This window comes from Listeria immobilis, assembly GCF_014322765.1.
GTDB lineage: Bacteria > Bacillota > Bacilli > Lactobacillales > Listeriaceae > Listeria > Listeria immobilis.
On sequence record NZ_JAASTZ010000004.1, the window covers coordinates 1 to 57,671 of the forward strand.

A 57,671-nucleotide genomic window follows, 5' to 3' on the forward strand; every position below is an offset into this window, starting at 1 on the left:
CTTAAATTCCAAACTGTATTTTGCCATACAAAAAAACCTCCAAAAGTTAGATTTTCAGGTCCAACTTTTGGGGGTCACTACATTCGGATAGGCTCTTTTATCTGTCATCAAAGTGGAATTTAGTGTATCTATATATCTGATTATTCTGAATAAATCACCCAAACCAAACAAACGAAATCGTTTTATGTTAGATTATCTAACCAACTTAACTGAATCGATCAATAATTCTTGCCTTTATTTAAAAATAGTGTATTATAAACGCATAAATAAAATATTTTATGTTAGCTTATCTAACAAAAGGAGAGTTGAGTATGGAATCAGTATTTATGTTCTTTTGTACTTTATTGGTTTGGTTAATGACACCAGGAATTGCTTTATTTTATGGTGGGATGGTTAGACGCAAAAATGTGTTAAGTACAGCAATGTATAGTTTTAGCTCGATGGCACTTATTTCCATCCTTTGGGTTATAGTTGGTTACTCCTTGGCATTTGCACCAGGAAATGGTTTTATCGGTAGTTTTGATTGGACTTTCCTTCATAATGTCGGATTTGCCGCAAATGATACTTACTCAGATGCTATTCCACACATTTTATTTATGATGTTTCAAATGACTTTTGCTATTTTAACGGTAGCTATCATTTCTGGGGCATTTGCAGAGCGGATGAACTTCTCCGCTTATTTACTATTTATCATTTTATGGTCATTACTCGTTTACTCCCCTGTTGCTCATTGGGTTTGGGGCGATGGCGGTTGGTTAAGAGAACTTGGCGCACTAGATTTTGCTGGTGGTAATGTGGTTCATATAAGTTCTGGGGTTACTGGTTTAGTTCTTGCAATTATGATAGGACGTCGTAAAGAAGCGGATTCTGCTTCTCCTCATAATTTACCTCTTGCTTTAATCGGTGGAATTCTCGTATGGTTTGGTTGGTATGGATTTAATGTTGGTAGCGCCTTAACAATTGATAATATAGCGATGACGGCTTTTGTCAATACTAATACGGCAGCTGCAGCCGGTATCATTGGCTGGGGACTAGTCGAGTGGTTAACTAACAAAAAACCAACCATGCTTGGTACTATTTCAGGTGCAATCGCTGGTTTAGTTTCAATCACACCTGCTGCCGGATTTGTCACGGTTCCAAGTTCACTAATTATCGGTTTTCTTGGTGGCGCACTTTGCTTCTGGGCAGTATTTTGGCTAAAAGGAAAAGTGAAATATGATGATGCGCTTGATGCGTTTGGATTGCACGGAATTGGTGGTATTTGGGGAGGTATTGCAACTGGGCTATTTGCTACCACTAAAATAAATGAAGCTGGTGCAGACGGTCTATTTTACGGCAACGCTTCTTTACTAGTAAAGCAATTCATCGCGATTGGTTCCACAGTGGCTTATGTAGCTATTATAACCGCCTTAATTGTTGTAGTAATCAAATTATTCTTGCCAATCCGTGTAAATGAGGAGCAAGAATATAGAGGACTTGATTTAACATTACATGGTGAAAAAGCGTATCAAGAATAAGGGAGGTAACAATATGTTAGGATTAACTAAAATCGAAATTATTACACGTCCAAACCGTTTTAACCTTTTCCAAAAAGAACTTGCTAAAATCGGCGTCAGTGGTTTAACCGTGACAAAAGCACTTGGAACTGGTCTGGAAAAAGGATTTATCGAGCTCTACCGTGGTACAAAAAAAGAAAGTAACATTCATGAACGAATGAAAATTGAAATTGTTGTATCTACCGTACCTGTAGAGGATGTACTTCGAGTTGTAAAAGAAACACTTCGAACCGGCGAACCTGGCGATGGAAAAGTATTTATTTACCCACTTTCTGAAGTTGTAAAAATTAGCACTGGCGAAACAGGTGTGGATGCATTACAAGATAAACCACAAAAATAAAATAGTTAAAATGGTGAATTAATTAAAAATGGGGCCTCTTTTCTAAAAAATCAATGAGAAATGGCATTTACCACTTCCCCTTCTAGGTTTTTACACTTATAATGAAAAAGGAAGAACGTTAAGTACAGATAAGGAGGCGCAAATTTCCCTATGCGTAAAATCCCCATTTTCACCCTTCTAGCAGCCATACTTCTTTTTGGCGGTTATTATCTTTATCAACATGCATCGTCTAAAGTAGATATTACCTTCAATTTCGTTGTGGATGATAAAGGAACAGACAATACTGTCACAGGCACAATTGATGGCGCTGGAAACAAAGCAGTTACGCTACCACTTTCTAAGGAGAGCTGGAATGCTGTAAAAAAAGGGAATCGCTACAATGTGGAAGCCACTTTTTATAATAAAAATAAAATCAGCTCCGATGAAGCGAAAGAACTGGACGGTCCTTTTTGGTCCAATAATTCCAATCAAGGATTATTAGTAAATAAAGTTCAAGTGGAAAATATTCAAGCATTAAGTGATGATTTTTAATAAAAAAGAATCCGAGTGGTGAACTCGGATTCTTTTTTAGTTAGATTCTTTTTTTACTGTCTCCAGTTTTAACTCAGCAAGTTGAGCTGCACTAACCTCACCCGGCGCATTAGTAAGAGGATCTACTGCACTTCCTGTTTTAGGAAAGGCGATTGTATCTCTCAAGTTGTTTCTTCCGGCTAAAATCATCACAATACGATCTAAGCCAAGTGCGATGCCACCATGCGGAGGTGTACCATACTCCAACGCTTCCATTAAGAAGCCAAATTGTTCCCTTGCCGCTTCATCTGTGAAACCAAGCGCGCGAAACATTGATTCTTGCACATCTTTTTTATAAATACGAAGCGAACCGCCACCAATTTCATAACCATTTAACACAATATCATAGGCCTCTGCCATCACTTTGGAAGAATCGGTTTCAAGCAATGGAATATCTTCTTCTTTTGGCAATGTGAACGGATGGTGTGCCGAAACATAACGTCCCGCTTCTTCATCGTATTCAAATAATGGCCAATCAGTTACCCATAAAAAGGCTAATTCTTCTTCATTAATTAAATGTAACTCTTTTCCGAGTTTATTACGTAATGCGCCAAGAGAAGCAGCAACAATATCTGCTTTATCAGCAGCAAATAGCAATAAATCTCCGTCTTCTGCTTGTAAAACTTTCATTAATTCTTGCGCTTTTTCCGCTTGAAAGAACTTAGCGATCGGGCCTTTTAATTCTCCAGCTTCCACTTTAAGCCACGCAAGACCTTTAGCACCGTGGCTAGCAACGAATACACCTAGCGCATCTAAATCCTTACGAGAAAAATTAGTTGCAGCTCCTTTAGCATTAATGGCTTTTACCTCGCCACCACTCTCTACCGCTGATTGGAATACTTTAAAATCAACGTCTTTTACAACCTCTGAAACATTTTGTAATTCCATATCAAATCGTATATCAGGTTTATCGCTTCCGAAACGATCCATTGCTTCTTTATAAGTCATTCGTGGGAAAGGTTTTTGAATTTGAATACCTTTTGCTTCTTTCACTACTTCAATAAGCATATCTTCCGTGATAGCTTGGATTTCTTCTTTTGTTAAAAAGCTTGTCTCTAAATCTATTTGGGTAAATTCCGGCTGGCGGTCCCCACGTAAATCTTCATCTCGGAAGCAACGAACGATTTGGTAATATTTATCAAATCCAGCAGTCATTAACAATTGTTTTAAAATTTGTGGTGATTGTGGCAATGCATAGAAATTACCTGGATAAACTCGGCTTGGTACAAGATAGTCGCGCGCCCCTTCTGGAGTACTTTTGGTTAAATAAGGGGTTTCAATATCAAAGAAACCAAGCGCATCTAATTTATTTCTAAATGTTCTAGTAACGGTATGACGCATTTTGAAAATATTATTCATTTCAGGACGACGTAAATCTAAATAACGATATTTTAAGCGAAGTTCATCTGAAACATTCACGCCATCTTCTATATAAAATGGTGGCGTTTTCGATGTATTTAAAATAGTAATTTCTTCTGCAAAAATTTCAATTCTCCCAGTAGCTAATTTTTCGTTAATGGCATTTTCAGCACGGGCACTAACCTTCCCTTTAATTGTAACCACAAATTCATTTCTTACACTATCTGCAATCGCGAGCGCTTCTTTAGATGCTTCTGGATTGAAGACCACCTGTACAATGCCTTCTCGGTCACGCAAATCAATGAAAATCAATCCTCCTAGATCACGGCGTTTTTGTACCCAACCATGAAGGATGACGCTTTGCCCAATATGAGCTTCATTTAACTCTCCGCAGTAACTTGTACGTTTCTCCATTTACTTCTCCTCCTTGGTATCTATTAGCTTCTTTTGTATTACTATATCTAAATTATCTTCAAAAATAGATTCTTGTTCACCAGTTTCCATGTTCTTCAATTGGTATTTACCGGTTTGCAGTTCTTCCTCACCAAGAATAATCGTATAAACAGCATTTTTTCGGTTTGCATCTTTGAGTTGCGCCTTTAATTTTCGTTTTAAATAGTCTTTTTCTGCACTAATTCCATTTTTTCGAAGTTTATTTACAAGTGTGACTGCTTTTAATTCTGCTTCTGGTTGTGCAGTAATAACATAAACTTCTAATGGTTTTTTCGCTGGAGTTTGGATATTTGCTTTCTCAAGAGCTAATAAAATACGTTCTACACCCAGACCAAACCCAATTCCTGGTGTATCCGGACCACCAAATTCTTTCACTAAGCCGTGGTATCTCCCGCCGCCACAAAGGGTTGTCTTAGCACCAAATCCTTCTTCCTCACTCATAATTTCGAAAGTAGTATGGTTATAATAATCAAGTCCGCGAACCATTGTTGGATCAATTTCAAATGGAATCTCTAGCGCATGCAAATATGTTTGGACTTTATTAAAATAAGAAGTGGATGCTTCATTTAAATAATCTAAAATAGAGGGTGCTGTTTGGATAAGTGGATTGTCATGATCCTTTTTACAATCTAAAATACGCAGTGGATTTTTGTGTAATCGCACTTGGCATTCAGAACAAAATTCATCTATATGAGGCTCAAAATGACTTACTAATGCCTCACGATGTTTTAAGCGGCTTTCTTTATCGCCTAGACTATTAATGACCAATTTGATATTTTGCAAACCAATGCGAGTAATAAACTCCATCGCTAGGGAGATAACTTCTACATCAATTGAGGCATCATCACTACCAATTGCCTCTATTCCCATTTGAGTAAATTGGCGTTGTCTACCTCCTTGTGGGCGTTCATAGCGGAACATTGGTTCATTATAATACATTTTGATTGGCTGGCTCACATCACCGTATAATTTATGCTCAACGAAAGCACGAACAACCGAAGCAGTTCCTTCTGGTCGTAAAGTGAGGCTTCTACCGCCTTTATCTTGAAAAGTGTACATTTCTTTTGAGACAATATCAGTAGAATCGCCAACTCCTCGTTCAAACAGCTCAGTATGTTCAAAAATAGGTGTTCGAATTTCTTGATATTGGTAGTTTTCACAAACTGTTGCAAATTCACGCTCTAGAAAATGCCATTTTGCTATCTCTTCTGGTAAAATATCACGTGTCCCTCTTGGTAATTGCATAATTCTTTCCCTCCTTATTTACTTCAACATATAAAGAAAAACCCCCGCCCCTTGTTATAAAAACAAGGGACGAGAGTTTATTTACACCCGTGGTACCACCCTAATTAGAACTAAAAAAGTCCTCACTTAAGTCAGTTAACGCCTGAATACGTTCTTGTTTACTTTTATTCAACAAGAAACCTCGAGAGTGTCTTTTCAGAAAATATGACTATCTTTATCCTTTCAGCCAAATGGGATAAATTCTCTTTATAGCAGGGATTTCCTTACTTTTCTCTGTCGCTAGTTTTAAATATGAATTATTCTAAGATTACTAAAAACACATAGAAAAGTCAACATTTTGTCAAAATTTTTATAAAAACTTACTTTCTAGTTCCATGAAAGCGCATTTTATGGTAACATTTTACTGTCAGATAAAAGTTAATGAGTATATAGGTGGTGTCAGCTTTAAATGAAGAATAAATTCATTTTTATTACCGTTGTCTCCATTTTATTGATTGCAGCAGGTATTGTTACCACAATTGCTATGGCGAACGCAAATTCTGTCGTCGTAAAAGCAGAAGTCATAAATGTCCGCAGCGGTCCTGGATTGGCCTATGATGTAACAAGCCAAGCCAGAAAAAATGAAGTACTCCGGGTAGTCGGTGAAGAAAATCAGTGGTACAAGGTCCAATTAGATAATGGTAACAGTGGTTGGGTTGCAAGCTGGTTAGTTGAAAATACAGAAGTCAGTGCAGCAAGTAACAGTGTCGCTATTGTCAATTCGGATGGCGGTTTAAATGTACGTGAAAAACCAAGTACCTCAAGTAAATCACTCGGCTTACTTAATAACGGTGATCAAGTAACCGTTACAAGTCAACAAAATGGTTGGGCACAAATCCAATATCAAGGAAAAAGTGCTTGGGCTAGTTCCACCTACTTAGATATTCGTGAATCTGTAACAAAAGTAGATGATAGTAATCTGCAAACTGTTACAATTCGTGAAAACTCCACTAATATTCGAAGCGATGCAAGCCGAAATAGTGCTGTCCTTGAAAAAGCTAATTCCGGTCAAAGTTTTGCTATTCAAGGAGTTCAAGGTGACTGGTATCAAATCAGAACAACAAGTGGCACAACCGGTTATGTCGCTAACTGGGTTGTCGATGTCTCGAATAAAGGACAAACAGCTACGCCAAAAAGTAAAACGACCAAATTATCCGAAGCAACTATTGTGATTGATCCTGGTCACGGAGGTAATGATCCCGGTGCAAAAGGCGCAGCAGGAACCATTGAAAAAGAAATGACGTTAAAAACAGCCAACAAAGTGAAGTCCAAACTCGAAGCTAATGGTGCGAAAGTAATTTTAACTAGAGATAGCGATGAATACATTTCTTTAAAATCACGCACAAATAAAGCGGCTAAAAATAATGCCGACGTATTTATTAGCCTTCATTTTGATAGTTTAGAAGACAACAAATCTGGTGTAAGCGGTCAAACGACTTATTATTATGATAATAATGATAAAGCGCTCGCTAAAAGCATTAATACAAGCCTTGGTAAAGAACTCCCTACTTCTAACCGTGGGGCAAGGGTTGGCGATTATTATGTTTTAAGAGAAAACTCTCAACCTGCTGTACTTCTAGAACTTGGTTATCTAAGTTCTACAAAAGATGAACGAAATATTAATTCCGTCTCTTATAGAAGTAAAATTGCAGATGCAGTAGTAGACGGCTTATCCGATTATTTCTCTAACTAAAAAAAGCAATCATTTAGAAGATTTGTTTCTTCTAAATGATTGCTTTTTCATTTACCCATTTCTTCTGAATCGAGCAAAATCGTAACTGGCCCGTGATTGATAATTTTTACATCCATAAAAGCGCCGAATACGCCTGTCTCAACGACGAACCCCGCTTCTGCAAGTTTCGTATTAAATAAGTCATAAAGTGCTTCTGCTTTCTCTCCTGGAGCTGATTTTGTAAAGCTAGGACGTTTCCCCTTACTTACATCGGCATATAAGGTAAACTGAGAGACGCTTAAAATCGCCCCACCTTGTTCTGCTAAAGAGATATTCATCTTCTCTGAATCATCTTCAAAGATTCGTAATCCAGTCACTTTTTTCGCCATATAATCAACGGTTTCTGGAGTATCACTATGTGTAAATCCAACTAGCAAACAAAGCCCTCCAGCAATCTCACTAATTACTTCTTCTTCCACACTTACGGAAGCCTCATAACACCTTTGCAGTAGCACGCGCATCTCTTTCACTCCTTTAATTCATTAAACGTCTCACTGTATAGACATCTGGAATTTGTTTGATTTTATCTACCACTCGTTGCAGATGATTGATATTATGAATTTGAAGCGTAACGACTAGTGTCGCCATTTTATTATTATCTACCTTGGCATTAACGCCATTAATATTCGAAGTTAAGCTATTAATAACTTGCAGAATATCATTTAGTAGACCATTACGATTATATCCAAAAATTTCGATATCCACGTTATAATCATTTTTCGCTTGAGAATCTGTGTCTTCCCAATCTACTTCTATTAACCGTTCTGCTTCAATTGTTTGGACATTGGGACAATCTTGGCGATGAATAGAAATCCCACGACCTTTAGTAATATAACCAACTATCTCATCTCCTGGTACGGGATTACAACAACGCGAAAGTCGAATGAGTAAATTACCCACACCTTGGACGACAACACCTGCATTATGTTTGATTTTCAATTTTTCATTATTGGCGTCTGAATTAGAAGGTTTGTTTTCGGTTTGAGTGAGTAGTTTCTCTGTTTCCGCCTCAAGTTCACGTTCTTTTCGAAGCTTTTCAGTTAATCGGTTAGCAACTTGCAATGCAGTAATACCGTTATATCCAACAGCCGCAAAAAGATCATCTTCATGAGAAAAATTCAGCTTATCTGCAAGCTTACGAAGATTTTCTGGTAACATAATTTTTTTAGGCTCAAATCCAAGTTGTCTAATTTCTTTTTCTACTAAGTCACGTCCCTTTTCGACATTTTCTTCTTTAGCTTGTCGTTTAAAGAACTGTTTAATTTTATTTCTAGCTTGAGATGTCTGGACGAGTTTCAACCAATCACGGCTTGGTCCATACGAATGTTTGGAAGTTAAAATATCAATAATATCGCCTGTTTTTAGCTTATAATCTAAAGTGACAATTTTACCGTTAATTTTTGCGCCAATTGTCTTATTCCCAATTTCCGTATGCACGCGGTAAGCAAAATCAAGTGGTACAGAGCCATTTGGCAGCTCATACACATCTCCTTTGGGTGTAAACACATACACAACATCTGAAAATAAATCGAGTTTTAAACTTTCCATAAATTCTTCTGCATTATCTGATTCATTTTGATATTCTAATATTTCTCGGAACCAAGTTAATTTATTATCAAAAGAAGTTTTTGAATTAACTACTTTTCCTTCTTTATAAGCCCAATGTGCTGCAACCCCATATTCAGCGATTTGATGCATTTCATGTGTTCGAATTTGTACTTCGAGTGGTTCGCCTTGAGGGCCAATTACAGTCGTATGAATTGATTGATACATATTTGATTTAGGCATCGCAACATAATCTTTAAAGCGACCTGGCATTGGTTTCCAACGTGTATGAATGATTCCAAGCACCGCATAACAGTCCTTAATGCTGCTAACAACAATCCGAACGGCTAATAAATCATAAATTTCATTAAATTGTTTATTTTGTTCCGTCATTTTTCGGTAAATGGAATAAATATGTTTTGGTCGTCCAGAAATGTCTGCTTGAATATTAAGTTCATCGAGGTTTTCATTAACACCATCAATAACATCATTCAAATAACGCTCTCTTGCATCTCGCTTTTGTTTCATCAAGTGAACGATACGATAATATTGCTGTGGATTTAAATAACGCAGCGCTGTATCTTCCAGTTCCCATTTTACGCGAGAAATCCCTAAGCGATGTGCAAGTGGTGCAAAAATTTCTAAAGTTTCATTCGCAATTCTACGCTGCTTTTCGACTGGTAAATGCTTTAATGTGCGCATATTGTGTAGACGATCAGCTAGTTTAATGAGAATAACACGAATGTCTTGTGCCATTGCAATAAACATTTTTCGGTGATTCTCAGCCTGTTGCTCTTCATGCGATTTATATTTTATTTTACCAAGTTTAGTAACCCCATCTACAAGCATGGCCACTTCGCTACCGAATGCTTCTTCCAAATCAGCAAGTGTGACTGGAGTATCTTCAACCACATCATGTAAAAAACCAGATGCTACTGTGGAGGGGTCCATTCTTAATTCTACTAAAATGCCGGCAACTTGAATTGGATGAATAATATACGGCTCACCTGATTTACGAAATTGTTCTTTATGAGAATCGCGCGCAAATTCATACGCTTTTTTTACAAGCGCAAGATGTTCCTGATTCATATAATGAGAAGCCAAATCAATGACTTGCTCAGCTGTCAGATTTTGTTCTTTCGCCATTTACATTCACCCTCTTATCTACTTGTCATGTACACAACTTAAAAACACCCATAATTGAGTGTTCGAAAAAGATTCTTGTCTAATATTATAGCATGAGGCTACTTTATTTATAAAGCACTTTTCCTTGCTTTTTCACAATTTCTAATTGATTTGGTATTTTTCTTAAAAAAACTACCCCTAAAATATCAGGAGTAGTTTAAATTTTATAATTTCATTAAGATTAAGCGATCATAACCATTTAATTTTTTATGGCCTTCTAATTCTTTTAGCTCAATTAAAAATGCACAACCTGCAACAATTCCACCCAGTTCTTCTACTAATTTTATAGTTGCTTCAATGGTTCCACCTGTTGCAAGTAAATCATCTGTAATTAACACTCGTTGACCCGGTTTGATAGCATCACTATGCATTGATAATTTATTAGTACCATATTCTAAATCATATTCCATTTCAATTGTTTCACGTGGTAATTTGCCAGGTTTACGAACTGGTGCAAAACCGATTCCAAGCGCATAAGCAACTGGACAGCCAATAATAAATCCACGTGCTTCTGGTCCAACAATAATATCGATTTTTAATTCTTTGGCATATTCAACAATTTTATCTGTAGCAAATCGATAAGCCTCTCCATCATTCATTAAAGGAGTAATATCTTTAAAAACAATTCCTTTTTTCGGCCAATCATTGACAATCGCTACGTAATTCTCTAAATCTTTAATTTCCATTTTCAAGTTCCTCCGCATTCGGGTAAATTGATGTTTCCATCATTGATTTCATCCAACTATGAATTTCGTTGTAGTTAGAGTATAACAATTTTTTACGAGTAGTAATTTCTGCTACTTTTTGTTGATATACAAGTGACTCATCCAGATTACGTTTTCCAACTACTTGATTGACGATAATCTGACCACTTTCCATTTTAGCAAATTCTAAATCAAAAAACACGTTTGACATAAAATCGATTTGTTCTTTGTTCCAACCAAATTTTTGCATTAAACGAGGGGTGTATTTTTCAATAGAAAATGGTTGGAATTTTTTTATTAAGCTATATAACTCAGCAAATGCTGTACGATCCGGGATTGCCGGGATTTGATTCCCTTCAACCGCGTCAAAATGAACAAAGATGCGCGCCGGTTTTATCTCGCGTACAATTTCTTCAATTATTTCGATGTTTGCTGGAATATCTGCAAAAACAAGTTCATCCGCTTGAATCGCTAATTTGAAATCCGTATTTTCATCGACTAAAAGGTAGTTTTGATCCTTTAGTGTTACCGTTGTTCGCTCTTTAAAACAAATATATATACGTGAATCTGTTTTTTCTTGGAGAATTCGTGACCACTCAGCCTTGTTTCGCACATCAAAAAGTTGCCAGTGTGGAATACGAACATCCATCATTCTAAGTTGCGGTTTTTTAATATTATTCCATTCATTTATAGATAGCTCACCGACAACATCCACTTCTGCTGAAGGAGCAATTTTTTCTACTAAGTCACCTACACCAAAACCAATTGCATCAAGGGTAACATCGCTTTCCTTACTACCAAGCATTGTTTTTAAATGTGTTTTATCCGCACCAATTCGTTTTGTCCCTTTTAAATGCATGCCTTCTAGTAGAAATATTGGTTTTGGGTTGTCCATACCAAAGGGTGCTAGTTTTTCTAATTGAGTAATGAAAGAAACTGAAACATCAGCTAAATGGATACGCTCTTCTATTTGTAGTGCCTGACGAAAATCTTCCTCTTTAAGAAGATTTGCTTCCTCTTCTAACTTCATTTCTAGCTCACTTAAGTTTTCTACTGGCAAAGTAAGCCCAGCAGCCATCGGGTGACCACCAAAAGCAGTCATTAGCTCTCTATGATTATTAAGCGCTTGATATAAGTGAAAAGAGGCAATACTACGACCAGAACCTTTTGCAACTCCAGTAAGCGAATCTATCCCTAACACAATTGCCGGTCTTGAATAAATATTCACTAATTTAGAGGCAACAATCCCTAAAATTCCAGTATTCCAATCTTCACCACTAACTACTAAAATTTTCCCAAGATTGTCCTTTGCTTCAATGGCTTCAATCGCTAGTTTTGTAGTATCTACCACAATTTGTTTGCGTTCATTATTGGCATCATCAATTTCTTCTGCTAGAAAAAGGGCTTCTTCAGGATCTTCTGTTAACAGCAAGTCGGCTGCTGGATCAGCTGGGCCAAGCCGTCCAACTGCATTCAGTCTTGGAGCAAGTCCAAAGCCAATAGTTTCTTCTGTCGCTTCTTCTAATTTCAAACTAGCTTTTTTAGCTAAAACAGCTAAGCCGATGTTCGCGCCTTCACGCAATTGACGCAAACCTTGTTGCACAAACATTCGATTTTCATCTGTTAAGGAAACCAAGTCGGCAACCGTACCAACTGCAACTAAATCGAGCAATTCTTTAGGTTCTTCCCCAAGAAGCGCATGAGATAATTTATAAGACACCCCCACACCAGCTAGTTCGTCAAATGGATAAGCTGATTTAGGATGTTTTGGATGAATAACAGCGACTGCTTCTGGCATCACTTCTCTTGGCTCATGATGATCCGTTACAATAACATCTAATCCAATTTCCTTAGCATGCGACATTACCTCGAGTGCGGCGATACCATTATCTACTGTAATGATTAAATCCACACCTTGATTTTTCGCCATATCAAAAGCCGCGATATTAGGACCATAACCTTCTGTAAATCGATTGGGAATATAAAAATCTACATTCGCACCTAAATGCCGCAATGTTTTCATAAGTACTGCAATACTTGTAACACCATCCGCATCGTAATCACCGTAAATAAGCATTTGTTCATTTAATTCGATTGCTTTCTTAATTCGAGCAACTGCCAAATCCATTTCAGCAAATAAGAATGGATCGTAACTTTGATATTTTTCTGGGTGGAAAAATTTATCGAATTGTCCTTGCGTTGTAATCTTTCTTTTCCAAAGTAATTTTGCAAGTGGAAGTGAAATTTTTAGTTGTTCAGCTAATTGAATAGCTTTCTCTTCTTCAGCTTCCTCGATATTCCATAAGTATTTTGAATCAATCACATTACCCCACCTCTCAACCTTCCTATTATATCGAAAATCACTCGAAAAACCAAGAGGAATCTACAAAACAAAAAACGCCAACATTAAAAGTTGACGTTTTACTATTTATTTAGTCGTATTTGCATTTTTATCCGGTTCGCGTTTTTCTACTTGGGACGAATGAGTTTTCATTGCCTTTGCAGCTGCTAGTTGGCGCTCTAATTCTGTTTTTTCTGTCGTTAATTGTTTTAATTTTTTCTTCATACTGCGTGATTTAGTAATATTTAAGAAGAAAATAATCAAACAACCACAAAGCACTGAGCCTAAAATAATTAAAATAAGTGGCCAATCTGCTTGAAGAAATAAGAAATTAACTTCTACTGGATCTACATTAATAACAGCGAATATCGCAATAATAAGTGCTAAAATAATTCCGACAATCACTTGCCATTGAATTTTGTTTTCTTTCATCTTTTTCTCCTCCTCGCCATGATTATCTTAGTATTTACCCGTTTCCATCCTAATAAAAACAGCCGAATTCCCTTCTTTGAAATTCGGCCATCTTTTTTAAATTACAGGTTGTCCATTATTACGTTGTTTTTTCTTTTTAACTGTACTAATTGGACCTTTTTTGCGTAGTTGTCTTGCTTTAAATACGTACCAAAGTTGCATCGCCATAAATATCGAGGAGAATACACTAGATACAAGTCCAACAAGTAAAGCAATCGAGAAGTTTAGTATGGATTCACTACCGAATAATACTAGCGCAAGAACTGTGAAAACAACTGTTAGAATAGTATTAATCGAACGAGTGAAGGTTTGACGTAATGCCTTATTAACAGCATTAGCAATTTCTTCTTTCGTTTTGAAACGCTGCATTTTCATACTAATATCCCGTACTCGGTCAGCGGTGACTATTGTATCATTTATCGAATAACCGATAACTGTTAGAACCGCAGCGATAAAGGTTAAATCCACCTCCAGCCTTGTTATACTGAAGAAGATAAAGATAATAAATGCATCAAATAGTAAGGATAAAATCGCAGCAATTCCCATATAAAACTCAAAGCGGATTGCAATGTAAATAACGATTAATATCGAAGCAATTCCAAGCGCTAAGAAACCATTTTTTGCAAGTTCTTTTCCGACAGTTGGCGACACGGTGCTAATACTTGGTTCATGCTTATATTTGTCCTCAAAATAATTTTTAAATTTAGCTACTTCATCTTGTGATAACGTTCCTTTATAAGAAACAACGGCTGTTTTTGAACCAGAGCCTTGAAAAACAATATCATCAGATGGCATGCCAATATTATCTAGGTCTTTTTTAATTTGTGTTTCTGTTAAAGTATGGTCAGCAGTGACTTCTGCTCGAGTCCCACTGGCAAAATCAATACCCAAATTCAGTCGGAACACAGAGAGTATAACGATCCCAATAATGACTATTCCAGCGAAAATAGATAAGAATAATCGGTGATGTTTAACAAAATCAAAACGATCAAAATGTGTTTTTAAGTTAAAGCTGTTAATGCCTTCATGTAAATTATGAATATCTTTACGTCTAACTGCAAAGAAAGCAGGTTTATTATTAAGCCAGTTACTTTTCACTAGTAGTCCAAGAAGGAATCTTGATCCCCATACCGCAGTCAAGAAACTCACTAAAATACTAATAATCAGCACTGTTGCAAAACCTTTAATCGAGCTTGTACCAAAATAGAATAGTACTCCGGCTACAATTAATGTTGTTAAGTTCCCATCCAAAATTGCACGGAACGCTTCTTTTCCACCAACTTCAAAGGCAGCTTTTGTCGACCTTCCGACTTTGATTTCCTCTTTTATCCGCTCGTAAGTGATTACGTTCGCGTCAACAGCCATACCTATCCCCAGAATCAATCCTGCAATCCCCGGAAGAGTTAGTGTGGCATGAAGTAAACTTAGTATTAGTAGAACTAAATAAGTGTATGCAATAAGTGTCACTGAAGCAATCACACCTGGTAAACGATATACAGCCATCATGAAAATAAAGATTGCAATAACACCAATAATACCAGCTAAAATAGTTTCTTGTAATGCATCTTGTCCGAATTGTGCGCCAACAGAAGTAGAATACACTTCTTTCATTTGAACAGGAAGTGCCCCAGCATTAAGAAGATCTGCTAAATCTTTCGCTTCTTCTGTTGTAAAATTACCAGAAATCTCCACTTTATCTGTATCAAGAACACTACTTACATTTGGTGCCGATAAGTATGCTGGATTTTCCTTTTCACGTTCGACTTTATATTTTTGTCCTTCTTTCCAATCTAGCCAAATAACTAATTGATTATCAGGCGCTTCTGCTAAAATGGTTTTGGTTACATCAGCAAATTTATCTGCACTTTTTAGTTTTAAGGTAACGATTGCATTGTTATTTGAATCAAATGCTTGTTTTGCTCCTCCTGCAACAAGGTCACTACCATTCATCATCATTTTGTCATTTGCATCTCTAAATGATAACTGGGCGGTGGTGGATAACATTTTTCTTGCTTCTGCCTGGTCAGTTACCCCTGCAAGTTGAACTCGAATACGGTTATCTCCCTCGATTTGAATACTTGGTTCCGCCACTCCTAATGAGTTAACCCGTTTATCGAGTGCTGTTACAGTATCTGTTAGCGTTTGCTTAGATACAGTTCCTTCTCCATCAGCAGGTGAAACTTCATAAAGAACTTCAAAACCACCTTGAAGATCTAGACCAAGGTTTATGTTTTGCATAACCATTTTTGCGGTGCCAAATACAGCACCAAAGATAATTGCAACTACTAGAAAGAATATAATTATCTTACTCTTTTTTACCATTTTTGTTTCGTTCCTCCCTCATCTAAACCATAACAAATCCAGTCTATTAACAAATTGTTACGCTTTTATGAACTCATTTGTCAGCAGACTGTTCATCTTCCATATTCGGTTGAAGCTCGCTTTCTACAGTTGAAATATGGCTATTTGATTGTTGTTCAGCTGTCTTCGTAATAAATTGCATTAATTGTCCAATTTTCATTTGCATAACATCATTTATTCTTTCATGCAAAGCTGGGGCAGGTCTATTTTTCCATTTTTCTTCTGTTAAAAATGCCCAAATGTGGCTGGCCTTGATTTCTCGGTAGCCTAATATGTGAAAATCCTCCACTTTGATTAAAATCGCTGGTTCTAAATCCTCATACCAAGCTGAAAATGAATCCGTCATCAAGTCATCCCCTTTCTTAAACAATAAGCATATTCCCATTTTATCTAAAAATCAGCTAAATGGGAAGTATAAGCTCTAAAATATGATGATTAAAAAATGCCATTTCACCGTTTAAAGGGAAATGGCATTTTTAGTTTGCTTATTATTTGTTGTCTTCAGTAACTTCAGTGTCATCAGAAGTTGTTTCTGCAACAGCTGGAGTAGAAACCGCGCTGCCTTTTTCAAGTACAGTTCTTACTGCATTACGGTCAAATGTTAATTTGCAATTTCCGCATTTTAAAATAACTGTGCCATCTTCAATTGCTTCTACAACACCATGAAGTCCACCAATAGTGATAATTTTATCACCTTTCGCTAAACTACTTTGCATATTTTGTACTTCTTTTTGACGTTTTTGTTGAGGTCTGATTAATAGGAAATAAAACAGAACAATCATCAAAATAATTGGTATAAATGTTACAATACCGCCCATATTTTCCAACTCCTTTCGATACTTTATATATATTAGAAATTTTTTGCATCAGGACGATTAAATCCGTATTGCTCAAAAAATTCTTCCCTAAAATCAGCAAGACGATCTTCCATAATAGCGGAACGAACTTGCTTCATTAAGTTTAACAGAAAATGAAGATTATGATAAGTTGTAAGTCTAATTCCAAAAGTTTCTTCACAACGAATCAAATGTCGAATGTATGCACGGGAGTAATTCTTACAAGTATAACAATCACAATTTTCATCAATTGGACGGAAATCATGTGTAAACTTAGCATTTTTAATTACCAAGCGCCCATTGGATGTCATACAAGTACCATTACGTGCTATACGAGTAGGTAGAACACAATCAAACATGTCAATCCCACGAATCACACCATCAATTAATGAGTCAGGTGAACCTACGCCCATTAAATAACGTGGTTTATTAGCTGGCAATAGCGGTGTAGTATGTTCCAAAACACGATTCATAACATCTTTTGGCTCACCGACCGATAAACCGCCGATTGAATATCCAGGAAAGTCTAGCGAAACCAAGTCTTTGGCACTTTGAGCTCTTAAATCTTCATAAGCTCCACCTTGGACGATACCAAACAAACCTTGGTCTTCTGGTCTTGCATGTGCTTTTAAGCCACGTTCAGCCCAGCGAGATGTTCGCTCTACTGATTTTTTCATATATTCATGTGAAGCTGGATATGGTGGGCATTCATCAAAGCTCATCATAATGTCTGACCCAAGTGCATTTTGAATTTGAATTGCTTTTTCTGGTGATAAGAAAAGTTTGTCTCCATTTAAGTGATTACGGAAATGAACGCCCTCTTCTTTGATATCACGCATTTTACTCAAACTAAACACCTGAAAACCACCTGAATCGGTTAAGATTGGTTGATCCCAGTTCATAAATTTATGTAGTCCGCCTGCTTCCCTAATTAGCTCTTCACCAGGACGTAACCATAAGTGATAGGTGTTGCTTAAAATAATTCCTGCGCCCATCGCTTTTAACTCTTCAGGCGACATTGTTTTTACCGTTGCAAGTGTTCCAACTGGCATAAACATAGGAGTATCAAATGTGCCGTGCGGTGTATGGATTTTACCGAGACGAGCACCTGTTTGTTTATCTGTTTTTATTAGTTCATAACGAATGGCAGACATGTGTTACCTCTTTCTTATTTACTCTATTCACTAGCATAACGAAAAATGCGTACGAAAACAAGCTTTTATATTATTTTTTCGCAATTTAATGAATAAACATCGCATCGCCAAAACTAAAGAAGCGATATTGTTGCTCTACAGCATGGTTATAGGCTGTTAAAATTTTATTCCGATCTGATAAAGCTGATACAAGCATAATTAATGTAGACTTTGGTAAGTGAAAATTAGTAATTAAAGCATCTACTGCCTTAAAAGTATAACCTGGGGAGATAAAAATCTCTGTCCACCCAGATTCAGCTACTAACTTTCCGTTATGACGGCTTGCAATAGTTTCTATAGTTCTTATTGAAGTAGTTCCAACTGCCACTACTTCCCCACCATTTTCTTTTATCGTATTAATTCGCTCTGCCGCTTCTTCTGTTAAGCGATAAAATTCGGAATGCATTTTATGATTTTCCGTATCTTCCACATCCACCGGTCGGAAAGTCCCTAGCCCAACATGGAGTGTTACAAAAATAATTTCAACGCCTTTTGCTTTAATTTTATCCAGTAAATCTTCTGTAAAATGAAGTCCTGCTGTAGGTGCCGCAGCAGAGCCATTTTCTTTTGCATAAACGGTTTGATAACGATCTTGATCCGCCAGTTGTTCTTTAATGTATGGCGGTAGTGGCATTTCTCCAAGCTGTTCTAAAACTTCATAAAATATCCCTTCATAAGAGAACTCTAAAATTCGTCCGCCATGTTCTAATTCTTCTAGACATGTGGCTGTTAATGCGCCATTTCCAAAAGTAATTGTCGCGCCTTGACGAATTCTTTTCGCTGGTTTTACTAAAGTTTCCCAAGTATTTCCTGCTTTTTGTTTAAGTAGTAGCACTTCGATATGCGCACCTGTCTCCTCTTTTATACCATGAAGTCTTGCTGGAAGGACACGAGTATCATTTAGTACTAGTGCATCTCCTTCATTCAAATAGCTTAATATATCTGTGAAATGCTGATCTTCTATTTCACCGGATACTTTATCTAACACCATTAGTCGGCTAGCTGTTCGATCAAGTAATGGGGTTTGTGCAATTAATTCCTCTGGTAAATCAAAATCAAAATCTTCTACTCTCATGCTTTATACCTCTTTTTCATAACTTATTCCTAAATGTTTATAGGCAATTTCCGTCGCAATACGTCCTCTTGGCGTTCTTTGTAAAAAGCCAATTTGGAGTAAATAGGGTTCTTGCATATCTTCAATGGTTTCACGTTCTTCACCAATACTTGCTGCAATTGTATCAAGTCCAACAGGCCCACCTCGAAATGACTGAATGATTGTATGAAGTAATTTTTGGTCAATTGTATCTAGTCCTCGTGGATCCACTTGAAGTAAAGTAAGTGCTTCTTTTGCTAATTTTTCTGTAACGGTTCCATTTCCTCTAACTTGCGCAAAATCTCGAACACGCTTTAATAACCGGTTGGCGATCCGCGGGGTTCCTCTTGAACGTCTGGCAATTTCTCGAGCGCCTAAATCGTCTATTTTTGTATCTAAAATATTCGCTGTTCTTAAGACTATTTCGGTTAATTGTTCTTCTGTATAAAACTCTAAATGGTCAATCACACCAAATCTATCTCGAAGTGGCGCTGATAACAAACCAGCACGAGTAGTTGCACCAATTAGTGTAAACGGAGGCAAATCAAGTCGTACTGATCGCGCTGTCGGACCAGTTCCAATGACTATATCAAGACAATAATCTTCCATTGCCGGATATAACACTTCTTCAATTGCTCGTGATAAACGATGAATTTCATCAATAAATAAAACATCACCTGGCTCTAAACTTGTTAGAATGGTTGCGAGATCACCTGGTCGCTCAATCGCTGGTCCACTTGTTGTTTTAATTTGGCTGCCCATTTCAGAAGCAATCACCATTGCTAAAGTCGTTTTACCAAGTCCTGGTGGTCCATATAAGAGAACATGATCTAATGCTTCATTTCGGAGTGTAGCCGCTTCAATAAAGACAGTTAAATTATTTTTCACTTTGTCTTGTCCGATATATTGTGAAAGGGTTTGTGGCCGCAAACTAGTTTCAAAAGATACTTCTTCTGAATCTACCGTTTCACTTGAAATAATTCGTTCATCCATGCCACAAGCTCCTCTCTATTTTGTCATTAATCTGAGTGCTAACTTAATATATGCGTCACTCGTTAAGTTTTCTTCTTTAGCTAATTTTGGTATTACTTTTTTTAATTCTCTTGAACTGTAACCAAGTGCCTCTAAAGCTAAAACAGCTTCTTCTAACGATGGTGTTAGTCCTGCAACCATATCATTTTCTGGTGCATTATAAACAATCTCATTTGTTACAACATCCGCTAATTTACCTTTTAAATCGAGGATAATTTGGCGTGCTGTTTTTTTGCCAACACTTGGGAATTTCGTTAGATAAACATCATCTTCTGACTCTATCGCAGTAATTAAAGGTACCACGTCCCCAGAAGCAATAATAGCAAGCGCACTTTTAGGTCCAATACCAGAAACACTTAGTAATTTTTTAAATAAGTAACGTTCTTCTGTTGATTGAAAACCAAAAAGCGAAATATTATCTTCACGAACATGCTGATATAAAAATACCTGTGCCTCTGTTCCTTCAAGGCGTTGAAAGGAAAACGGATTTCCTGTAATAATTTGATAGCCAATTTGCCCAGTTTCGACAACGATATATTCTGGTGTAATTGTGGTGATAATTCCTTTTATGTAATCGTACAATTTTTTCGTCCCCTTTTCGTTTCACGTCATACATTATATGATAGCATAAAATGGAACATCTGTACTAGTTTTTGTTAATAAAAGAAATTGGTTTTTGTTTACATAATATTATTATTGTCGTCTTATAAGGATTGAATACTTTCTTTAATAACCTCGATAGAATGATTCCATGCTTTTTGTTCTTCCTTATTTAGTTTTAAGGATATTATTTCCTTCACACCATTTTGATTTAAAACTGCTGGTACGCCGATTGCTAAATTACTCTGCCCATATTCTCCATCTAAAATACAAGATACTGTGAGCGCACGCTGGCTACCACTAAATATATGACGACAAATCTCCACAATTGTTCCAGCAATTCCGTATTCTGTACAACCTTTTTGATGATAAATCTCAAAGCCAGTATCACGAGCAGCTTCACCTATTTGTTTTAAATCAAGTGCATATTCTAGTTTTTCCATGCTATACTCATTCACTGGTTTTCCATAAATCGATGAATGTGACCATACTGGGAACTGAGAATCTCCGTGTTCTCCAAGAATAAACGCATCAATACTTTGAGCAGCAATGTCTAATTTCTCTGCTAATAAACGTCGTAATCTGGTCGTATCAAGCCAAACCCCAGTCCCAAGCACTCGTTCTCTTGGTAACCCTGAAAGTTTCCACACTTGATATGTAATAATATCGCAAGGATTCGTTGCAACTAAGAAAATCCCTTTAAATCCGCCTTTCATCATTTCAGGAATGATACTACTAACGATTCTAGAAGTACTCTTTAGCTCATCCAATCTAGTTTGCCCTTCTTTAAGCGGACCAGCTGTTACGGTAATTACAGCAATATCAACATCCGCACAATCACTTGCTTCACGTACAGAAATATCCATTTTCCCAGGCATAAACGCTGCTGCATCCGCCAAATCTTTCCTATTTCCTTCAGCTCGATCTTTATTTAAGTCAACTAGAATTAACTCTTCTATAAATTTTTGATTAACAAAAGCATGTGCTGCTGCAGTTCCTACATTCCCCGCACCAATTATCATAACTTTACGTGATTTCATTTTTTGTTCCTCCTACTTATTCATTTAAAACACCCCTATTCGGATTTTTTCGGAAAGGGGTGTGTTTGTTTAGCGCTTAATTTATTTCAGCGTTGGTATAAACTTCTTGTACATCATCATCATCTTCTAATGCTTCCATCATTTTATCAAATTGTGTTTTGTTCGTTTCCGCAATTTCATTATATACGGTTGGAAACATAGATAGTTCTGCTGTTGCAAAAGTATATCCAGCCAGTTGTAAGGCATCTTTGACTTCTGAAAATGCTCCAGGATCAGTAAAAATTTCAAAAACATCATCATTAACTTCTACATCATCTGCACCAGCTTCAATCGCCTCAAGCATAAATTCTTCTTCATCTACAGTTAATCCCTCTCGTAAAATCACTAAGTATCCTTTACGATCGAACATATAACTAACGCTTCCAGTCTCTCCCAAACTACCTCCGTTCTTATTAAAAGCCACACGAACGTTTGTACTTGTTCGATTTTTATTATCTGTAAGTGTATGAACTAAAACGGCAATTCCGCCTGGTGCATAACCTTCGTATGTTACTTCATCATAATTTTCTCCATTTGTATTGCCCGCAGCTTTATCAATCGCACGTTTAATATTATCATTAGGCATATTGACAGCCTTTGCTTTATCCATGACTAACCGTAGTGACGGATTCAGATTCGGGTCGGGCCCTTTTTTTGCTGCAACAAAAATTTCTCTTGCTAACTTTTGAAATACTTTGGAACGCTTAGAATCTTGCGCATTTTTACGACCTTGAATATTATTCCATTTTGAATGACCTGACATCTGTTTCACTCCTTTTAGTAAAGATAAAGTTTTTCTATTAAAATTCTAACGTAAAAGATAACTATTCGCAACAAAAAAAGTTACCACAACAAGTGTGATAACAGTTGATTTAGGTTGTTTGTAATCGGTGAACATGATACGTTCCTAATTTGTTTGCTGTTCCACCTAAAAGAGTAATTTCCTCCAAAGCATTCATAACTAGTACTTCCTTTTCATCAGAAAGCACATCAATTAAGAAAAAGTATTCGCCAAGTGAGGTTTTAAGAGGTCTTGATTCAATTTTGCTTAAATCAATATTCCGCCAAGCAAAAGTGGATAATACTTTATGTAGTGCTCCTGGTAAATTATTAGGTAAGATAACTGAAATAGATGTTTTTTCTTCTTCTTTTGGTAACAACAAGTTGACTGCTTTTCGACTTAAAACAAAAAATCTGGTTTGATTTAATTCTAAGTCTTGTGCGTCCTCCTTAACAATTTCAAGTCCATATTCAGTGGCTGCCATACGTGGAGCAATGGCTGCAACAAGCTCGCTAGGATTGTTACTGACCCACTTTGCAGCATAGGCAGTAGAAGGCGTTACTTCTCGCTCTACCCCATACAATTCAGCTTGTAAAAAAGTATGGCATTGTGCTAAGGCTTGCGGATGCGACATCACTTTTTGAACTGACTTCCAAGCTCCCGCATGCGCAGGGTGTACCATTAAATGTTGCGCAATTGGTAAAACAATTTCTGCTACTACAGGAACACTTGAAAAATGAAATAAGTAATCTAGTGTAATATTGACACTTCCCTCAATTGTATTTTCAATTGGAACAACTGCCACATCTACTTCTTCTTTTTCAATCGACATAATACAATCAGGAATTGTACTTTTTGCAATCATTTCCTCTTTTGGAAAAGCTTTTGCTGCTGCTGCATGTGTAAAAGAAGCAGCAGGACCTAAATAAGCAATTTTCATTTTCAACTCTCCTTTTTAGTGTAGCTAGGAAAAAAGCGTGCACCAAATGAATGGCGCAGCACTTTGTTTAATCCATAAATTCAAATTCATAGTCAAGCAGGCGAACAATATCGCCGTCTTTGGCACCACGTTTTCTAAGTGATTCATCTACGCCCATCGCACGAAGTTGACGCGCAAAACGACTAATAGAAGCATCTCTTTCAAAGTTGGTCATTGTGAATAAGCGTTCAATTTTCGTTCCACTTAAGACAAATGTACCATCAGGTTCTCTTGTAATTTCAAAATCAGGTTCTTCCGCAACATACTTATAAAGAACCGTATCTTCATCTTCTTGTTCCAAAATTTCGTTAAGAGGAAATTCTGATGTTGTTTCTAATTTATCTGCAATAGCAAGCAGTAATTCGCGAAGCCCTGTTTTCGTTACAGCTGAAATTGGGAATACTGGAATATCTTCCGCTATTTTAGTTTTAAATTCTTTTAAATTTTCTTCTGCATCCGGCATATCCATTTTGTTTGCTACAATGATTTGTGGACGCTCCATTAAACGTAAATTATACTGTTCTAGTTCATTATTTATTGCCACATAGTCTTCAAATGGTACTCGTCCTTCTGAACCAGACATATCGATTACATGCACAATAACACGTGTTCTTTCAATATGGCGTAGGAATTGATGACCTAAGCCAACACCTTGACTTGCTCCTTCAATAAGTCCTGGTAAATCGGCCATAACAAAACTACGCCCATCACCAGCATCTACCATACCTAGATTAGGAACAATCGTAGTAAAGTGATATGCCGCAATTTTGGGTCTTGCTGCGGATACTACTGATAGTAAAGTCGATTTACCAACACTTGGGAATCCTACTAAACCAACATCTGCTAATACTTTAAGTTCTAATTGAACATTTCTTTCTTGCCCTGGTTCACCATTTTCGGAGAGTTCAGGAGCTGGGTTTGCTGGTGTTGCAAATCGTTTGTTTCCGCGTCCGCCACGACCAGCTTTGGCAATAACTGCACGCTGACCATGCGCAACTAAATCAGCAATAATTTCTCCTGTATCTATATCTTTTACAATCGTTCCTTGTGGTACTTTCACGACTAAATCTTGTGCCCCGCGTCCATGCATACTTTTACTCATGCCATGTTCACCATGTTCTGCTTTAAAAATTCGTTTAAAGCGAAAATCTACTAATGTTCGTAAACCTTCATCTACAACAAATACAACATCTGCACCTTTACCACCGTCGCCTCCAGCAGGACCACCGTTTGGTACAAATTTCTCGCGACGGAATGCCACCATACCGTCCCCACCATTACCAGCTTTCACATAAATCTTTACCTGATCTACAAACATAATTTTATATTCTCCCGTTCCTTAAAAGTCTTATCTTTCATTATAACGAATAAACTATACATCTGTCACTATATTTATTTTTATTTTTTGAAGCATAAAAAAAGTGTGCCTAATGAACAGTCTCATTTGGCACACTTTCAACGTATTATTTAAAGGCTTGCGCTGCTTTAACTGCTTTATGCCAGCCTTCATATAAACCTTCTCGTTCTTCTTCCTTCATTTCTACTTCAAAACGATTATCCAGTTTCCAATGTTTTTTGATTTCGTTTTTATCTTTCCAAACACCTACTGCAAGTCCTGCTAAGAAAGCAGCTCCTAGTACTGTTGTTTCTTTATTTTCTGGACGCTCCACTGGAACACCTAGAATATCAGATTGGAATTGCATTAAGAAATTATTAGCAGATGCTCCACCGTCTACACGTAATGTTTTTAATTTTATACCAGAATCTTGTTCCATGGCATAAAGTACATCTCTTGTTTGATATGCAAGTGATTCTAATGTCGCACGAATAAATTGTTCTTTTTCGGTACCACGAGTTAAACCAAATACTGCACCACGAACATCTGAATCCCAGTACGGCGCACCAAGGCCAACAAATGCTGGCACAACATAAACACCATCTGTAGACTCAATACGACTAGCATAGTTTTCAGAGTCACTTGATTGTCGAACCATTCGTAAGCCATCACGTAACCACTGAATTGCAGAACCGGCAACAAAAATACTACCTTCTAATGCATATTCTACTTTGCCGTCAATTCCCCAAGCAAGTGTTGTAAGTAAACCGTTTTCGGAACGTACTGCTTTTTCTCCTGTATTCATTAATAAGAAACAACCAGTTCCATAAGTATTTTTAGCCATCCCTTTTTCAAAACAACCTTGACCAAATAATGCAGCTTGTTGGTCACCAGCAATACCAGCTACCGGAACTTCCTCACCAAAGAAGTGATAAGGAACCGTATTCGCATACACTTCTGAAGATGGGCGAACTTCTGGTAACATTGCTTTCGGAATATTAAGCATTTCTAGAAGTTCATCATCCCATTCTAAATCGTAAATATTATAAAGTAGTGTACGAGAAGCATTGGAATAGTCCGTAATATGAGCACGACCACCAGTTAATTTCCAAACTAACCAAGTATCAATCGTTCCAAAAAGTAATTCACCTTTTTCTGCGCGTTCTTGTGCCCCGTCCACTTTATCTAAAATCCATCGAGCTTTTGTCCCAGCAAAATATGGATCAATTAAAAGCCCTGTTTTAGAACGAATGGTATCTTCATAACCATCTTTACGAAGTTGTTTACAAATATCCTCTGTTTGACGAGATTGCCAAACAATGGCATTATAAATTGGATTTCCGCTTTCTTTGTCCCAAATAACAGTTGTTTCACGTTGGTTTGTAATACCAATACCTGCAATTTCTTTGGATGAAATATTTGTTTTTAATAAAACACCAGCAATTACAGCTAAAATGGAGGCCCAAATTTCATTGGCACTATGTTCTACCCAACCTGGTTTAGGAAAAATCTGATCAAATTCTTCTTGTGCAACGCCAATTACTTCTCCTTCTTCATCAATAATCATCGCTCTTGAACTTGTTGTCCCTTGATCAAGTGCTAAAATATATTTCTTTTCCATGTAAAATTCCTCCTCTAGTTTTAAGTACACGAAAGCCATGAGACTCTCGTTTTTAGCTAGTAAAATGCTAGCTTATGCTAAATCTTTTTTCTTGTCGAGTTGTGCGGTTAGAATAAGGATTAAAATAAATAATACAGCGAACACCCAAAGCCACATGCCATATTCACCATTAACAATTGCATTATAACCTAAAGCACCTAACGCGCCTCCCATGATTGGTCCTAGAACTGGAACCCATGAGTATTCCCAATCAGATCCACCTTTACCTGAAATCGGCCAAACGAAATGCGCAATTCTTGGTCCAAGGTCACGTGCAGGATTGATGGCATAACCTGTTGTTCCACCTAAAGACATACCAATGGCAATAATTAAAGCACCAACAACAAGTGGATTTAAACCATCTGAGAAAGTATTTGCTCCAAGGGAAAGTAAACCAAAAACTAATACAAAAGTACCTAATGCTTCACCAAAAAAATTAGAAGTAAAATGGCGAATTGCTGGTGCTGTTGCAAATACTCCTAGTTTAGTAGGTTTGTCTTCTGTTTGTTTCCAGTGAGGATAGTAATGTAACCAAACCAGTGTTGCACCAATAAATGCCCCAATAAACTGAGCAATAATGTAAGGCAAGACATAATCCCAAGGGAATTCACCTGCTAACGCCATCCCAACTGTAACAGCTGGGTTAAGATGACCCATACTCATATATCCTGAAACATAAACACCCATTGTAACACCAAGCCCCCAAGCAAAAGTAACTACGACCCAGCCAGCGTTCTCTGCTTTGGATTTTCTCAGCGATACGCCTGCTACAACACCTGCACCTAAGATAATTAGGATTGCTGTACCAATTAATTCCCCTAAAAATTGTGTTGCCAAACTTGTGTCAATCATCTTTTCCAACTCCTTCTTCTTGCTTATTTGTAGCACCGGAATTTCCTTTTACTAGTCCCCTTACATTCCGATTATCAATTAACTTCAACAAAAAATGACAATCAAAACTTAGGCAAACTAGTGCCTTGCATCGTTTCGATTGTCATCTCTTCTCCTGACATGTTAATTAACTTGAGTCTATTTAACCATATCAAGAAAACGCTGTCAATCAAACGACTTGTCCCATTTTTCACAATGTATGTATCTTTATCTGCCTCTTTACATTTACCCCAATTCAACAGATTTATAACCCAATTATTAGAAAAAATTTCACAAAGAAAAGCCTACAAAAAAACCGCCACAAAGTGACGGTTTTTAATTCATATTATGCTTCTTGTACTTCAGGATAAACGCTCACTTTTTTCTTGTCGCGTCCCATACGTTCAAAACGTACAACGCCGTCAGTTTTAGCGAATAAAGTATCATCGCCTCCACGTCCTACGTTAGTTCCTGGATAGATTTTAGTACCACGTTGACGGTAAAGGATAGATCCACCAGTAACAAATTGTCCGTCCGCACGTTTTGCACCTAATCGTTTTGATTCAGAGTCACGTCCGTTAGAAGTCGAACCGCCACCCTTTTTGTGCGCAAAATGTTGAATATCAAATTTTAACATGAAATTCCACCTCCTATTTGGAGTTAATTTTTATATGATCAGGATAGCTGTACGCTAATGACCTTAGTTGATTTTCCATCCCTGTAAGCAAGATTTGGACCACTTCATCGCTCACATAATCAGCAGGTACAGAATAGTAAAGGTAACCCTCTGACTCTTCTAACACAGGTTCAAAGTCCCGTACTTCCGAAATAGCATTCACCATTCCAAAAGCAATTGACGAAGCTCCTGCACAAACCAAATCACTACCATGTTCGGCAAAATCGGCATGTCCACTCATTGTAAAAGAAATTATTTGGTTTTTTTCTCGCAAAACATCGACTTGAATCATTTGTTTCGTCCTTTCAAATTAAGCATTGATAGCATCAATAGTTAATTTTGTGTAAGGTTGACGATGACCTTGTTTTTTGTGGTAGTTCTTTTTCGGTTTATATTTATAAACTGTCAATTTCTTCGCACGGCCTTGTTTTTCAACTTTAGCTGTTACAGTTGCTCCTTCCACGAATGGAACGCCAACTTTAGCGGAATCTCCGCCTACGAATAGAACTTTATCAAAAGTAACAACTTCACCAACTTCACCTGCTAATTTCTCAACATAGATTTCTTGGCCTGCTTCTACTTTGATTTGTTTCCCACCTGTTTCAATAATTGCGTACATACTTGCACCTCCTCATATACTAAGACTCGCCATCACAGGGGATTTACACATGGTAAATACTTAACCCAGCTCTGTGCGGTTGTAGCTTGGTGCGCTACAAACATAACAGTAAAATGATAGCATAAAGAAGTCACTACTGTCAATTAAATATTCATTTTACTTCTCTACTCTTAGAATTTGATAAAATGGTATCCGCTCATCTGCTATTTCCCAGTTAACTGGCGCCTCATTCAAAGTATTTAAATCAAGGAAAGTATCTAACACATTTTCCGTTGTAATGACTTGTACAGTTTCCGGGTCGCTTTGCATAATTCCTGTGAGTTCCCGTTCTAATTGATAGGCAAGGGTTTCTTTGGAAGCGACATGTCCTGTTCCATAACAAACTGGGCAAGGAACTGTTGTCGCCTCTAAAAAGGACTGTTGTTTCTTTCGTCTCGTAAGCTGAAGAAGTCCTGACTGCGAAAGTGCTGCCATTTGAGTTGTAGTATACTCTTCTCGTGATTGTTGTTCTATTACTTCATATAGCTCTGTATAGCCCATTCCTGACATGCCACCGATAAAGTCTACTAGAATCATTCCACTCATATTACGAAGACGAATCTGCCTAAATATTTCTGGAACAGCTTTTTGGTTAATAAGCTCCACTGTCTTTTCTTTTTCAGTAGTCCCTTTATAGCGACCAGAATTCACATCAATAACCCACATTGCTTCTGTTTTTTCAATAAATAAAGAGGAGCCATTGGAAAGATGAACAACCGGGCGGCTTAGACGATCGATTTGTTTTTTGATACCTAGGTCAGCAAATAAATCAGTACTTTTCGTTAGGTTCACTTGGCCTGGCCAGTTCGACTCAAGCACTTTTGAAAAAGCAAAATCATCTGTAGTAATTTCTTCCGGTTGATAGCGTTGAATAAATTGTTTGGCACTCGCAAAAATCCCATACGCCGCAGATAAAAGCATACCGGGTTTTTTTCGTTTTTTACTATTTTGAAGCAGTTGATTATATTGTTCCCTCGCTTCATTTAAAGCGTTCACTAACTGTTGTTTAGTAGCTTTTTCAGCGTTTGAGCGAATAATGACCGCTTCATTTTCTTCTAACAGTGATTCCATTGTTTCTTTCAAAACCTCTTTATCTACAATCCTTTTGGAAATTGAAACATATTCTTTTCCATATAAATAAACTAGTAAATCTCCTGGAAAAGTTAGCTCAGCTGTTAAAAGTGGTAGCTTAGTTGCACTGCCTTCGCGAATAATTTGAACTGGTAATTTGGCACCTTGCGTTTTTTCATAAATTTCTGGAATATCTTTTAAGTGGATAAAACCTTTATTTTTATTTCCTAAATCAACAAAGGCTGCATTTATTTTTCGGTCAATTTTTTGAATAAAACCATAAAAAATATCACCCACTTGAATCTTTTCAGAAGGTCTAACAATTTCCATATCTATCAATTTTTCGTTTTCAAGAACCGCAACACGCTTTTCTGCATAGGCTGCACTGACTACTACTTTTTTCATCCAATCACCTTTTTATAAAAACCCTTCATCTCAAAAGATAAAGGGTTTAATTTTTATTTACCGCCAAATAATTGCTTTAAACGAGCAAAAAATCCAGGTTTTTTCGCTTCAATGGACATTAATGGAATAGATTCACCAAGAATACGACGAGCAATATTTCGGTAACCTTGTGAAGCTCGATTATTAGGTAACATAGCAACTGGATCACCACTATTAGATGAACGAATAACCTCATCATCATCAATTATAATGCCTAACAATTCAATAGATAAATGAGTGGTAATTTCATCAATATCCATGACATCCCCATTCATCATCATTTGTGTACGAATACGATTAATAATGAGTTTTGGTGGTTCAATATCCTCTTTTTCCAGCAAGCCAATAATTCTATCTGCATCACGTACAGCAGAAATTTCTGGGGTCGTAACAACAATAGCTTTATCAGCTCCAGCAACCGCATTTTTATACCCAGTTTCAATTCCTGCTGGGCAATCAATTAGAATAAAATCATATTCTGGACGTAACTGGTTAATTAAATCTACCATCTGTTCTGCCGAAACCGCATTTTTATCTGTAGTTTGTGCTGCAGGAAGTAAGAATAATAAATCATCAAACCGCTTATCTTTTATCATTGCTTGATGAATTTTACAACGCCCTTCAACTACATCTACTAAATCATATATAATTCGATTTTCAAGACCTAAAACAACATCTAAATTGCGCAGGCCGATATCCATATCAATCAAACACACTTTCTTCCCTTGAAGAGCAAGTGCCGTTCCTAAGTTAGCAGTTGAAGTCGTTTTTCCTACTCCACCTTTCCCAGAAGTAATGACTATAGCTTCTCCCATGTTTAACGCCCTCCTTGAAAATTAGAAATTTCAGGTCTAATTTTTCTTATCTTATGTATCTCATCAATGACAATTTCTCCAGAATTATCTACAAATGCTGAAAATAAATCTGTATCTTGAACTTCTTTATATTCTTCATTATCAAATCCATATACTTTATCAGCAATTCTAACTTGTGATGGATAAAGAAATTTTCCAGCTACAATCGCATTTTTATCTCCTTCAAAGCCAGCATGAATAATTCCTTTAATATTACCCAAAACAAAAACATTACCATTTGAACGAACTTGTCCACCAGGATTAATATCACCAATTAGCAGGAAATCACCAGGTACTTGAATAACTTGACCAGAGCGAATAATAGTTGCCATCGAGAAGATTTGGTCGCGCTCTTTCCATTTTTTGGCATCATCCTTAGACATTACATTACTATAAAATGCACTAATTTTCATTTGACTATTATTATGAATGATAGTTGATATTTCCATTTCTTCATCCTCTGTGAACAGACGGTTACCAATTTGTACTTGTACCTCTAACTTTTCACCAGAGTATGGGTTTTGCTTTTTATCAGCTAGTAATTGCGATAATTCTTGTTGCAACTCAAGAAAACTCGCTTTATCACTAAGGAAAATACTAATGCCATCTTTTGTGCCTTTAATTTGTACGTTCTTCTTCATATACTACTTCACCCCGCAACATTTATACTCTAGTCTTTAGTATACACTAACTCAAATTAAATGATAATAAAAAAAGACTTTTTCTGAAAAAAACAGCTTGAATCGCAAACCATGAAAAGAGCTTTCACAGTGATACTTTTTCAAGTAATAGCGGATTCAAACTGCTAATATAGTAAATCATTGCTCCGATTTAACCAGTCGACTTAAGAAAAGACGGAATGGATAAAAAACGATTAAAAAGAAAGCCAAATTAAATAAAATCGTTGTCCATAAACGCTGATCAATAAAAATCGGAATACTCATTGTTGTTGAACCAATTAAATAATAAAACGCATAAACCAGACTTTCGGTAAGAATAACATTAAAAATAGCTATTAAACCAACGAGGAAAACATTATTTTGCAATACTTTCATAAATTTATCCGTGATATACACGGTAAAAGGAAAAATAGCAAAATAAATCCCCATAATGCCAGTGTAATATATATCAAATAATATCCCCAAAATAAATGCATATACTAAAGTAGTATTACGTTTATAAAAGCAAGTCATTATCGTTAACATAACAAGTAAGAAATGCGGGATAAAAAGATGTTTATCTGTAAAAAGGCTGTTAGCAAATTGAAGACTTAAGACGCCCTCTAGTATAAAGGCGCCAACCAGAATTGCAGGGAGAGCAATATATTTCTTTAAATTCATATATTACTCTCCTCCAGTCGTGTCGGAGCTAGTTGAGTCGTCCACTGAAGTCCCTGTCTCTGCTGAGCGTTTCAAAACAGTAACATGATTTAAATCATAAATATCGGCACCTGGATTAATGTAAGCCGTTTGCGATAATCCCATTTTATCGGTTTCCACTTTGTCGATTGTGCCAATAAAAATACCAGCTGGGAATTTCCCACCAAGTCCAGAAGTAACTACCTTCTGTCCTTTTTTAAATTTCATATCATATGGTAATTGTTTTAATTCAAGCAACTTAGAATCACTATCATAACCATTGATAATTCCATAAGCGTTTTCCGACCCCTGTACTTTAGCAGAAACACGATTTTTCACATCTGATGAAGTTAATAACTCAACGGTAGCTGATTTAGCACCAGTAGTCGTAACTTTACCAATAAGTCCTTTTGGTGTTATTACTGCCATATCTGGTTTCACTCCATCACTAGAACCTTTATCAATTTCTACTTGATCATTCCAATTGGTTGGGTTTCTAGAAATAACCGAAGCGCTAACTGGATCATAGTCACGAATGCTTTCAGTAATATCAAGATTTTCTTTTAAGTCTTTATTCTCTTCTTTTAAGTCTGCAACTTCACTTTCAAGTTGTGCCAATTCTTCTAAACGTTCTTTCAGATGTTGATTTTCAGTGTAAGTATTTTTCAAGTCTGCAACTCCACCAAATACACCTGAGACAAATGAAGTAGGCTTAGCTACCATATTTTCACCAAATCCAACAACATCTTTCACAAATTGTTCCGGCCACGAAGCATTCTCACGATCACGTAAAGAAAAACCAACTAGCGCAACAAGAACAATAATAGATATTAACAAGATAATCAAACGTTTATTCAGAAAAAATTGTGGCATAACGACACCTCATCTCGTTAGTACTCTTTTTTCATTTTTTGGAAACTAATTCATCTTGTTATATGACTTAAATGAGTGTGTTCATTTAGTTCATTTTTTTTCGTTTATACATATCCATATTTTCCAAAGCTTTACCAGTACCAATTGCAACACAATCCAGTGGTTCTTCTGCAATAATAACAGGCATTTTTGTTTCTTCAGAAATAACAGTATCTAAGTTACGTAACAATGCACCACCACCAGTAAGGACAATCCCTTTATCCATAATATCTGCAGAAAGCTCAGGTGGTGTATTTTCAAGTGTCCCTTTAACAGCATCAATAATTGCTGCAACAGTATCTGCTAAAGCTTCACTGATTTCTTCCGGAGTAACTTCAATTGTTTTTGGTAATCCTGTTACTAAATCACGACCACGAATGCTAAATGGCGATAAATCTAACCCTTTTGGACTAGCAGAACCGATTTCCATTTTAATAGCTTCCGCAGTACGATCACCAATTAAAAGATTATATTTTTTACGAATATAGTTAATAATAACTTCATCTAAATCGTCTCCAGCAGTTCGTACAGAGCGACTAGTTACAATTCCACCTAATGAAATTACTGCAACTTCTGTAGTTCCACCACCGATATCAACGACCATACTTCCTGTTGGCTCTCCTACTGGAAGACCAGCACCAATAGCTGCGGCAAAAGGCTCTTCAATTGTAAATGCATCTTTAGCTCCTGCTTGACGAGTGGCATCAATTACTGCACGCTTTTCAACACCAGTAATTCCAGATGGTACACATATCATAACACGTGGTTTACTAGCATTAACGCTTTTACCAGCTTTTTGTATGTAGTACTTCATCATTGCCGCCGTTGTATCATAATCAGCAATAACTCCATCTTTCATAGGTCGAATTGCAACAATATTCCCTGGAGTTCTCCCAATCATATTCTTTGCATCACTACCAACTGCAACAATTTCTTGTGTATCTTTTTTCATAGCAACAACAGAAGGCTCACGAAGGACGATACCCTTTCCCTTCATATAGACAAGTGTGTTCGCAGTTCCTAAGTCAATTCCAATATCTTTATTACCAAATCCAAACATCTGTATTCTCCTTTTCCTTCGTAATATTCTACAGGATACATTAAGTTTCCTTATTCATCCATTAAATTAATGTTACCTTATCCCTTTGTGTCAATGTTTCTATCTAACACATAAACAACCATCTTATTATAACATAACTAAGACTATCAGACATTAATTTTTCATTAGAAGGAAAAATTTTTAACTTTTCTTTAAAAATCATGTAATAGTTCTGTATTTTATTGCTATAACGTGTGAAATGAAACAATATTTTCCTATACAAAGATATATTGAACATAAACTTACTCGCTATAACTTAAAAGACATAAATATTATATATGACAGCTTTTCGACAAATAAGCTATTCCAATAACTTCTAACTAATAACTTAATCATAGACTAAAAAAATATCTGTGAATATTTTGTGACTAGTTGTATTTTTTAGAAATAGCCTTTCTCCTTTAAACTTATATATTTATTTTTCCCAATAATAATATGGTCTAGTAGTGTGATTCCGATAATATTACCAGCTTCTACCAATCTTTTAGTTACAAGTAAATCTTCACTTGATGGAGTTGGATCACCTGAAGGATGGTTATGAAAACACATAATAGATGCAGCAGATTTTCTTAGTGCCAATCTAAACACTTCTCTAGGGTGAACAATAGAAGCATTCAGTCCACCAACGAAAATTGTTTGTCTAAACAGCACCTGATTTTTAGTATTTAGAAACATACAGTGAAAATGTTCTTGGAAAAGAAAAGCTAACTCAGGCATAACTAATTTTGCGGCATCATCTGGACATCTTATTATAATTTCTTCACGCTCGGTTACAAGGCTAATCCGCTTGCCTAATTCCACTGCGGCCATAATTTTAGAAGCTTTCGCAATCCCAATTCCATTGATTAGTTGAAATTCTTCCAACGAAGCATATTGCATTTCAGCTACATGTTTGAATTTCATTAAAATCCGATTAGCTATTGTTAACACCGACTCCGTTTTCGTACCTGTTTCAATGATAATAGCGACTAATTCTGAAGTAGATAACGCCTCTATTCCATAATTTTGCAACTTTTCTCGTGGTCTCTCGTTTTCCAAAAGTTCGCTGGTTAACATTAAATCCCCTCCTTATTTCATCAATATACTAACTATGATAAAAGATATAAATATAAATGGAACGAACGGAACTTGTCTATTTTTCTTGATTTTCTTAAGAGCAACTGCAATTAATAAAATAATTGTTCCAGCTAAAATAGCCAAAAAGAATATATAGTAACCCATTTTAAAACCTAAAAATGAACTTAAAATAATAAATAATTTAATATCCCCTAATCCAATCCCTTTTCGAAAAACGAAGAAGAATAGTAAATAAAAAATAGTACTCATTAAAATAGAACGAGTTAAGACAAATAGTGGCTGCTGAAATAAAAAATATATAAACAATATAATTACACTAAACAAAATGATTATAGCGTTAGGAACATACATGTACAAAATGTCTGTTATAAAGAAAAAGGCTAAAAAGTAGTAGCAAATTCCACAAATAAAAAAATAATAAGAAAAGGAGAATTCATGATATAGAACCAGTATATAAATTGGTGTAAGTACTTCCAACAAAAAATAGCTGATAGGAATAGCGGTTTTACAGCAACTGGATACCCCTTTCAAAAACAAAAATGAATAAATTGGTATTATTTGATGAAATGGTAAGTTTTTTTTGCAATTATTACATTCAGAAAAGCGAAATAAAAAGGGTCTATTAATTGGTATACATTCCGCTGCAACTTGGATAAAAGAAATAAAAATAGCGCTATAAACAATAAGCAAGAAATAAATCATCTGCCACCTCCTAGTTGATAAGAAAAGAGTAACAGTAATGAAATATTTTTGCACATATGGAAAATGATATTTTCAAGCATTTTTTAAAAAGAAAACACCCATTTTCAATTAAAGAAAATAGGTGTTTTCACCGGTTTTGAATCTATGAAAATACTTTTTTAGCTATTTGCACATTTTATTTTTCCAAAGTATACTCGTTTTATTCTAAAGCACATCTTATAGATTATTTAGTAAATATTTTCGTACTTCCGCTATAAAATAAAGCGACCCAGTAATAAAAAATTTAGTATCAGTGTTGGAATTAATTATTGATGTTAACTCCTGTTGCCAGTTGCTATTCACAGAAACATTCTCTTCTTTTCCAATCTGCGTAACTTGTTCTTTTGTCATTGCTCTAGGATAAGAAAAAGTTGTTAACAATATCTCGCAATCAGGTATGTTTTTTAAAGAATGGATCATTTCTTGATAATTTTTGTCTGCCAATATACTAACAATTACTTTCTTATGCCCAGAAAAATTTTTTATGGACCGAATAAGTGTCATCATACCTTCTGGATTGTGTGCTCCATCAAGCATAACGAATGGTTCGAATGAAATTTGCTCCATCCTCCCTGGCCAAAAAGCATTTCTTAAACCACGTTTCACTGCTTTTTCATCAATAGAAAACTCTGCAAATGTATTTAAATATTGAATTACTTTGACTGCTAATGCAGCATTATCAAATTGATGAAGTCCTTGAAGACCTATAGTAAGATTCTCCATTTTATCACCATGCAATGTTTTATATACAGCTGTTCCTTCTTTTTGTTTCATAAAGAAATCTTTATTCAATTGTGCTACGCTAGCTTTATTTTTCAAAGCAATTTCTTCTATTGATTTTTGAGCTTCAAACTGACTAGCTCCAGATACAACTGGAATACCTAGTTTTATTATACCTGCTTTTTCACTAGCAATTTGACCTATACTATCACCAAGAAATTCCATATGATCCATTCCAATAGTTGTAATTACAGAAACTAATGGATTTAGAATGTTAGTTGAGTCTAATCTACCACCAAGGCCAACTTCAATGATTCCAATATCAATCTTTTCATACTCTGCAAAACATAAAAACATCATGGATGTAATTATCTCAAATTCTGAAGGTGGACCATAAGTTGTTTTTTCTAATTCTTCAGCAATTGGTTTAATTCTATTTGCTAAATCTACCATCATGTCATCACTAATTGGAACACCATTTATACTAATTCTTTCATTAAAAACTTCTATATAAGGAGATGTAAATGTTCCTGTTTTATATCCCGCTTCTTCTAAACAATTTCTAATGAAAGTCAGTGTTGAACCTTTTCCATTTGTACCTGCTATATGTATCCATTTGTTGGCTTTTTCAGGATGGTTTAATTTTTCCATTATATAATCCATTCGTGAAAGACCCGGTTTAATGCCTAAACGAAGCGTACCATGAATCCATTCTAACGCTTCTTCATACGTCTTTAATATCATTTTAGTTAACCACCTTAAAAAAAGACCTTACCATACGGTTTCATGATAAGGTCCCTTCAATTATTATACTTCTTTTAGAGTTTCAATTCGTTCAAGTACAGATGCTTTTTTCTCAAGATAGTCTTTTTCCTTTATACGTTCTTCAGCAACTACGCTTTCAGGAGCTTTACTAATAAATCGCTCATTATTAAGTTTTCCTTGTACTCGTTTCACTTCTTTGTCCCATTTTTCCAGTTCTTTTTGAAGACGAGCAATTTCTACTTCTAAATCAATTAATGCCTCAAGCGGAATAAATATTTCTGCTCCTGAAACGACTGCTGTCATCGCAGTTTTCGAAGGTGTAATATCAAACGAAATCGTCACTTGTTCTGGATTACAAAAACGTTCAATATATGAAATATTTTGTTCAAGAATTTCTTTATACATGTCGTTTTTAGGTTTCATTTCTAACACAATTTTCTTACTAAGTGGTGTATTCACTTCTGCACGAATATTTCGCACTGCACGAATCACTTCAACAAGCATTTGCATAGATGTAGACGCTTTTGAATCTATCTGACTCTCATTTACTTTTGGCCATGCAGAAATAGTGATGGACTCCCCTTCGTGTGGTAAGTTTTGCCAGATTTCTTCCGTTACAAATGGCATGAATGGGTGTAAAAGTTGCATTGTTACATTTAAAGAATGTGCTAGTACAGAACGAGTGGTTTGTTTAGCAACTTCATCTTCACCGTATAAAGAAATTTTAGCAATTTCGATATACCAATCACAAAAGTCATCCCAAATGAAGTTATACAATGTTCTACCTACTTCACCAAATTCATATTTTTCACCTAAAGCAGTAACAGACTGGATAGTTTCATTAAGTCTTGTCAAAATCCATTTGTCACTAACCTCTGTAACGTTAGTTAAATCAATCTCGCTATATTTCATATCATTTAGGTTCATTAATACAAAACGAGATGCATTCCAAATTTTGTTAATGAAGTTCCAAGTGGATTCTACTTTTTCAAAACTGAATTTCAAATCTTGACCTGGAGAAGAACCTGTTGCAAGTGTATATCTTAATGAATCTGCACCATATTTATCAATAACTTCAATTGGATCTACTCCGTTGCCAAGTGATTTAGACATTTTCCGTCCTTCTGAATCACGTACTAGCCCATGGATTAATGTATCTTGGAATGGTCTCTCTCCGGTGAATTCAACTGATTGAAAAATCATTCTAGAAACCCAGAAAAAGATGATATCATAACCTGTTACTAATGTATTTGTTGGGAAAAAGTGTTTATAATCTGGATTTTCTGTATCAGGCCAGCCCATAGTAGAAAATGGCCATAACGCTGAGCTAAACCATGTATCTAACACATCTTCATCTTGTTCCCATTCTGAAATATTTTCTGGTGCTTTTTCACCAACATATATTTCACCTGTTTCTTTATGATACCACGCTGGAATTCTATGTCCCCACCACAATTGACGTGAAATGCACCAATCATGAATGTTATCCATCCAAGTTTCATAGGTTTTTTCAAATCTTGCAGGCACAAAATTCACCTTATCTTCTGTTTTTTGGAGTGCAAGAGCTTCAGAAGCAAGTGGCTCCATTTTAACAAACCATTGTAAGGATAAATAAGGTTCTACAACTGCACCTGTTCTTTCAGAATGACCAACAGAATGAAGATGAGGCTCTTGCTTAATGAACAATCCTAAATCTTTAAAATCTTGGATAATTGCTTTTCGAGCTATAAATCTGTCTAATCCATCATATTTCCCAGCATTTTCGTTCATTGTGCCATCTTCATGCATTACTATGATACGTGGCAAATCGTGTCGGTTTCCTACTTCAAAATCATTTGGATCATGAGCAGGTGTAATTTTAACAGCACCAGAACCAAATTCTCTTTCAACATATTCATCAGCTACTATTGGAATTTCTCTATTCATAACAGGTAGCATGATTGTTTTACCAATTAAATGTTGGTATCTCTCATCTCTTGGATGTACAGCAACTGCAGTATCACCAGGAATAGTTTCTGGTCGTGTTGTAGCAACTTCTAAATAACCTGAACCATCTGTAAGTGGATATTTCAAATGATAAAAACTTCCTTCAATATCTTTATGAATAACTTCGATGTCAGAAAGTGCTGTTTTTGCTTCTGGATCCCAATTTATAATATATTGTCCACGGTAAATAAGACCTTTATTATATAATTTCACAAATACTTTTTTTACTGCTTCGGATAAACCGTCATCTAATGTAAATCGTTCTCTTGAATAATCTAAGCCAAGACCAAGTTTTTCCCATTGTTCGCGGATGAAAGCAGCATATTCTTCTTTCCACTCCCAAGTTTTATCGATAAAATTTTCGCGACCTAAATCATAGCGAGAAATATTTTCTTCCTTTAATTTTGCTTCAACTTTTGCTTGAGTTGCAATACCTGCATGGTCCATTCCAGGCAGATATAAAGTATCGAAGCCTTGCATTCGTTTCATTCGCGTAATAATATCTTGAAGCGTTGTGTCCCAAGCATGCCCTAAGTGGAGTTTTCCTGTTACATTGGGTGGTGGAATAACAACACTATATGGTTTCTTTTCAGTATTTCCTTCTGCTTTAAAAAATTCTTTTTCAATCCACCATTTATATTTACCAGCTTCTACATTACTTGGCTCATATTTAGTTGGCATATTTATTTCATTTTGTTCTGTCATAACGATTCCTCCCTATTTAAGCAAAATAAAAAACTCCCTTCATCCTAATAAAAGGACGAAAAGAGTATTATTCGCGGTACCACCTTTTTACCTACAGAAAAATGTAGGCACTTCATTGTGTTAACGATAGAGATTATCTACCGGTTGTTCCCTACTACTCTTTCAGGAAAACTGCTCCAAGGCTACCTTCAGATACTATTTTTGAAAGCTCACACCAACCGCTTTCTCTCTTTGAAAAATAAATACCTTACTCTTCCTCTTCATCGCATTTAGTTTTATTTACTAAAAATAATTTTAACAAATCTTCCTAGTTTCGTCAATTAGCGCGGAGTTTCTTACAAGTATAATCAAAAGCTTCTAATGTTAAATCAATTTCTTTTTTAGTATGCATTGTAGAAATAAATACACCTTCGAATTGAGACGGAGGCAAAAAGATTCCTTGTCCAAGCATTTCGCGATAATAATTTCTGAAAAATTCTAAATCGCTTGTTTTAGCTGTATCAAAATTAGTAACTTTTTGGTCTGTAAAGAAAAATCCAAACATCGAACCCGCTTTATTAATTGCTAACGGAATCTCTCTTCTTGAAGAAATTTCTTTTAAACCGTCTTCCATCCGTTTAATTAATTCACGGAAGTAATCATAATGTTGTGGTGTCAATTGTCTAACCGTTTCGAATCCCGCATTCATTGCTAATGGATTTCCAGATAATGTCCCTGCTTGATAAATAGAACCGGCTGGAGCAATTTGTTCCATGATTTCTTTTTTACCACCGTATGCTCCGACAGGAAGACCTCCACCAATTACTTTTCCTAAACAAGTAATATCTGGTGTGACAACATAATATCCTTGTGCAGAATAATAGTCTACTCGAAATCCTGTCATCACTTCATCAAAAATAAGTAGTGAACCATATTTTGTAGTTAGTTCTCGTAATCCTTCTAAAAAACCTTCAACAGGAGGAACGACTCCCATATTACCAGCAACAGGTTCTACAATAACAGCTGCAATTTCTTCGCCAAATTTTTCAAAGGCTAATCTTGCACCTTCTATATCATTATATGGAACAGTAATAGTGTCTGAAGCAAGTCCTTTGGTTACGCCTGGAGAATCTGGTAATCCAAGAGTTGCAACACCTGAACCGGCTTTAATTAATAAAGAATCTCCATGTCCATGATAACTACCTTCAAATTTTAAAATTTTGTCTCTTTTAGTATAACCACGAGCTAATCGAATAGCGCTCATAGTTGCTTCTGTACCAGATGAGACCATTCGAACAATTTCAATTGACGGCACACGTTCAATAACTAGTTTAGCAAGCTCTGTTTCTATTTCAGTTGGTGTCCCAAAGCTAGTTCCTTTCATCGCAGCTGATGTAATTACACTAACAACAGCAGGGTTTGCATGGCCTAGAATTAGTGGACCCCAAGATAAAACATAATCAATATAATCATTTCCATCAATATCTGAAATATAAGCACCTTTTCCATGATCCATAAAAATTGGTGAAGCATCAACCGAATGGAATGCACGAACTGGGCTATTTACTCCTCCTGGTAAAACTTTTTTTGCTTCCTTAAAAGCTTTTTCGGATTTTGAATAATTTCGCAAATTAGTGGCCTCCTATTTATTTAAGTATTTGGATACATCTTTAGCAAAATAAGTAATGATAAGCGATGCCCCAGCACGTTTCATACTTGTTAACATTTCTAAAACAATTCTTTCTTCATCTATCCAACCATTTTGCGCAGCAGCTTTTACCATAGCATACTCGCCACTTACATTATAGGCAACAATGGGTAAATGGGTATTGTTTTTAACATCTCGCATAATATCCAAATAAGATAAAGATGGTTTTACAATTAAAAAGTCAGCACCTTCCTGTTCATCAGAAACTGCTTCACGAATTGCCTCTTCTCTGTTAGCTGGATCCATTTGATAAGATTTTCTATCACCAAATTGTGGTGCGCTCCCAGCTGCATCACGAAACGGCCCATAAAAGGCAGAGGCATATTTAACAGCATAGGACATGATTGGAATATCTTGAAAACCTGCTTCATCAAGCCCTTCCCGAATAACTTGTACAAAACCATCCATCATATTAGAAGGAGCAATAATATCTGCTCCTGCGGCAGCCTGACTTATGGCCGTTTTTTGTAACAATACAAGTGATTCATCGTTTAAAATTTCCCCTTCTTGAATTACTCCACAATGTCCATGATCTGTGAATTCACATAAACAAGTATCCGCAATTACAAGCATCTCTGGAAAGTTCGTTTTGATTAAGCGTGTTGCTTCTTGGATGATGCCATGATTATGATAAGCTTGCAAACCAACTGCATCTTTTTCAGCTGGAATACCAAATAAAATAACGGCTTTAATTCCCATATCTTGAACAGCCTGAATTTCTGCTTCTAGTTCGTGTAATGGAAATTGAAAAACTCCGGGCATTGATACAACTTCTGTTTTTGGCTCTTTTCCTTCTTTTACGAAAATAGGATAAATCAAATCATCAGTATGTAAGATTGTTTCTCTAACTAGGTCTCGCATCGCACTTGTTTTTCTTAAACGACGATGTCTATCAAATTGATTGTTCATTTGTACTCCTCCTGTATTATCAAATCAACTAAATGTTTCATAGTGAAATTTTCGGCTTGATAAGTCACTTTCCATCCATCCGCAACAATTGCTTTTGTGGTTATATTTCCGATGGAAGCAATTCGCCAGTTTTCTTTTTGGTTTGGAAACTTTTTCGCAACAGCATAAAAATTCTTCCAGGCAGACGGGCTAGCGAAAATGATAATTTGTTTTTCATTTCCCCTCAAAAGAGTTATGAGAGCTGATTCAGATTTAGCTGGTGCAGTAGTTTCATAAAGTTCGACTGGAAATACACTGTGCCCTTTTGTAGTGAGCGTATCTTCCATTATAGTTCTACTTAAATTACTTTTAGGAAGCAAAATACTCGTTTTTTCTGGATATTGATTTAACCATTCAGAAAGAAAAACCTCTGTTTGATATTGTGTAGGAATAAAATTTGGTGAAATACCGTATTCTGCTAACTTCTCTTTTGTTTTTTCCCCTATCACTGCAAATTTATAAGTATAATTTAGAGGTTGCTTCTCAAAAAAATATTCAACAGCATTAACGCTTGTAAAAAATAACCATTCTGCCTCTAGTTGTTTAGATGTGAATACTACTTTTTTCGGTCTTGTTTCAATCAAAGGAATTTGATATACTTCAAAGCCATTTTGGATAAAATATTCCTGCCATTGTTTACTTTTAGTTTTTTCTCTTGTTAAAACAATTTTTTTAGTCATGAATTTCTCAACTCTTTGATAATCGTTGCCGCACCTTCACTTAGTAGCACTTTCGCAACCTGATTACCAACTGTTACTGGATTTTCGCCTGATTGTTCAGATGAAAGAATCGTAGAACCATCAACGTTACCAACCAAACCTTTAAAATGGACTACATCACCTTTATTTGTTGCAAAACCAGCAATCGGAATCTCGCAACCACCATTTAATTCTTTTAAGAAAACACGTTCAGCCTCCACACAAATACCTGTTTCTTCATGGTGAATTGATGCTAGCATGTCACAAATTTGTTGGTCATTTCTTCGGCATTCAATTGCAAGTGCTCCTTGACCAACTGCCGGTAAACAAATGTCTGGAGAGATATCTTCTAATTTTAATGTAGTATTTTCTAGCCAGCCCATCCGTGCTAATCCAGCTTTTGCTAAAATAATTGCATCAAAATTTTCATCGTGTAATTTTTGAAGTCGTGTATCAATGTTGCCACGAATTGGTTTTATAACAAAATCTGGACGATGCCTAAGTATTTGTGCTGCACGTCTTAAGCTACTTGTACCAATAACGGCGCCAGTTGGTAAGTCTTTCCATGTTTCTACGCGATTAAAAACAAAACAATCAAGTGGAGATTCACGTTTTGGTATTGCACCTATAGTAAGACCTTCTTTTAAGCTAGAAGGCACATCTTTCATACTATGGACAGCAAAATCAATTGCTCCATCACTCAATGCTTGTTCAACTTCGGATACAAATAATCCTTTTCCACCAACTTTGCTAAGCGTCACATCTAGAATGCGGTCTCCTTTTGTTACGATTTCTTTTATTTCAAAATCAAATTCTGGATAGTTTTCTTTTAGTTTCGTTATGACCCAACCTGATTGCGTCAATGCTAATTTACTACGTCTGGAACCAACAATTATTTTACGTTTCATGCATTACTCCTCGTTTCAGCTTGTTCTTTTTCTAGTGTTTTTGTTTCACCTGTTAAGCCAAAGATACGCTTGAAGTGATCAATGCTTGCGTCGGCTTCTGCTTCTACAGACATTTCTTTTAACTCTGAGATTGGTTGTTTTAACATTTGATTAATAATACTTTTCATATGTTTACCGATTTGTACGTATTCTCTTTCTGTTAAACCTGGTAGCTTATTTTCGAGACTGGCCATTGTCACTTCTTGCATATCTAACGCCTTTTCTCTTAGTTCGCGGATTACAGGAACTACTCCAAGTTGTTTTTCCCATTCAAAAAAGGTTTGTACCTCTGCATGGATTGTTTCTTCTAATTCTGATACAATTCTTTGACGTTTGGTGGAATTGGCAGTAATCACCCCTGCTAAGTCATCAATATCATACAAATGAAAATTGGGAATAGCTGAACAATCATGTTCAACATTTCTAGGTAGACCAATATCAATAACAAGCATTGAGCCAGTTTTTCGTTCCATTAGCAATTGCATGTCCATATGTTTAATGATTGGTTCTTGAGCACTTGTTGATACAAGTACGATATCTGCTAAAAGTAAATGCTTGTTCAGTTCTTCGTATCTTCCTACTTTTGCTTGAAATTGATTAGCAAGAGTTTCTCCTTTTGTTTTTGTTCGATTAATTACTGTAATGTCTTGAATACCGCTTCCTGCAAGGTTTCGAAGTGCTAATTCGCTCATTTCTCCGGCACCTATAAGGACGATTTTTTTATTTTCTAAAGTACCATATAGTTTTTTTGCAACTTCCACAGCCGCATAGCTGACAGAAACTGCATTTTCATTAATTTTAGTAAAATGATGTACTTTTTTAGCAAAAGTTACGACTTCACGGAAAAGTTTATTTAAAAGGGTTCCTGTTGTTTGCGTATTTTTTGCAACTTCAAAGGCATGTTTTACTTGACCGAGAATTTGTGTTTCTCCTAAAACAAGTGAATCAAGTCCTGCTGTTACGTTATATAAGTGATTTACAGCAAGGTTTTCTTCATAAAAAAATAAATATGGCTCGAGTTTTTCCATATCCATTTGAAACCAGTTTGCCATAAAGCGTTTTAAATAATATCTACCTGTATGTAATTGATCCACAACCGCCACAATTTCTGTTCGATTGCACGTCGAAATAATAACATTTTCAAGAATGCTTTTTTCCTGTAGCAATGTTACTAGTGCCATTTCTTCTTCAGTTTCTTTAAAAACTAATTTTTCGCGGATGTCGATTGGTGCTGTATGATGATTCAGCCCCATGGTGAGAATAAACATTCGATAATCCTCCTAAAATTAAATTGAACTCTTAACTATTCTACCACTTTTCTATTTGTACACCAAATAGTCCGTTTGTGCATTTGAATGAAAAAAAGAGCTGGATTTTTTATTCCAACTCTTCCTATTATTCCATTCCTTCTTTGATATACTGCCATGCTTCGTCTTTTCCCATTTTTGTTTCTGAGGAAAATAGCACAAATTTGTCATCCGGATCAAAATCAAGTGTTTCACGAACAATTTTGGCATTTTTGTGCCATTTACTACGTGGAATTTTGTCTGCTTTGGTAGCTACGACAATTACTGGAATTTCATAATACTTTAGAAATTCATACATCATTCGATCATCTTCTGTTGGCTTGTGTCGTAAATCAACAATTTGAATAACGCCACGCAACTGCTCCCGAGATGTAATATACGTTTCAATCATGACGCCCCATTTTTCACGCTCGGTTTTTGAAACTTTTGCAAAACCGTAACCAGGTACATCTACAAAGAAAAGCGCTTCTTCAATTTTATAAAAATTTAGCGTTTGTGTTTTGCCGGGTTTTTGTGAAATTCTTGCCATACTTTTACGGCGAATCATCGTATTAATAAATGATGATTTTCCGACATTAGATCTACCTGCAAGGGCATATTCCGGGAGGTCTGTTTCTGGATATTGCTCTGGTCGAACGGCACTTATAATTAATTCTACATTATTTACATCCATTATTTTCCATCCTGTTCTATTCATTATCTTTTACTAGTATAACGGAAAAAGAGGAAAAAAGCACCAAGTAAAAATACTGCCCCATTTCGGAACAGTATTTTAATATTAATATTTACTTACTTCTGCTATTACTTGGGCAATGAAAGTATCTAATTCTATTGTTTCTGATTCCTTTGAACCGTACCTACGAACATTTACAGTACTAGATTCTGCTTCTTGATCACCAAGTACTAATGCATAAGGGATTTTCTTTGTCTGTGCTTCGCGGATTTTGTAGCCTAATTTTTCATTACGGTCATCTATTTCCGCACGAAGTCCTGCACGTTGTAATTTATCTTGTACTCCTTTTGCATATTCTAAATGAGCATCAGCATTAACAGGGATGAGTTCCATTTGAACAGGAGCGAGCCATGTTGGGAAAGCGCCTTTATATTCTTCAATTAAATAAGCGACAAACCGTTCCATAGTAGATACGACACCACGATGAATGACAACTGGACGATGTTTTTCACCATCTTCACCAATGTAAGTTAAGTCAAAACGCTCTGGAAGTAAGAAGTCTAGTTGAACTGTCGAAAGTGTTTCTTCTTTTCCAATGGCAGTTTTTACTTGAACATCTAGTTTAGGACCATAAAAAGCCGCTTCTCCGCCTGCTTCAAAGTAATCCATTTCCATTTCGTCCATTGCTGATTTAAGCATTGTTTGCGCCTTTTCCCACATAGCGTCATCATCAAAATATTTTTCTGTATTTTTAGGATCACGATAGCTTAAACGGAAGGAATAATCTGTAATGTCAAAGTCTTTATACACTTCAAGTATTAACTCAACAACTCGTTTAAATTCATCTTTAATTTGATCTGGACGAACAAACACATGTGCATCATTGAGTGTCATACCACGAACACGCTGAAGTCCTGATAAAGCGCCACTCATTTCATAGCGGTGCATCATCCCAAGTTCGGCAATACGGATAGGCAACTCACGATAACTATGAATATCATTTTTATAAATCATCATGTGATGCGGACAATTCATTGGACGTAAAACAAGTTCTTCATTATCCATTTTCATAGTTGGGAACATATCTTCATGATAATGATCCCAGTGTCCGCTAGTTTTGTATAGTTCGACATTGGCCATAATTGGAGTATAAACATGATTGTAACCAAGACGTTCTTCTTTATCCACAATATATCGTTCAATAACACGACGAATAGTTGCACCTTTTGGTAACCAAAGTGGTAAACCTTGACCCACTTCAATGCTATTAGTAAATAATTCTAACTCCTTACCCAGTTTACGATGATCACGTTCTTTGGCTTCTTTTTGCATCTGGATAAATTCTTTTAAGCCATTTTTATCAAAGAATGCTGTTCCGTAAATACGTTGTAACATTTTATTATTACTATCTCCACGCCAGTATGCCCCAGCCACGCTTAATAGTTTAAATACTTGGATTTTACCAGTTGAAGGAACATGAACCCCACGACAAAGGTCAAAAAACTCTCCTTGTGTATAAATAGTCACTGTTTCATCTTCCGGTATTGCTTCAATAAGTTCTAATTTATATTCATCACCAATTGCTTTAAAACGTTTGATTGCTTCTTCACGAGAAACCACTTCACGTTCAATTGGCACATTTTCTCGAACAATTTTTTGCATTTCTTTTTCAATTTCTGCTAAAGATTCATCGCTTATCACTGCTTCTGTATCAATATCATAGTAAAAACCAGTATCAATTGCTGGGCCTACACCAAATTTTACATCTGGATAAAGTCGTTTAAGCGCCTGTGCCATTAAATGAGCTGTACTATGGCGCAATATACCAAGCGCATCCTCGTGATCTGGTGTTACGATTTCAATTGCTCCATCTTCGTGAATTGGAGTTACTAAATCAAGTAATTCTCCGTTTAATTTACCTGCGAGTGCTTTCTTTTTTAACCCTGGACTAATGGAAGCGGCAATATCGGCTGTAGATACGCCAGGCTCAAATTCTTTTACTGCACCATCTGGAAATGTGATTTTCATACTAATCTCTCCTTTTCTTTTTAAAATATGGTTAGGAGGGCAAAATAAAAAACCCATCCCTCCTGTTGTCAAGGGACGAGTTTATGCTCGTGGTTCCACCCAAGATTCAGAAATAACCAGCAATAGCTATTTCACTCTTGTCGCTTATAACGGAGCGATCCGTCTATTATTACTAGTAAAAAACGTTCCTAATAGAAGTTCCAAGGTGGTCCAAATTTAAGTTCGAATAGAAGGTTTCCAGCTAGCCCTTCCTCTCTAGAATTTTCCGTTAAATTGGTTGTCCTTTTCATCACTTTGTTTTATATTACTACAAATTATAATCCTGATTACGTTAATTTGCAAGTGCTTTTTTAGAAACGGCGATTTTTTCCTTCTAGCTGTACTTCTTTAGATAAATAGCGCACACGTTCCATGATCCGACGTGCTTTAAGTTTTTCTTCGTTTCCATTTTGGGCGAACATTAAATGATTTTCTAATTGATCCATATTGTAATTGGATGAGAAAAAAGTTGGTAATTCTTCTTGCATTCGGAACTGTAAAATTGCACCAAGAACTTCATCACGAGTCCATGCAGTCATTGATTCTGCACCAATATCATCAAGCATTAGGACTTCTGTTTCTTTAGCGAATTGAATTTTTTCACCCACTGTATTATCAGAAATCGACTGCTTCACTTCTCGCATAAATTCAGGAAGATATACTAAAGTTGTTGAAACTCCTTTAAGCGCAAGTTCTTTCGCAATTGCCCCCAGTAAGTAAGATTTTCCAGTTCCAAAGCTCCCGTGAATATAAAGCGCTTTGACACGTTCTCCGTCTTTAGCAAGATAATCCTTTAAAAATTGATACGCCTCAACAAGTGCTAGTTGTCTAGATTCTTCATCCGTATAAAACTCACTTAAACTAGCATCTACTACTTGTTTTGGCATATAAAGAGAGCGAATACGTTTCTCCACAGCACGACGTTTATCTTCTTCTATTTTTTCCTTTGTTGGATAATAGCTGACAGTAATAAATTCTCCATTTAAAACCAATTTTGGCGCATAACCAGGCATTAAAGTGGCTTCTTGTTCCATAAATTTTTTGTGTTGAGTCATAAACTCATATAAATTAGATAAATTTTGATTAATCAATTGTTCGTCTATTTCTGCTTTATGGGCCTTGAAAAATTCTTGGATTGGCTGATAATGAAGTACTTGTTGCTTTAGCCCTTGATATTCTTTTTCAAAATCTCGTCCTTCAAAAAGCTGCCCCAATGTGCGTTCGATGTTATCCATGTCCTTCACCTACCTTTTATTTAGTCGTTCTTTAATTTCGCGAACTTGTTCTTCCAATGTTTGTTTTTCTTTATCTGTCATTTTGTTATCAGCTGGTGGGACGGATTCTTTATCAAACCAATCCGGTAAAATTTCTTTTCTAGTTGTTTTTTGGTAATTTCGATTGTAATTTGATTTTTTAGCTGTGGCTGGTTCTTCTTGTAGTCGTTTATATTTTTCATGCTCTTGCCAAGCTAAATCCATAGCTTCTTTAGCGGTTTTAACATTTTTTCGTTTCCAGTGTGCAGCGATTGTCATCATGTAGTTTTTGGCCAATTTCCGGTCAAGTCGAAGCATCACATATTCGATTAAGACATTCATGACTGGAACAGGTAAATTTTGTTGGTTCATTACTTCTTCAACTACACGTAAATCTGTTTCGGCTGGCACTGCCCCATCGGAAATATCGACAAGCAATTGAAATGGTGTGATACTTTCTAAATACACTTGAAGTGCTTCTTCGTCGTTTAGCACTTCCTTTTGTTCTTCTACATCCGGCATTTCTTGTTTCATTTGTAACTTTGGTGGGGTGCCATTTTCAATTGAATAACCTTCACGAACAATTTTGCGTAAAAATACAATATCTATGTCCCCGTTAGCATCCAGCGCTCGGTACAAATAACTTGGCATGTCTTTCTCAGAAACTTGATAAATTCCGTGCAATTTCAAAATCGTTTGACGCACTTCTTTAGTTATTTTATCACGTGAAATCATACTTGGAGATAGCAAGCTTATAAACAAATTGAAGTCAAAACTAGCATCATCAAATTCAATTTCTTTCGGTTTAGTTTTATCCATTAAGGTTTGGTTAGTTTTGTCGATAGTTGCTATAGTTCCACCTTTAAATGGCTCAAAAACATCTTGAAAAGATCTAGTGATTTCGCTATATGTAGTTGTTTCAATAGCATCATCAGAGAAAAAACGACGCAACCGTTGAAACTGAGCATTACCTATTTTGCTATATAAATAAATATTTAGTAATCCGTCTGAAAAGAATTTTTCTGGAGATAAAGGCGGTAAGATTTCATAAATGTAAAAACGAGTGTCATTTTCCGTTTTTACATAACTTTTTAAAAGACCTAAGCCTTCGAGTTTTAGTCTTGCCTCAAATAGTGCCTTTAAACTAATATCGAGCATATTTAAAAGTTGGACGTGGGAATGCGCTTTCGACCAAAGTCTGTTTTCTTCTACTTCAGTAAACAGTGTTTGATATAAAGCTAAACATTCCGCCCCCATTAGCGGTTGATATAACATGGTGATTATTTTTCGGTCGGCACCGGTTAAAATACCACTTGCCTTCACTTGATAACTATCTACCGCTTGAAGTTCCATCCAAAATTCCGTCAATTTACACTCACCTATCTTTATTTTTTTCCATCAAATCTTTTAATTCTTCTACAAAAACACTAATATCTTTGAACTGACGATAAACCGAAGCAAATCGGACATAAGCAACCTCGTCCAAATTAGCCAATTTATTCATTACTTTTTCACCGATTAAATCAGAGGCAATTTCACTGTCACCAATGTTTCTAAGTTCGCGCTCCACCTCATTAACAATTTCCTCGATTTGTTCTGCACTAACTGGCCGTTTTTCACATGCTCTAATTAAACCACGGCGAACTTTTTCACGAGCAAATTCTTCTCGTGCGCCATCTTTTTTTACAACTATTAAAGGACTTTCCTCTACCTTTTCAAATGTAGTAAAGCGAAATCCACATTTTTCACATTCACGTCGACGTCTGATAGAATTGCCATCATCTGCCGGTCTTGAGTCTACAACACGTGTTCCATTATATTTACAAGTAGGACATCTCACAAAAATTCACTCCTATCCCTAAAACATCTCTGTCTGTTTATTTGTATGCCTCATTATACCATGTGAAAGTAAGGGTGGCTATTTGTTCTTAATAATTTGATCAATAAAATCCGCAACTTGTTTCTCTGTTTTTTCGAGCGTTTCATCGTTATTAATTACTAGATCCGCTTTTTTTGCTTTTTCATCAATCCCGATTTGACTATTTATACGTTCTAAAGCCGCCTCCTCGGTCAAATGATTTCGCCTCATTAAGCGTTTTAATTCAGTTTCAGGTGTAACCCAAACGACAACAATTTGATCAACAAGTGATTCTAAATGACTTTCAAATAAAAGTGGAATATCAAAAAAAACTACTTGTTCACCGGCTGCAAAATAGCGTTTTCGCTCCGCTAACATATATTCTTTCACGCGAGGATGGGTGATTGCATTTAATTTTTCTCGTTTTTCTTTGTTTTTGAAAATAATATTTGCTAGCTTGGGCCGATTTAATGTGCCATCTTCTAGCAATATATCCGCACCAAAGTAATTAATAATTTCCTTAAGTCCTGCTGTTCCTGGCTCAACTACTTTCCTTGCCGCAATATCTGCATCTATGACAGGAATTCCAGCCTTCTGAATCATTTTGCTTACAGTAGATTTTCCTGTTGCCACGCTTCCTGTTAAACCAATTGTTTTTCCCATGATTTGTCCCACTCTCTACTTTTGACAATTTGGACAAAAATGTGTTCCTCGCCCATTTAGCTTTATTTTTTCAATTGGAGTTCCGCAAATCACACATGGTTCCTCCGTTTTTCCGTATACTTTCAGCTTATCTTGATACTGTCCTAATTTCCCCTCCGAATTCACATACGTTCTCACAGTCGAACCGCCAAGTGCTACAGCTTCTTTCATTATACTTTTGGTTGCTTCAAAGATACGCTTGATTTCTTTATTAGAAAGTGAGTTAGCTGGTCTTTCAGGGCGAATTTTTGCTTCAAAACAAATCTCATCCGCATATATATTACCAATTCCTGCGACTAATTTTTGGTCTAATAAAGCTGTTTTGATTGCACGACTAGTTTTTTTCACCCCAGCTGCAAAATCGGTTAACGTAAACGCTGGTGTAAGAGGTTCCGGTCCCAACTTTTTAATGGAATTTGTTTCACTTTCACCGTATTTATTCGTAACTTCCATCGTCCCAAATTTTCGCACATCTAAAAAGCGCAGTTCTGTATGATCCTCAAAATGGAAAATAATATGCGTATGCTTACTTACCTCTTCATTTTCATCCATTAATCTAAACTTGCCTTCCATCCGCAAATGGGACAAAATGGTGCAATTCGTTAAATCAAAAAGTAAAAATTTTCCGCGACGACGTACTCCTTCAATTTCTTGCCCAACAAGCATGTGCACAAACTCATCTGGTGGCGTATTTTTTATCATTTTGGGAACATGAACAATCACTTGATCAATTTTTTTACCAGGAACGAGCGCTTGTAAAGTGGTGCGGACATTTTCTACTTCCGGCATTTCTGGCATATTTAAACTCCCCGTTTCTCTATTTATTTTGCATCATACCAAGTATCTCCAAAAGCGCTATCGACCTTAAGTGGTACAGATAGTTCTACAGCATTTTCCATAACATCTGGTACAATTTCTTCTAATTTAGCAATTTCTGCTTCTGGTGCTTCAAAAATAAGTTCATCGTGTACTTGAAGTAATAACTTAGCTTCTAATTTTTCGGATTTTAGGCGGTCGCTCATTAGAATCATCGCTTTTTTGATAATATCTGCAGCACTTCCTTGGATGGGTGTATTCATCGCAGTTCTTTCTGCAAATCCGCGAACATTAAAATTACGGCTGACAATCTCTGGAATATAACGACGTCTATGCAAAATAGTTTCTACATAACCTTTTTCTTTTGCAAAACGTACAATATCTTGCATATATTCTTTTACTGCTGGATAGCTGACAAAGTAACGATCAATAAAATCTTTCGCTTCTTTTCTTGTAATGCCAAGGTTTTGCGAAAGTCCGTAATCACTTATACCATAAACGATACCAAAATTAACGGCTTTTGCTTGACGGCGCATGAGTGAATCCACCGCTTCTTTTTCAACATGGAAAACATCCATTGCTGTTTTTGTATGAATATCATAATCATGTTTAAATGCATAAATCAGATTTTCATCTTCAGAAATATGCGCTAAAACACGCAATTCCACTTGTGAATAATCTGCTGAAAATATTTTCCAGCCAGGTTTGCTTGGAACAAAAACTTGTCTAATTTTGCGCCCTTCTTCTAATCGAATAGGAATATTTTGCAAATTCGGATCAACGGAGCTAAGTCGCCCTGTTTGAGTTAATGTTTGATTAAAACGTGTATGCACTTTATGTGATGTTTTATCTGTTACTTTTAGAAGGCCTTCAATATAAGTGGATTGGATTTTCCCAAGTTGGCGATATAACAAGATTTCATCAATAATGGCATGTTTACCTGATAAACTTTCCAAAACATCTGCGGCCGTAGAATAACCCGTTTTTGTTTTCTTTACAGCCGGAAGTCCTAACTTTTCAAATAAAATCACTCCTAATTGTTTAGGCGAATTAATATTAAAATCTTCTCCCGCATGCGAATGAATGGACTCTTCCAGTGTTTTTAGTCGACCAGCTAATTCTACTTTCATATCCTCCAGTCGTTTAGTATCAACACTTACACCTTGCATTTCCATTTGAGCAAGGACAAAAGTTAACGGTAATTCTAAATCTTCCATTAAAGCTAATTGTTCGTTTTTTTCTAATTCGTCCATAAGACCATTTTCCAAAACAGCGATTGCGATAGCTTTTCTTGCAAGATGTGGTGCGACAATACTTTCCTCTGGGATGCTTCGTTTCGCTCCTTTTCCATATACCGTTTCATCCGTTTCCACTTCTGTATAATTATGACGAGCAGCAACACTCATAAAATCATCTATCGAGTCGGATGGATTCAATAGATAGGAGGCTAACATAATGTCGAATGTGATACCAGACACTACATATCCTAATCGCTGCATTGCAACCATTGTTTTTTTCGCATCGTAGACTACTTTTGTATCATTGCTTTCAATCCATTCTTTAAATGCTGGGCTATTTTCCGCTGTTTCTTTTGTGAAAAAATAGGTTCCTTTGTTTGAATGAATTGTAATCCCGATAAAGTTTGCTGTATGATAATTCTCATTTTCTAATTCAATATATAATGATGTTTTCCCACCAAAATGTTTTTGCGTTAACGCTGAAACTACTTCAAACTTGAGTTCTTTTAATGGTTTTGCTTCTTCTTTCGTTTCGCCCTCCAAGTTTTTTAATAATGTTGTAAACTGCATTTCTTTCAAAAGCGGAATTACTTTTTCTGTTTGGTATCCATCATATTTAGTACTTTCAACGGTACATTCTATTGGTGAATCCACATTGATAGTTGCAAGCTCTTTACTCAAAATTGCAAGTTCTTTATTTTCTTGGACTTTTTCTTTTAATTTTTTTCCAGAAATTTCATCGGCATGTTCTAAAACACTTTCTACGCTTCCGCCAAATTCATGTAATAGTTTTAATGCAGTTTTTTCACCAACACCTGGGATTCCGGGAATATTATCTGATGGATCACCCATTAACCCCTTCATATCAATAATTTGTGCAGGAGATAGATTATATTTTTCTTTTAGTGTTTCTGGAGTATTTGTTTCCATATCAGCTATACCTTTTTTAGTTATATAGACGGTTGTTTTTTCAGAAGCTAATTGTGTTAAATCACGATCTCCGGTAATAATCGCTACTTCCATACCGTCTGCTTCTGCTTTTTTTGTTAATGTGCCGATAATATCGTCTGCCTCATAGTTAGCAAGCTCATATTGCGGGATATCGTAAGCAGTTAAAAGCTCTCGAATAAATGGAAATTGTTCGGATAACTCACTAGGCGTTTTTTGGCGCCCTCCTTTGTAACCTTTAAATGTAGTATGGCGAAAAGTTGTTTTTCCGGCATCAAAAGCAACTAGTACATGACTAGGCTTTTCTTTTTCCAACACATTCATCAACATCATTGCAAATCCATACACCGCATTTGTATATACACCTTTATCGTTATTTAAAAGCGGTAACGCATAAAACGCGCGATTCGCAATACTATTTCCATCAATTAATACTAATTTATTCACAGGGATATCCTCCTCTATATTATCATTCACTTGTGTCTATTTTACCATAGGAACATAAAAACAAACCACTTATCCGAATGGGGTTAAATGGTTTGTTTTAAATGCGAACAATTATTATCGATAATAAAATTACGAACTAGTTTTACGAGTTGCGATCGGGCTTCATCAGAAGTTTTTTATTAATTCATCCGCAAATTCCGAACATTTAACTTCTGTTGCGCCATCCATTAATCTGGCAAAATCATATGTTACTGTTTTTGCAGCAATAGTTTTTTCCATCGAACGATTAATTAATGTAGCTGCTTCTCCCCAACCAATATGTTCCAGTAAGAGTGTCCCAGATAAAATAACGGATGAAGGATTAACTTTATCAAGACCAGCATATTTTGGTGCAGTACCATGTGTCGCTTCAAAAATCGCATGACCAGTTAAATAATTAATATTCGCTCCTGGAGCAATACCAATTCCACCTACTTGAGCAGCAAGCGCATCAGAAATGTAATCCCCATTTAAATTCATCGTAGCCACTACATCAAATTCAGCAGGACGTGTCAGGATTTGTTGTAAGAAAATATCTGCAATAGAATCTTTCACTAAAATTTTCCCTGCCGCAAGTGCTTCGTTTTGTTTTGTATTAGCAGCTTCTGTACCTTCTGCTTCTTTTATCCGATCGTATTCGTTCCAAGTGAATACTTTATCACCATATTCACGTTCGCATAAGTCATAGCCCCAATTTTTGAAAGCTCCTTCTGTGAATTTCATGATATTACCTTTGTGTACGAGCGTTAATGATTTACGCCCTTCTTTTATCGCATATTCGATAGCTGAGCGAACCAAACGCTCTGTACCTTCTTTGGAAATCGGCTTAATACCAATACCAGAAGTTTCCGGAAAGCGAATCTTATTGACACCAAATTCATCTTTTAAGAATGCTATTAATTTTTTTGATTCTTCGCTGCCTTCTTTAAATTCAATCCCAGCATAAATATCTTCTGTGTTTTCACGGAAAATAACCATATCTGTGTCTTCAGGACGTTTTACTGGTGACGGAACACCTTTGAAGTAACGAACTGGACGTAGACACACATATAAATCCAATTCCTGACGTAAAGCAACATTTAGCGAACGAATACCGCCACCAATCGGGGTTGTAAGTGGACCTTTAATTGCAATTAAATATTCATCAATTGTATCTAAAGTCGCTTGCGGGAGCCATTCACCTGTTTGTTTAAATGCTTTTTCACCTGCAAGCACTTCTTTCCAAGCAATTTCTTTTTCACCATTATATGCTTTTTTTACCGCTGCATCTAAAACGCGTTTTGCAGCAGCCCAAATATCTGGACCAGTTCCGTCACCTTCAATAAAAGGGATAACTGGATTATTTGGTGTTTTTAGTACACCATTTTCTACTTGAATTTTTTGACTCATAAAGTTTCTTCCTCCTCTATTAAATTCGTTCTTCTACAGGTAAATAACTTCTATTTTCAGGTCCAACATAAATAGCACGTGGACGAATAAGACGATTATCACGATATTGTTCAAAAATATGCGCCAACCAACCTGACACACGGCTTACAGAGAATACTAATGTAAATAGATCTCGGTCAATACCAAGCGCATGATAAACAGAAGCTGAATAAAAATCGACATTTGGTT

General features: G+C 36.1%; 53 protein-coding genes and 4 other annotated features (1 of these 57 running past the window's edge). Of the genes, 4 read left to right on the forward strand and 49 right to left on the reverse strand.

The genetic code is table 11. The features are described from left to right. Positions 1-311: 311 nt before the first annotated feature. The 3 genes from HCJ50_RS03435 (at position 312) to HCJ50_RS03445 (ending at position 2,427) form a co-directional block, all read left to right on the forward strand. A complete protein-coding gene (locus HCJ50_RS03435) occupies positions 312-1,517 on the forward strand; it encodes an ammonium transporter (protein ID WP_185347485.1) in 1,206 nt (401 codons plus the stop codon). 13 nt (positions 1,518-1,530) lie between these two features. Then, positions 1,531-1,896, forward strand: coding sequence for a P-II family nitrogen regulator (locus HCJ50_RS03440; RefSeq protein WP_185347483.1), 366 nt, complete (start codon positions 1,531-1,533; stop codon positions 1,894-1,896). A gap of 150 nt (positions 1,897-2,046) precedes the next feature. After that, positions 2,047-2,427 carry a hypothetical protein gene (locus HCJ50_RS03445; RefSeq protein ID WP_185347481.1) on the forward strand — a complete coding sequence of 127 codons (381 nt, stop codon included), beginning with the start codon at positions 2,047-2,049 and terminating at the stop codon, positions 2,425-2,427. A 36-nt stretch (positions 2,428-2,463) separates the two neighbouring features. On the opposite strand, the gene aspS is transcribed toward HCJ50_RS03445, so the two are convergent. Next, entirely contained in the window at positions 2,464-4,239 is a 1,776-nt protein-coding gene (gene aspS / locus HCJ50_RS03450) for an aspartate--tRNA ligase (RefSeq protein WP_187127465.1), read from the reverse strand. Beyond that, a complete protein-coding gene (hisS, locus tag HCJ50_RS03455) occupies positions 4,240-5,523 on the reverse strand; it encodes a histidine--tRNA ligase (protein WP_185347477.1) in 1,284 nt (427 codons plus the stop codon). A 62-nt stretch (positions 5,524-5,585) separates the two neighbouring features. After that, positions 5,586-5,812, reverse strand: a binding site (T-box leader). Between the two features lie 159 nt (positions 5,813-5,971). On the opposite strand from hisS, the gene HCJ50_RS03460 reads away from it, so the two are divergent. Further along, entirely contained in the window at positions 5,972-7,255 is a 1,284-nt protein-coding gene (locus HCJ50_RS03460; protein ID WP_185347475.1) for an N-acetylmuramoyl-L-alanine amidase, read from the forward strand. A 47-nt stretch (positions 7,256-7,302) separates the two neighbouring features. Here HCJ50_RS03460 and dtd read toward each other — a convergent pair whose 3' ends face one another. From dtd to citZ, 47 genes are all read right to left on the reverse strand, one after another. After that, positions 7,303-7,755 carry a D-aminoacyl-tRNA deacylase gene (dtd, locus tag HCJ50_RS03465; RefSeq protein WP_185347474.1) on the reverse strand — a complete coding sequence of 151 codons (453 nt, stop codon included), beginning with the start codon at positions 7,753-7,755 and terminating at the stop codon, positions 7,303-7,305. Between the two features lie 13 nt (positions 7,756-7,768). Further along, the gene (locus HCJ50_RS03470; RefSeq protein WP_185347472.1) at positions 7,769-9,985 is read right to left on the reverse strand and encodes a RelA/SpoT family protein; all 2,217 of its coding nucleotides are present in this window, start codon (positions 9,983-9,985) and stop codon (positions 7,769-7,771) included. A gap of 203 nt (positions 9,986-10,188) precedes the next feature. Next, complete coding sequence (locus tag HCJ50_RS03475) at positions 10,189-10,710, reverse strand: adenine phosphoribosyltransferase (RefSeq protein ID WP_014092886.1); 522 nt, start codon at positions 10,708-10,710, stop codon at positions 10,189-10,191. Then, the gene (recJ, locus tag HCJ50_RS03480; protein WP_185347470.1) at positions 10,700-13,051 is read right to left on the reverse strand and encodes a single-stranded-DNA-specific exonuclease RecJ; all 2,352 of its coding nucleotides are present in this window, start codon (positions 13,049-13,051) and stop codon (positions 10,700-10,702) included. The genes HCJ50_RS03475 and recJ overlap by 11 nt, the downstream gene beginning before the upstream one ends. Before the next feature lie 105 nt (positions 13,052-13,156). Next, positions 13,157-13,501 (reverse strand): LapA family protein, encoded by a 345-nt coding sequence (locus HCJ50_RS03485; protein WP_185347468.1) that lies wholly within the window; start codon positions 13,499-13,501, stop codon positions 13,157-13,159. 96 nt (positions 13,502-13,597) lie between these two features. After that, positions 13,598-15,862 (reverse strand): protein translocase subunit SecDF, encoded by a 2,265-nt coding sequence (gene secDF, locus HCJ50_RS03490; protein WP_185347466.1) that lies wholly within the window; start codon positions 15,860-15,862, stop codon positions 13,598-13,600. A 73-nt stretch (positions 15,863-15,935) separates the two neighbouring features. After that, positions 15,936-16,247: a post-transcriptional regulator gene (locus HCJ50_RS03495; protein ID WP_185347464.1), complete on the reverse strand. Its 312-nt coding sequence runs from the start codon at positions 16,245-16,247 to the stop codon at positions 15,936-15,938. Between the two features lie 142 nt (positions 16,248-16,389). Continuing rightward, the gene (yajC, locus tag HCJ50_RS03500) at positions 16,390-16,719 is read right to left on the reverse strand and encodes a preprotein translocase subunit YajC (protein ID WP_185347462.1); all 330 of its coding nucleotides are present in this window, start codon (positions 16,717-16,719) and stop codon (positions 16,390-16,392) included. Positions 16,720-16,751: 32 nt separating this feature from the next. Then, positions 16,752-17,891 carry a tRNA guanosine(34) transglycosylase Tgt gene (gene tgt, locus HCJ50_RS03505; RefSeq protein ID WP_185347460.1) on the reverse strand — a complete coding sequence of 380 codons (1,140 nt, stop codon included), beginning with the start codon at positions 17,889-17,891 and terminating at the stop codon, positions 16,752-16,754. A gap of 85 nt (positions 17,892-17,976) precedes the next feature. Next, positions 17,977-19,005, reverse strand: coding sequence for a tRNA preQ1(34) S-adenosylmethionine ribosyltransferase-isomerase QueA (gene queA / locus HCJ50_RS03510; RefSeq protein ID WP_185347458.1), 1,029 nt, complete (start codon positions 19,003-19,005; stop codon positions 17,977-17,979). 3 nt (positions 19,006-19,008) lie between these two features. Further along, a complete protein-coding gene (gene ruvB / locus HCJ50_RS03515) occupies positions 19,009-20,016 on the reverse strand; it encodes a Holliday junction branch migration DNA helicase RuvB (protein ID WP_185347456.1) in 1,008 nt (335 codons plus the stop codon). Between the two features lie 15 nt (positions 20,017-20,031). Further along, the gene (ruvA, locus tag HCJ50_RS03520; protein ID WP_185347454.1) at positions 20,032-20,637 is read right to left on the reverse strand and encodes a Holliday junction branch migration protein RuvA; all 606 of its coding nucleotides are present in this window, start codon (positions 20,635-20,637) and stop codon (positions 20,032-20,034) included. Between the two features lie 122 nt (positions 20,638-20,759). Beyond that, positions 20,760-21,695 carry an L-lactate dehydrogenase gene (locus tag HCJ50_RS03525; RefSeq protein ID WP_185347452.1) on the reverse strand — a complete coding sequence of 312 codons (936 nt, stop codon included), beginning with the start codon at positions 21,693-21,695 and terminating at the stop codon, positions 20,760-20,762. 76 nt (positions 21,696-21,771) lie between these two features. Then, entirely contained in the window at positions 21,772-22,497 is a 726-nt protein-coding gene (locus HCJ50_RS03530) for a YebC/PmpR family DNA-binding transcriptional regulator (RefSeq protein ID WP_185347450.1), read from the reverse strand. Positions 22,498-22,606: 109 nt separating this feature from the next. After that, positions 22,607-23,455, reverse strand: coding sequence for a prephenate dehydratase (gene pheA, locus HCJ50_RS03535; RefSeq protein WP_185347448.1), 849 nt, complete (start codon positions 23,453-23,455; stop codon positions 22,607-22,609). Positions 23,456-23,522: 67 nt separating this feature from the next. Further along, complete coding sequence (gene obgE, locus HCJ50_RS03540) at positions 23,523-24,812, reverse strand: GTPase ObgE (RefSeq protein WP_185347446.1); 1,290 nt, start codon at positions 24,810-24,812, stop codon at positions 23,523-23,525. A 145-nt stretch (positions 24,813-24,957) separates the two neighbouring features. After that, on the reverse strand, positions 24,958-26,451 hold the full coding sequence (gene glpK, locus HCJ50_RS03545) for a glycerol kinase GlpK (RefSeq protein WP_185347444.1): 1,494 nt from the start codon (positions 26,449-26,451) through the stop codon (positions 24,958-24,960). Positions 26,452-26,523: 72 nt separating this feature from the next. Further along, entirely contained in the window at positions 26,524-27,342 is an 819-nt protein-coding gene (locus tag HCJ50_RS03550; protein WP_185347442.1) for an MIP/aquaporin family protein, read from the reverse strand. A 101-nt stretch (positions 27,343-27,443) separates the two neighbouring features. Continuing rightward, positions 27,444-27,620 (reverse strand): hypothetical protein, encoded by a 177-nt coding sequence (locus tag HCJ50_RS03555; RefSeq protein WP_185347439.1) that lies wholly within the window; start codon positions 27,618-27,620, stop codon positions 27,444-27,446. 86 nt (positions 27,621-27,706) lie between these two features. After that, complete coding sequence (gene rpmA, locus HCJ50_RS03560; protein WP_003726866.1) at positions 27,707-27,997, reverse strand: 50S ribosomal protein L27; 291 nt, start codon at positions 27,995-27,997, stop codon at positions 27,707-27,709. 13 nt (positions 27,998-28,010) lie between these two features. Continuing rightward, a complete protein-coding gene (locus HCJ50_RS03565; RefSeq protein WP_185347438.1) occupies positions 28,011-28,328 on the reverse strand; it encodes a ribosomal-processing cysteine protease Prp in 318 nt (105 codons plus the stop codon). An 18-nt stretch (positions 28,329-28,346) separates the two neighbouring features. After that, on the reverse strand, positions 28,347-28,655 hold the full coding sequence (gene rplU, locus HCJ50_RS03570; protein ID WP_185347436.1) for a 50S ribosomal protein L21: 309 nt from the start codon (positions 28,653-28,655) through the stop codon (positions 28,347-28,349). Positions 28,656-28,667: 12 nt separating this feature from the next. Continuing rightward, positions 28,668-28,746 (reverse strand) — a sequence feature (ribosomal protein L21 leader region). Positions 28,747-28,811: 65 nt separating this feature from the next. After that, positions 28,812-30,170: a ribonuclease E/G gene (locus tag HCJ50_RS03575; protein WP_185347434.1), complete on the reverse strand. Its 1,359-nt coding sequence runs from the start codon at positions 30,168-30,170 to the stop codon at positions 28,812-28,814. Between the two features lie 53 nt (positions 30,171-30,223). Further along, positions 30,224-31,024, reverse strand: a complete 801-nt coding sequence (gene minD / locus HCJ50_RS03580; protein ID WP_185347432.1) for a septum site-determining protein MinD — start codon at positions 31,022-31,024, stop codon at positions 30,224-30,226. A gap of 2 nt (positions 31,025-31,026) precedes the next feature. Beyond that, complete coding sequence (minC, locus tag HCJ50_RS03585; RefSeq protein ID WP_185347430.1) at positions 31,027-31,704, reverse strand: septum site-determining protein MinC; 678 nt, start codon at positions 31,702-31,704, stop codon at positions 31,027-31,029. 177 nt (positions 31,705-31,881) lie between these two features. Next, the gene (gene mreD, locus HCJ50_RS03590) at positions 31,882-32,403 is read right to left on the reverse strand and encodes a rod shape-determining protein MreD (RefSeq protein WP_185347428.1); all 522 of its coding nucleotides are present in this window, start codon (positions 32,401-32,403) and stop codon (positions 31,882-31,884) included. A 3-nt stretch (positions 32,404-32,406) separates the two neighbouring features. Further along, positions 32,407-33,294, reverse strand: a complete 888-nt coding sequence (gene mreC / locus HCJ50_RS03595) for a rod shape-determining protein MreC (protein WP_185347426.1) — start codon at positions 33,292-33,294, stop codon at positions 32,407-32,409. Between the two features lie 85 nt (positions 33,295-33,379). Further along, positions 33,380-34,393 (reverse strand): rod shape-determining protein, encoded by a 1,014-nt coding sequence (locus HCJ50_RS03600; RefSeq protein WP_185347424.1) that lies wholly within the window; start codon positions 34,391-34,393, stop codon positions 33,380-33,382. A 420-nt stretch (positions 34,394-34,813) separates the two neighbouring features. Further along, positions 34,814-35,488, reverse strand: a complete 675-nt coding sequence (gene radC / locus HCJ50_RS03605) for a RadC family protein (protein ID WP_185347422.1) — start codon at positions 35,486-35,488, stop codon at positions 34,814-34,816. A gap of 12 nt (positions 35,489-35,500) precedes the next feature. Beyond that, positions 35,501-36,211 (reverse strand): prepilin peptidase, encoded by a 711-nt coding sequence (locus HCJ50_RS03610; protein ID WP_185347420.1) that lies wholly within the window; start codon positions 36,209-36,211, stop codon positions 35,501-35,503. 216 nt (positions 36,212-36,427) lie between these two features. After that, positions 36,428-37,714: a bifunctional folylpolyglutamate synthase/dihydrofolate synthase gene (locus HCJ50_RS03615; protein ID WP_185347419.1), complete on the reverse strand. Its 1,287-nt coding sequence runs from the start codon at positions 37,712-37,714 to the stop codon at positions 36,428-36,430. Positions 37,715-37,777: 63 nt separating this feature from the next. Further along, entirely contained in the window at positions 37,778-40,426 is a 2,649-nt protein-coding gene (locus tag HCJ50_RS03620; protein ID WP_185347417.1) for a valine--tRNA ligase, read from the reverse strand. A 48-nt stretch (positions 40,427-40,474) separates the two neighbouring features. Continuing rightward, positions 40,475-40,699, reverse strand: a binding site (T-box leader). A gap of 43 nt (positions 40,700-40,742) precedes the next feature. Then, complete coding sequence (hemL, locus tag HCJ50_RS03625; RefSeq protein WP_185347407.1) at positions 40,743-42,035, reverse strand: glutamate-1-semialdehyde 2,1-aminomutase; 1,293 nt, start codon at positions 42,033-42,035, stop codon at positions 40,743-40,745. A 12-nt stretch (positions 42,036-42,047) separates the two neighbouring features. After that, positions 42,048-43,022: a porphobilinogen synthase gene (gene hemB, locus HCJ50_RS03630; RefSeq protein ID WP_185347405.1), complete on the reverse strand. Its 975-nt coding sequence runs from the start codon at positions 43,020-43,022 to the stop codon at positions 42,048-42,050. Further along, entirely contained in the window at positions 43,019-43,741 is a 723-nt protein-coding gene (locus HCJ50_RS03635; RefSeq protein ID WP_185347402.1) for a uroporphyrinogen-III synthase, read from the reverse strand. The genes hemB and HCJ50_RS03635 overlap by 4 nt, the downstream gene beginning before the upstream one ends. Continuing rightward, positions 43,738-44,667 (reverse strand): hydroxymethylbilane synthase, encoded by a 930-nt coding sequence (gene hemC, locus HCJ50_RS03640; RefSeq protein ID WP_185347400.1) that lies wholly within the window; start codon positions 44,665-44,667, stop codon positions 43,738-43,740. The genes HCJ50_RS03635 and hemC overlap by 4 nt, the downstream gene beginning before the upstream one ends. Beyond that, positions 44,664-45,974, reverse strand: coding sequence for a glutamyl-tRNA reductase (gene hemA / locus HCJ50_RS03645; protein WP_185347399.1), 1,311 nt, complete (start codon positions 45,972-45,974; stop codon positions 44,664-44,666). The genes hemC and hemA overlap by 4 nt, the downstream gene beginning before the upstream one ends. A gap of 127 nt (positions 45,975-46,101) precedes the next feature. Further along, positions 46,102-46,686 (reverse strand): ribosome biogenesis GTP-binding protein YihA/YsxC, encoded by a 585-nt coding sequence (gene yihA / locus HCJ50_RS03650; RefSeq protein ID WP_185347397.1) that lies wholly within the window; start codon positions 46,684-46,686, stop codon positions 46,102-46,104. A gap of 105 nt (positions 46,687-46,791) precedes the next feature. Continuing rightward, on the reverse strand, positions 46,792-48,714 hold the full coding sequence (gene thrS, locus HCJ50_RS03655; protein WP_185347395.1) for a threonine--tRNA ligase: 1,923 nt from the start codon (positions 48,712-48,714) through the stop codon (positions 46,792-46,794). A 68-nt stretch (positions 48,715-48,782) separates the two neighbouring features. Then, positions 48,783-49,013 (reverse strand) — a binding site (T-box leader). A gap of 51 nt (positions 49,014-49,064) precedes the next feature. Next, entirely contained in the window at positions 49,065-49,988 is a 924-nt protein-coding gene (gene dnaI / locus HCJ50_RS03660) for a primosomal protein DnaI (RefSeq protein WP_185347393.1), read from the reverse strand. A gap of 9 nt (positions 49,989-49,997) precedes the next feature. After that, entirely contained in the window at positions 49,998-51,374 is a 1,377-nt protein-coding gene (locus HCJ50_RS03665) for a replication initiation and membrane attachment family protein (RefSeq protein WP_185347391.1), read from the reverse strand. Positions 51,375-51,381: 7 nt separating this feature from the next. Continuing rightward, positions 51,382-51,846 (reverse strand): transcriptional regulator NrdR, encoded by a 465-nt coding sequence (gene nrdR / locus HCJ50_RS03670; RefSeq protein ID WP_003719855.1) that lies wholly within the window; start codon positions 51,844-51,846, stop codon positions 51,382-51,384. Positions 51,847-51,924: 78 nt separating this feature from the next. Continuing rightward, positions 51,925-52,527 (reverse strand): dephospho-CoA kinase, encoded by a 603-nt coding sequence (gene coaE / locus HCJ50_RS03675; RefSeq protein WP_185347389.1) that lies wholly within the window; start codon positions 52,525-52,527, stop codon positions 51,925-51,927. Positions 52,528-52,542: 15 nt separating this feature from the next. Next, positions 52,543-53,364 (reverse strand): DNA-formamidopyrimidine glycosylase, encoded by an 822-nt coding sequence (mutM, locus tag HCJ50_RS03680; protein WP_185347387.1) that lies wholly within the window; start codon positions 53,362-53,364, stop codon positions 52,543-52,545. Between the two features lie 23 nt (positions 53,365-53,387). Then, positions 53,388-56,015 carry a DNA polymerase I gene (gene polA, locus HCJ50_RS03685; protein ID WP_185347385.1) on the reverse strand — a complete coding sequence of 876 codons (2,628 nt, stop codon included), beginning with the start codon at positions 56,013-56,015 and terminating at the stop codon, positions 53,388-53,390. Positions 56,016-56,180: 165 nt separating this feature from the next. Next, positions 56,181-57,443 carry an NADP-dependent isocitrate dehydrogenase gene (gene icd / locus HCJ50_RS03690; protein WP_185347383.1) on the reverse strand — a complete coding sequence of 421 codons (1,263 nt, stop codon included), beginning with the start codon at positions 57,441-57,443 and terminating at the stop codon, positions 56,181-56,183. A gap of 19 nt (positions 57,444-57,462) precedes the next feature. Further along, positions 57,463-57,671, reverse strand: partial view of a citrate synthase gene (gene citZ / locus HCJ50_RS03695; protein WP_185347381.1) — the end only. 913 nt of this gene lie beyond the right edge of the window; the window shows 209 of its 1,122 coding nt (coding positions 914-1,122); its start codon lies beyond the right edge, outside the window; its stop codon occupies positions 57,463-57,465.

Excerpts from the sequence above, each read along its gene's own strand:
- HCJ50_RS03435 (WP_185347485.1), top strand. The coding sequence starts at position 312 with ATGGAATCAGTATTTATGTTCTTTTGTACTTTATTGGTTTGGTTAATG.
- HCJ50_RS03440 (WP_185347483.1), top strand. The coding sequence starts at position 1,531 with ATGTTAGGATTAACTAAAATCGAAATTATTACACGTCCAAACCGTTTT.
- HCJ50_RS03445 (WP_185347481.1), top strand. The coding sequence starts at position 2,047 with ATGCGTAAAATCCCCATTTTCACCCTTCTAGCAGCCATACTTCTTTTT.
- aspS (WP_187127465.1), bottom strand. The coding sequence starts at position 4,239 with ATGGAGAAACGTACAAGTTACTGCGGAGAGTTAAATGAAGCTCATATT.
- hisS (WP_185347477.1), bottom strand. The coding sequence starts at position 5,523 with ATGCAATTACCAAGAGGGACACGTGATATTTTACCAGAAGAGATAGCA.
- HCJ50_RS03460 (WP_185347475.1), top strand. The coding sequence starts at position 5,972 with ATGAAGAATAAATTCATTTTTATTACCGTTGTCTCCATTTTATTGATT.
- dtd (WP_185347474.1), bottom strand. The coding sequence starts at position 7,755 with ATGCGCGTGCTACTGCAAAGGTGTTATGAGGCTTCCGTAAGTGTGGAA.
- HCJ50_RS03470 (WP_185347472.1), bottom strand. The coding sequence starts at position 9,985 with ATGGCGAAAGAACAAAATCTGACAGCTGAGCAAGTCATTGATTTGGCT.
- HCJ50_RS03475 (WP_014092886.1), bottom strand. The coding sequence starts at position 10,710 with ATGGAAATTAAAGATTTAGAGAATTACGTAGCGATTGTCAATGATTGG.
- HCJ50_RS03485 (WP_185347468.1), bottom strand. The coding sequence starts at position 13,501 with ATGAAAGAAAACAAAATTCAATGGCAAGTGATTGTCGGAATTATTTTA.
- secDF (WP_185347466.1), bottom strand. The coding sequence starts at position 15,862 with ATGGTAAAAAAGAGTAAGATAATTATATTCTTTCTAGTAGTTGCAATT.
- HCJ50_RS03495 (WP_185347464.1), bottom strand. The coding sequence starts at position 16,247 with ATGACGGATTCATTTTCAGCTTGGTATGAGGATTTAGAACCAGCGATT.
- yajC (WP_185347462.1), bottom strand. The coding sequence starts at position 16,719 with ATGGGCGGTATTGTAACATTTATACCAATTATTTTGATGATTGTTCTG.
- tgt (WP_185347460.1), bottom strand. The coding sequence starts at position 17,891 with ATGTCTGCCATTCGTTATGAACTAATAAAAACAGATAAACAAACAGGT.
- queA (WP_185347458.1), bottom strand. The coding sequence starts at position 19,005 with ATGAGAGTAGAAGATTTTGATTTTGATTTACCAGAGGAATTAATTGCA.
- ruvB (WP_185347456.1), bottom strand. The coding sequence starts at position 20,016 with ATGGATGAACGAATTATTTCAAGTGAAACGGTAGATTCAGAAGAAGTA.
- HCJ50_RS03525 (WP_185347452.1), bottom strand. The coding sequence starts at position 21,695 with ATGAAATCACGTAAAGTTATGATAATTGGTGCGGGGAATGTAGGAACT.
- HCJ50_RS03530 (WP_185347450.1), bottom strand. The coding sequence starts at position 22,497 with ATGTCAGGTCATTCAAAATGGAATAATATTCAAGGTCGTAAAAATGCG.
- pheA (WP_185347448.1), bottom strand. The coding sequence starts at position 23,455 with ATGAAAATTGCTTATTTAGGTCCTGCTGCTTCTTTTACACATGCAGCA.
- obgE (WP_185347446.1), bottom strand. The coding sequence starts at position 24,812 with ATGTTTGTAGATCAGGTAAAGATTTATGTGAAAGCTGGTAATGGTGGG.
- glpK (WP_185347444.1), bottom strand. The coding sequence starts at position 26,451 with ATGGAAAAGAAATATATTTTAGCACTTGATCAAGGGACAACAAGTTCA.
- HCJ50_RS03550 (WP_185347442.1), bottom strand. The coding sequence starts at position 27,342 with ATGATTGACACAAGTTTGGCAACACAATTTTTAGGGGAATTAATTGGT.
- rpmA (WP_003726866.1), bottom strand. The coding sequence starts at position 27,997 with ATGTTAAAATTTGATATTCAACATTTTGCGCACAAAAAGGGTGGCGGT.
- HCJ50_RS03565 (WP_185347438.1), bottom strand. The coding sequence starts at position 28,328 with ATGATTCAAGTCGATGTTTTGCGAGAAAAAAACCAAATAATTTCTTTT.
- rplU (WP_185347436.1), bottom strand. The coding sequence starts at position 28,655 with ATGTACGCAATTATTGAAACAGGTGGGAAACAAATCAAAGTAGAAGCA.
- HCJ50_RS03575 (WP_185347434.1), bottom strand. The coding sequence starts at position 30,170 with ATGAAAAAAGTAGTAGTCAGTGCAGCCTATGCAGAAAAGCGTGTTGCG.
- minD (WP_185347432.1), bottom strand. The coding sequence starts at position 31,024 with ATGGGAGAAGCTATAGTCATTACTTCTGGGAAAGGTGGAGTAGGAAAA.
- minC (WP_185347430.1), bottom strand. The coding sequence starts at position 31,704 with ATGAAGAAGAACGTACAAATTAAAGGCACAAAAGATGGCATTAGTATT.
- mreD (WP_185347428.1), bottom strand. The coding sequence starts at position 32,403 with ATGAATTTAAAGAAATATATTGCTCTCCCTGCAATTCTGGTTGGCGCC.
- mreC (WP_185347426.1), bottom strand. The coding sequence starts at position 33,294 with ATGCCACAATTTTTTCTGAATAAACGTTTGATTATCTTGTTAATATCT.
- HCJ50_RS03600 (WP_185347424.1), bottom strand. The coding sequence starts at position 34,393 with ATGTTTGGATTTGGTAATAAAGATATTGGAATTGACTTAGGAACTGCG.
- radC (WP_185347422.1), bottom strand. The coding sequence starts at position 35,488 with ATGTTAACCAGCGAACTTTTGGAAAACGAGAGACCACGAGAAAAGTTG.
- HCJ50_RS03610 (WP_185347420.1), bottom strand. The coding sequence starts at position 36,211 with ATGATTTATTTCTTGCTTATTGTTTATAGCGCTATTTTTATTTCTTTT.
- HCJ50_RS03615 (WP_185347419.1), bottom strand. The coding sequence starts at position 37,714 with ATGATATTAAAGACGTATGAAGAAGCGTTAGAATGGATTCATGGTACG.
- HCJ50_RS03620 (WP_185347417.1), bottom strand. The coding sequence starts at position 40,426 with ATGACAGAACAAAATGAAATAAATATGCCAACTAAATATGAGCCAAGT.
- hemB (WP_185347405.1), bottom strand. The coding sequence starts at position 43,022 with ATGAACAATCAATTTGATAGACATCGTCGTTTAAGAAAAACAAGTGCG.
- HCJ50_RS03635 (WP_185347402.1), bottom strand. The coding sequence starts at position 43,741 with ATGACTAAAAAAATTGTTTTAACAAGAGAAAAAACTAAAAGTAAACAA.
- hemC (WP_185347400.1), bottom strand. The coding sequence starts at position 44,667 with ATGAAACGTAAAATAATTGTTGGTTCCAGACGTAGTAAATTAGCATTG.
- hemA (WP_185347399.1), bottom strand. The coding sequence starts at position 45,974 with ATGTTTATTCTCACCATGGGGCTGAATCATCATACAGCACCAATCGAC.
- yihA (WP_185347397.1), bottom strand. The coding sequence starts at position 46,686 with ATGGATGTAAATAATGTAGAATTAATTATAAGTGCCGTTCGACCAGAG.
- thrS (WP_185347395.1), bottom strand. The coding sequence starts at position 48,714 with ATGAAAATCACATTTCCAGATGGTGCAGTAAAAGAATTTGAGCCTGGC.
- dnaI (WP_185347393.1), bottom strand. The coding sequence starts at position 49,988 with ATGGATAACATCGAACGCACATTGGGGCAGCTTTTTGAAGGACGAGAT.
- coaE (WP_185347389.1), bottom strand. The coding sequence starts at position 52,527 with ATGGGAAAAACAATTGGTTTAACAGGAAGCGTGGCAACAGGAAAATCT.
- mutM (WP_185347387.1), bottom strand. The coding sequence starts at position 53,364 with ATGCCAGAAATGCCGGAAGTAGAAAATGTCCGCACCACTTTACAAGCG.
- icd (WP_185347383.1), bottom strand. The coding sequence starts at position 57,443 with ATGAGTCAAAAAATTCAAGTAGAAAATGGTGTACTAAAAACACCAAAT.